Source organism: Pseudomonas sp. TH07, from assembly GCF_016651285.1.
In the GTDB taxonomy this organism is placed as follows: Bacteria; Pseudomonadota; Gammaproteobacteria; order Pseudomonadales; family Pseudomonadaceae; genus Aquipseudomonas.
On the sequence record NZ_JAEKED010000001.1, the window covers coordinates 3,795,881 to 3,853,183 of the forward strand.

Here is a 57,303-nt window from a genome sequence, read left to right on the forward strand (position 1 = left end):
GCCAGGCCGATGAAGGCCACCATCACGACAACGGTGCCCAGGCCTCGAATCATCCCGATATCCATCTAGATCACCGTTTGCTTTTGATGATGGTGCCCAGGCCTTGCAGATAGGCCACCAGCGCGTCCATTTCGGTTTTGCCCTTCACAGCATCCTTGGCACCGGCGATGTCTTCGTCGGTGTAAGGGACGCCGAGCGTGCGCAAGACTTCCATTTTTTTGGCGGTGTCCTTGCCGTCGAGCTTGTTTTCCACGAGGAACGGATAAGCCGGCATTTTCGACTCGGGCACTACGTTGCGCGGGTTGTACAAGTGCGCACGCTGCCAGTCATCGGAGTAACGGCCGCCGACTCGGGCCAGGTCCGGGCCGGTACGCTTGGAACCCCACAGGAACGGGTGGTCCCAGACACTTTCACCGGCGACCGAGTAGTGGCCGTAACGTTCGGTTTCAGCGCGGAACGGACGGATCATCTGCGAGTGGCAGCCGACACAGCCGTTGGCGATATAAACGTCGCGGCCTTCCAGTTCCAGGGCGGTGCGCGGCTTCATGCCTTCGACCGGCTTGTTGGTCACGTCCTGGAAGAACAGCGGGACGATCTGGGTCAGGCCGCCGATGCTGACGGCGATGACCATGAAGAAGGCCAGCAGGCCGATATTCTTCTCGACTACTTCGTGCTTCATCAGTGAGCTCCAACTACAGCGATCTGAGCAGCGGCTTCAGCTTCAGCCGGGTTCGAGGCGCGAACGGTGCGGTACACGTTGTAGGCCATGAACAGCATGCCGCTGGCAAAGAACGCACCACCCAGGGCACGAACGATGAAACCAGGGTGGCTGGCTTGCAAGGCTTCGACGAAGGAGTAGGTGAGGGTGCCGTCATCGTTGATTGCACGCCACATCAGGCCCTGGGTGATGCCGTTGACCCACATCGAAGCGATGTAGAGCACGGTCCCGATGGTCGCGAGCCAGAAGTGGGTGTTGATCAGGCCGATGCTGTGCATCTGCGGGCGCCCGAAGACTTTCGGGATCATGTGGTAGAGCGCGCCGATCGAGATCATCGCCACCCAGCCCAGAGCACCGGCGTGTACGTGGCCGATGGTCCAGTCGGTGTAGTGCGACAGCGAGTTGACGGTCTTGATCGCCATCATCGGACCTTCGAAGGTCGACATGCCGTAGAACGCCAGGGACACCACCAAAAAGCGCAGGATCGGGTCGGTGCGCAGCTTATGCCAGGCGCCCGACAGGGTCATCATGCCGTTGATCATGCCGCCCCAGCTTGGCGCCAGCAGGATGATCGACATCGCCATGCCCAGGGACTGTGCCCAGTCCGGCAGTGCGGTGTAGTGCAGGTGGTGCGGACCGGCCCAGATGTACAGGGTGATCAGGGCCCAGAAGTGCACGATCGACAGGCGATAGGAGTAGATCGGACGCTCGGCCTGCTTCGGCACGAAGTAGTACATCATCCCCAGGAAGCCGGTGGTCAGGAAGAAACCTACCGCGTTGTGACCGTACCACCACTGGATCATGGCGTCGGTCGCACCGGCGTAAGCCGAGTAGGACTTGAAGAAGCTGACCGGCAACGAGGCGTGGTTGACGATGTGCAGCATCGCCGTCACGACGATGAAGGCACCGTAAAACCAGTTGCCGACGTAGATGTGCTTGGTCTTGCGCTTGGTGATGGTGCCAAAGAACACCAGACCGTAGACGACCCAGACAATGGCCAGCAGGATGGCCAGGGGCCATTCCAGTTCCGCGTATTCCTTGGTGGTGGTGTAACCCAGCGGCAAGGTAACGATCGCGCCGACGATCACGGCTTGCCATCCCCAGAAGGTGAAGGCGGCCAGCGTGTCGGAAATCAGTCGCGTTTGGCAGGTTCGCTGCACGACGTAATAGGAAGTGGCAAACAGTGCACATCCACCGAAGGCGAAGATCACCAGGTTGGTGTGCAGTGGGCGTAGGCGTCCGAACGTCGTCCAGGGAAGACCGAAGTTCAATTCAGGCCACACAAGTTGTGAGGCAATGAAGACACCAAGCCCCATGCCAAGGATCCCCCAGACCACCGTCATGATGGCGAACTGGCGGACTACCTTATAGTTATAAGCAGTCGGACTGATTGCTGTGCTCATTCTAAGGTTCCACGGTTTGGGTGTTTTATTAGGAGTAAAAAGCGGTCGCAAGTATGGAGAAACCGGGGTGCCATTGCAACGCAACCTGATCTGCGTCAATGCTTGCCAAACCAGATTCTGCGCCCTTTCCATGTTCCGCGTAGGGACAAAATCAGGTGGCAAAAATTGTCGCCTCGGACAAAAAATCCATGGCCGTCAGGTGAGATGTAACTGACTGTGTATGAACACGTTATTCAGGTGACGGACGGCGAGTGACGCGACAGCCGGTATAAACCAGCCTTTGCGCCTGACATCACGCAGAAATGTCTGAGTCATCGGTTGTCGTCAGCTGCTGAATGGCGGTTCCAGGCCCACTGTCGAAACAAGCGTAGACCCGAATGGGAAGAGGGGAAAGCGAGGTCGGCGAAGGGTGCGACACTTGGTCGCGCAGTAGCGGGGAGCTGCCGCATCTTGATCCGATGCGGCAGCCAGGTCGAGCAGCCGGGGCTTATTCGGCTTTGCTTTCTGGCGTTGCGCCATCAGCAGGGTGGGACAGGCTGTATACGTAAGCGGCCAGCAAATGCACTTTATCGTTGCCTTGCAGGGCTTCCTGGGCCGGCATCTGGCCCTGGCGACCATGGCGAATGGTCTGTTGCAGTTGGGTCAGGCTGGTGCCGTAGATGAACGCGGCCGGTTGCGTCAGGTTCGGCGCCCCCATGGCTTCGACGCCGTGGCCTTCAGGGCCATGGCACGCTACGCAGGTGGTGCTGAACGCTTGCTGTCCTGCAGCGAGGTTGGCGCTGCTGTCGGCGGGCAAGGGCAGCTTGGCCAGTTCGTGACGGACATAGGCTGCGACGTTTTTGACCCCGTCTTCACCCAGCACTTCACCCCAGGCCGGCATTGCCGCATGGCGACCATTCATGATGGTGGCCTTGATGGTGTCTGCCGAACCACCCCAGCGCCAGCTGTTGTCAGCCAGGTTGGGGAAGCCGAACGCGCCCTTGGCATCCGAGCCGTGGCACACCGCGCAGTTGGAGGCGAACAGACGGCCGCCCATTTTCAGCGCTTGTGGGTCCTTGGCCACTTCTTCCACGGGCATGGCTGCGAATTTGGCGAAGATCGGCCCGAACTTGGCGTCGGCCTTGGCCATTTCCTTGTCCCATTCCTTGGTTTGGGTCCAGCCGTCCTGATAGCCCGGCAGCACGCCTTTCCAGTTACCCAGGCCTGGGTAAAGGATCAGGTAGCCCACGGAAAATACCAGGGTGCCGGCGAACAGCAGGAACCACCATTGCGGCAACGGGTTGTCGTACTCCTCGATGCCGTCGAAGCTGTGGCCCATGGTCTGGTCGACGCTGCCCTTGGTTTCGCCCTTGCGCGTGCCGATCAGCAGCCAGGTCAGACCGATCAGGCTGCCAATGGTCAGTACGCAGATCCACGTACTCCAGAAGGTGGTCATGGCCGAATGCTCCTTGTTGCAGGCTCTTCAGGTTGAGCGTCAGGTTGGGTAACGGCGTCCGGCAGCGGCTCGTCGGCAAACGGCAGCAGGCTCGCCTGGGCGAACTCCGGGTTGCGCTTGGAGTTGAATACCCAGAGCGAGAGGCCGATGAAGGCAATTGCCACCACCAGCGTGCCGAGGCCGCGGATCATTCCAGTATCGAATTCAAGACCCATGGCTCACCTCTTGCTCTTGATGGCAGTGCCGAGCACTTGCAGGTAGGAGACCAGCGCGTCCATTTCGGTCTTGCCCTTGAGGCTGGCCACGGCGCCGCTGATGTCTTCGTCGGTGTACGGCACGCCGAAGCCGCGCATGACCTTGAGCTTGGTTTCGGTGTGGCTGCTGTCCACCGGTGCGGTGACCAGCCATGGGTAGGCCGGCATCTTCGACTCAGGCACCACGTTGCGCGGGTTGTACAAGTGCGCGCGGTGCCAGTCATCGGAGTAGCGCGCGCCGACCCGGGCCAGGTCCGGACCGGTACGCTTGGAACCCCACAGGAACGGGTGGTCCCAGACGCTTTCACCGGCGACCGAGTAGTGGCCGTAGCGCTCAGTCTCGGCGCGGAACGGCCGGATCATCTGCGAGTGGCACTGGACGCAGCCTTCGCGGATGTATATATCGCGGCCTTCCAGTTGCAGCGCGGTGTAGGGCTTCATGCCTTCCACCGGCTTGTTGGTGACGTCCTGGAAGAACAGCGGGACGATCTGGGTCAGGCCGCCGATGCTGACGGCGAACACCATCAGCAACATCAGCAGGCCGACGTTCTTTTCAATCGTTTCGTGTTTCATGGCTAACTCCTCAGGCCATCTGCGCAGCGGCGGCAACTTCAGCGGGTTGTGCATCCCGCACGGTGCGCCAGGTGTTGTAAGCCATCAGGAACATGCCGCTGAGGAAGATTGCACCGCCCACCAGTCGCACGATGAAGCCTGGGTGGCTGGCCACCAGGGTTTCGACGAAGGAGTAAGTCAGCGTGCCGTCTTCGTTGACTGCGCGCCACATCAGGCCCTGGGCGATACCGTTGACCCACATCGAGGCGATGTAGAGCACGGTGCCGATGGTGGCGAGCCAGAAGTGCGCGTTGATCAGGCCCAGGCTGTACATCTGCTGGCGACCAAAGACTTTCGGGATCATGTGGTAGAGCGCGCCGATCGAGATCATTGCAACCCAGCCCAGGGCACCTGCGTGCACGTGGCCGATGGTCCAGTCGGTGTAGTGGGAGAGGGCGTTCACAGTCTTGATCGCCATCATCGGACCTTCGAAGGTCGACATGCCGTAGAACGCCAGGGACACCACCAAAAAGCGCAGGATCGGGTCGCTGCGCAACTTATGCCAGGCGCCCGAGAGCGTCATCATGCCGTTGATCATGCCGCCCCAGCTTGGCGCCAGCAGGATCAGCGACATCACCATGCCCAGGGACTGCGCCCAGTCTGGCAGCGCGGTGTAGTGCAGGTGGTGCGGGCCGGCCCAGATGTAGAGGGTGATCAGGGCCCAGAAGTGCACGATCGACAGGCGATAGGAGTACACCGGACGCTCGGCCTGCTTCGGCACGAAGTAGTACATCATCCCGAGGAAGCCGGCCGTCAGGAAGAAACCTACGGCGTTGTGGCCGTACCACCACTGGACCATGGCATCCGTCGCGCCGGAGTACAGCGAGTAGGACTTGGTCAGGCTGACCGGCACTTCCAGGTTGTTGACGATATGCAGGATCGCCACGGTGATGATGAACGCACCGAAGAACCAGTTACCGACATAGATGTGCTTGGTGTTGCGCTTGACCAGGGTGCCGAAGAACACGATGGCGTAGGCGACCCAGACGATGGTGATCAGGATATCGATCGGCCATTCCAGCTCGGCGTATTCCTTGGAACTGGTGTAGCCCAGCGGCAGACTGATGGCCGCCAGGACGATCACCAGTTGCCAGCCCCAGAAGCAGAACGCGGCGATTTTCGGCGCGAACAGTTGGGTCTGACAGGTGCGTTGCACCGAGTAGAAGGAGCTGGTGAACAGTGCGCAGCCACCGAAGGCGAAGATCACCGCGTTAGTGTGCAACGGGCGCAGACGACCGAAGCTGGTCCACGGCAGGTTGAAGTTAAGTTCGGGCCAGACCAACTGGGCAGCGAGAAAAACCCCGAGCCCCATGCCGACGATGCCCCACACCACCGTCATAATGGCGAATTGGCGGACCACCTTGTAGTTGTAGGCGGTACTGATAGAAGTGTTCATGGTTCCCCATCCACGGTTCAGCTGAAGTGAAAGCGACTGCGCACGGCAAGGCGCGCTCACTTCTTCTGGAGTTATAGGCAGACTAAAAGCGAGGCAAGCATGGGCAAAGAGCACAAGGCCAGTATTGACGGGGATCAATGGGCGCAGTGCGTCAAGGAACTCGGCGGGTTGTGGGATGCTGCGCCGGCGCCGGGCAGTGGCGAGCCGCTGACACTGATCCTGGCTCACGGAGCCGGTGCGCCGATGGACAGCGGGTTCATGAACGATATGGCTGCACGCCTTGCCAGCCATGGGGTCGGCGTCTTGCGTTTCGAGTTTCCCTACATGGCCCAGCGGCGCCTGGACGGTGGACGGCGCCCCCCCAATCCGGCCCCGAAACTGCTGGAATGCTGGCGCGAGGTGTATGCCCGGGTGCGACCCCATGTCGCTGGGCGCCTGGCCATTGGCGGCAAGTCCATGGGTGGGCGCATGGCCAGCTTGCTGGCCGATGAATTGAGCACCGATGCCCTGGTGTGCCTGGGTTACCCGTTCTATGCCGCGGGCAAACCGGAGAAGCCTCGCGTAGCCCATCTGGCCGAGATTGCCACGCCGACCCTGATCATCCAGGGCGAACGTGATGCCCTGGGCAATCGGGCGACGGTCGAGACCTATGCATTGGCGCCGAGCATCCAGCTGCACTGGTTGGCGGCCGGTGATCACGATTTGAAGCCGCTCAAGGCCTCTGGCTTCACCCATGAGCAACATCTGGAGGCTGCCGCGAGTCAGGTCGCGTCTTTCCTGCGCGCGCTTTGAGGAGGGTCGTGGGCGCCTTGCGGCGGCCTGGACGACGCCCATAAAAAACCGGAAGCCTGGGCTTCCGGTTTTTTTTACCGCTCAAGGCATCAGCGGTTGAAGCGTTCCACCAACGAGTACTGAGTGTTGGCGGTGCGGGTCAGCTCTTCGCTCAGTTGCGCCGAGTGCTGGGCCTGTTCCGACGTTTGATCGGCCAGTTGCGCAATGGTGCTGATATTGCGGCTGATCTCTTCGGCCACGGCGCTTTGCTCTTCGGTGGCCGCGGCGATCTGGGTGGTCATGTCGGTGATGTTGGCCACCGCCTCGCTGATGCCGATCAGTGCCTGGTCGGCTTCCAGAACCCGTGCCACCCCTTCTTCGGCCTGGCGATGCCCGGCGTCCATGGTTTGCACGGCGGTGCTGGCGGTTTGCTGCAGCTTGGCGATCAGGGTGTGGATCTGCCCGGTGGACTCGCTGGTGCGCTGGGCCAGTTGCCGCACTTCATCGGCCACCACGGCAAAGCCGCGACCCATTTCCCCGGCGCGCGCCGCTTCGATGGCGGCGTTCAGCGCCAGCAGGTTGGTCTGGTCGGCGATGCCCTTGATCACATCGACCACGCCGCCGATTTCATCGCTGTCCTTGGCCAGCTGGGTCACGGTCAGGCCGGTTTCACCCACAACCACCGACAGGCGCTGAATCGCCTCGCGGGTTTCGCCGGCGATGTCGCGACCGCGACCAGTCAGGCGGTTGGCTTCCTGGGTCGCGTCGGCGGTGCGTTGCACGTGGCTCGCCACTTCCTGGGTGGTGGCCGCCATCTGGTTTACCGCAGTGGCCACTTGTTCGGTCTCGACCCGCTGGCGTTCCAGGCCGGTGGAGCTCTGGTGGGCCAGGGTGTCGGACTGACGGGCTTGCTCGTTGAGGTGCTCGGCGGTGTCCTGCAAGCGTGTCAGGCAGGTCTTCAGGCGAGCTTCCTGGCTGAGGATGGACATCTCCAGACGCGCCTGTGCGCCACGGCTGTCGGTGTACATCTGCGCGATCAACGGGTCGGAGGTGGTCTGTTCGGCCAGGCGCAGCAGGCGCTTGAGGCCGCGTTGCTGCCAGCTCAGGCCGAGCAGGCCCAGGGGCACCGACAGCGCCGCGGCCAATGCGAAGCCCCAGTGGGAGTTGAGCCAGGCGCCGATCATGAAGCTCAGTTGGCTGACCAGGATAAACGGCAGCCAGTCCTGCAGCACCGGCAGCCATTTGTCGCGTTTCGGAATGGCCGACTTGCCCTGGTTGATGCGCTGGTAAAGCGCTTCGGCGCGGCGGATCTGTTCGGCAGTGGGCTTGACCCGCACCGACTCGTAACCGACCACCTGATTGCCTTCGAACACCGGCGTGACATAAGCGTTGACCCAGTAGTGGTCACCACTTTTGCAGCGGTTTTTGACAATGCCCATCCATGGCAAGCCTTGTTTCAGAGTGCCCCACATATGCGCGAACACCGCAGCTGGAACGTCTGGGTGACGGACCAGGTTGTGCGGTGCGCGAACCAGCTCTTCACGCGAAAACCCGCTGATCTCGACGAACGCGTCGTTGCAGTAGGTGATCACGCCTTTGGCATCGGTCGTGGAGATCAACCGTTGCTGAGCCGGGAAGGTACGTTCGCGCTGGGTGACGGGCTGGTTATTACGCATGGTTTTTCAATCCGCAAGGCTTTGATGTGTTGTCGGCCGGGTCGGCCAATTATTGAGATTATTTTTCAATAATCTGCACCAGGTCTCATTGGCGGGAGGTGTCGCTTGCAAATAAGCGTGAGGGGCAGTTGTCGCCGTAGGGCGAGGGCAACAATCAATAGGCTTGGGCGCGGGCAGTCAATAGTACTGAAGTACTGTTTATAAGTACTTCAGTGCCAATTGCCGGCGGATTCAGCCCGCGAGCATGGGGTAGGTAAACAGCGCGAAATGCAGCAGGTTCAGGCCGAAGTGGGTGGCCAGCGCCGCCCCCAGGCCGCCAAATCGATAGGCCAGGCCATAGCCGACGCCGGCGATGCTGGCCAGGAGCATCCATTGCCAGCCGGCACCCAGGTGCACCAGGCCGAACAGCAGCGCGGCGCACAGCAGTGCCAGGTTCTGACCGTAGGGCAGGTGGCGCAGGCGCCGGCTCAACCCGCCCTGGATATAGCCGCGAAACAGCGCTTCCTCGACCAGGGTGACCAGCAGCAGGTTATTGAGCAGCCACAGCCAGGCCGAGTCCGGCCATTTTGGCGCCCAACTGATGATGCCAAGCCACACCGCGCCACCCAATGCCGCGAGCGCACTCAGCGCCAGCGCCATGGCGCCTGCGTACAGCCCGAGGCGCAACGAGCGGCGGCCGACGATCCAGGGGCAGGCCAGCAACAGCCAGAAGCCGATCAGCGGCTTGTCCAGGTTCAGGTACATGGAAAACGGCACGGCGTCGTCAGTGAAGCGCTCGGGACCGATGGCCCGGCCGTTATGGAAGCCGGGCAGCCAATGCATGGCCAGCGCCAGGGCCAGCACCACAAACAGGCCGTGGCCGAGGTAGCGACCGGCGGGGCTTTGGCGCTGGCGCACCGCCAGGCCCGCGCACAGCAGTAGGGCCACCGGCACGGCGGAGAGCAGACCCAACTGGCCATAGGTCAGGGCCAAGGCGTAGCCCATGGAAAGAACAGCCAGGTACAGCCATGGCAAGGTGCTCATGGGGAATCCTTGTTGCAAAAAATGGGCAGATGGCGTGCCGGTGCAGCCATCGTGCGCGGCGGGGGATTATAGCGAGGCAGGCAAGGCGGAGCAGGGCGACGAAAAACACCGCCCGAAGGCGGTGTTTTGTCAGCGTGATTCAGGACCCGATCGCGTCTTACGAAGCGATCAGTTGGCGCAGCACGTAGTGCAGAATCCCCCCCGCCTTGAAGTACTCGACTTCATTCAAGGTATCGATCCGGCACAGCACCTCGACTTTCTCCTGGCGCCCATCCTCGCGAGTGATGACCAGGGTCAGGTTCATCCGTGGGGTCAGTTCGACGTTGGAAAGGCCGAGGATGTCCAGGGTCTCCTTGCCGGTCAGGTTCAGGCTCTTGCGGTTCTGATCGAGTTTGAACTGCAACGGCAGCACGCCCATGCCCACCAGGTTGGAACGGTGGATGCGCTCGAAGCTTTCGGCAATCACCGCCTTGACCCCCAGCAGGTTGGTGCCCTTGGCCGCCCAGTCGCGACTGGACCCGGTGCCGTATTCCTGGCCGGCAATCACCACCAGCGGCGTGCCACTGGCCTGGTAACGCATGGCGGCATCGTAGATCGCCAGTTTCTCGCCGGTGGGAATGTAGATCGTGTTGCCGCCTTCCTCGCCGCCGAGCATTTCGTTGCGGATACGGATGTTGGCGAAGGTGCCGCGCATCATCACTTCGTGGTTGCCACGGCGCGAGCCGTAGGAGTTGAAGTCCCGCGGTTCCACCCCTTGCTCGCGCAGGTATTGGCCCGCCGGGCTGTCGGCCTTGATGTTGCCGGCCGGGGAGATGTGGTCGGTGGTGACCGAGTCGCCAAGCAGCGCCAGGACCCGGGCAGCGCTGACATCCTTGATCACCGGCAGCGGGCCGGAGATATCGTCGAAGAACGGCGGATGCTGGATGTAGGTGGAGTCCTTCTGCCAGACATAGGTCGCGGCCTGAGGCACTTCAATGGCTTGCCATTGCTCGTCGCCGGCGAACACTTCGGCGTATTCCTTGTGAAACATCTGGGTGCTGACCTGGGCCACCGCGTCGGCGATTTCCTGGCTGCTGGGCCAGATATCCCGCAGGTACACCGGCTTACCGTCCTTGCCTTCACCCAGAGGCTCGCTGCTGATATCGGTGCGCACAGTGCCGGCCAGGGCATAGGCCACCACCAGGGGCGGCGAGGCCAGCCAGTTGGTTTTCACCAGCGGGTGGACCCGGCCTTCGAAGTTGCGGTTGCCGGAGAGCACCGAGGCCACGGTCAGGTCGGCCTTCTGGATGGCTTTCTCGATCGGCTCGGGCAGCGGCCCGGAGTTGCCGATGCAAGTGGTGCAGCCATACCCCACCAGGTCGAAACCCAATTGGTCGAGGTATTGAGTCAGGCCGGCGGCCTTGTAGTAGTCGGTGACCACCTTCGAGCCCGGTGCCAGGGACGTCTTGACCCAGGGTTTGCGCTTCAGGCCTTTTTCCACCGCTTTTTTCGCCACCAGGCCGGCCGCCATCATCACGCTGGGGTTGGAGGTGTTGGTGCAGGAGGTAATGGCCGCGATCACCACCGCGCCGTTTTTCAGGCGATAGGTCTGGCCTTCGTAGTCGTAGTCGGCTTCGCCCACCAGGTCGGCATTGCCCACGGCCACGCCACCGCCACCTTCGCTTTCCAGGCGGCCTTCTTCCTTGGTGGTGGGTTTGAATTGCAGGTCCAGGAAGTCACTGAAAGCCTGGCCGACGTTGGGCAGGGAAACTCGGTCCTGGGGCCGTTTCGGTCCGGCCAGGCTGGCTTCCACGGTGCCCATGTCCAGGCCCAGGCTGTCAGTGAAGACTGGCTCCTGGCCGGGCAGGCGCCACAAGCCCTGGGCCTTGCTGTAGGCCTCCACCAGTTTCACCAATGGCGCCGGCCGCCCGGACAGGCGCAGGTATTCCAGGGTCACTTCATCCACCGGGAAGAAGCCGCAGGTCGCGCCGTACTCCGGGGCCATGTTGGCGATGGTCGCGCGATCGGCCAGCGGCAGGTCGGCCAGGCCATCGCCGTAGAACTCGACGAATTTCCCCACCACGCCTTTTTTGCGCAGCATCTGGGTCACGGTCAGCACCAGGTCGGTGGCGGTGATGCCTTCCCTGAGTTTGCCGGTGAGCTTGAAGCCGATGACTTCCGGAATCAGCATCGACACCGGCTGCCCCAGCATCGCGGCTTCGGCTTCGATCCCGCCCACGCCCCAGCCCAGTACGCCGAGGCCGTTGATCATGGTGGTGTGGGAGTCGGTGCCCACCAGGGTGTCGGGGAAGGCATAGGTGCGGCCGTCTTCGTCCTTGGTCCAGACCGTGCGTCCGAGGTATTCCAGGTTGACCTGGTGGCAGATACCGGTGCCAGGCGGCACCACGCTGAAGTTGTCGAAGGCACTCTGGCCCCAGCGCAGGAAGGCGTAGCGTTCGCCGTTGCGCTGCATTTCGATGTCGACGTTCTGTTCAAAGGCGCTGGTGGTGCCGAACTTGTCGACCATCACCGAGTGGTCGATCACCAGGTCCACCGGCGACAGCGGGTTGATGCGTTGCGGGTCGCCGCCGGCCTTGGCCATGGCCGCGCGCATGGCGGCCAGGTCGACTACGGCGGGCACGCCGGTGAAGTCCTGCATCAGCACCCGCGCCGGGCGGTATTGGATTTCACGATCGGAGCGACGCTCCTTGAGCCAGGCGGCAATCGCCTTGAGGTCGGCGCCGGTGACGGTCTTGTCGTCTTCCCAGCGCAGCAGGTTCTCCAGCAGGACCTTCAGCGACATCGGCAGTTTGTCGAGGTCACCCAGGCTCTTGGCGGCCTGTGGCAGGCTGAAATAGTGGTAGGTCTTGTCGTCGACTTTTAACGTTTCAAGGGTTCTCAGGCTATCGAGGGACGGCATTGAATGACTCCTTATGGTCCGCACGGCTACGGACCTGACGGGACGGACAGAGCTCTTAACCTAGCCCTGTTTTAAGTAGCTGGCTAATAACTGGACTCTATGGACAAGTCCAAGGTTCCGAACTCGGCTATCATGCGCCCGTTTTCGTGACAGGCTTTGCTACAGGGCAAGTCCGCGATTCATTGACGTTGCCCAGGAGATTCGATGAACACCCTCTTTATGCATTGCCGCCCAGGTTTTGAAGGCGAAGTCTGCTCCGAGATCGCCGACCATGCCGCGCGCCTCAACGTGGCCGGCTATGCCAAGGCCAAGACCGCTGCCGCCTGCGCCGAGTTTGTCTGCACCGAAGACGACGGTGCCGAGCGCTTGATGAAGGGGCTGCGCTTCGCCGAGCTGATCTTCCCTCGGCAATGGGCGCGGGGCATGTTTATCGATCTGCCGGAAAGCGACCGGATCAGCGTGATCCTGGCTCATCTGGCGAGCTTCCCGACCTGCGGCAGTTTGTGGCTGGAAGTGGTGGACACCAATGACGGCAAGGAACTGTCGAATTTCTGCAAGAAATTCGAAGGCCCGCTGCGCAAGGCCCTGACGGCCGCTGGCAAGCTGGTGGATGACCCAGGCCGGCCACGTTTGCTGCTGACCTTCAAAAGCGGGCGCGAGGTGTTTGTCGGCCTGGCCGATGCCGGTAATTCGGCGATGTGGCCGATGGGTATTCCGCGGTTGAAATTCCCGCGCGAAGCGCCCAGCCGTTCGACCCTGAAGCTGGAAGAGGCGTGGCATCACTTCATCCCCCGTGACCAATGGGACGAGCGCCTGCACAGCGACATGACCGGTGTCGATCTGGGGGCCGCCCCCGGCGGCTGGACCTGGCAGTTGGTCAACCGCGGCATGCTGGTGACGGCCATCGACAACGGGCCGATGGCCGAGAGCCTGATGGACACCGGCCTGGTCCAGCACCTGATGGCCGACGGCTTTACCTTCAAGCCCAAGCAGCCTGTGGACTGGATGGTGTGCGACATCGTCGAGAAGCCGGCGCGCAACGCTGCCCTGCTGGAAACCTGGATCGGCGAGGGACATTGCCGCGAGGCGGTGGTCAACCTGAAGTTGCCGATGAAGCAGCGTTATGCGGAAGTGAAGCGCCTGCTCGAGCGCATCGAAGAGGGCTTCAAGGCCCGCGGGATTCGTGTGGCGGTGGGGTGCAAGCAGCTGTACCACGACCGTGAGGAAGTGACCTGCCACCTGCGCCGGCTGGATGTCAGCAAGCCCAAGGCCCGTTGAGAACCGGCGTGGCCTGGTAGTCGCGCCTGCAACAATTCATCTGAAAAAACATGGCTACGGATGACCTGGTTTCGGTGTTGCGCGACAATGCCGGCCAGTTTCAGGAGTGAGTAATGAACCCAACCATCGATACCCCCGTTGACGGGACCCTCGACGCCACGGGCCTCAATTGCCCGGAGCCGGTGATGATGCTGCACCAGCACATCCGCGACCTGGCGCCTGGCGGCCTGCTCAAGGTCATCGCCACCGACCCGTCCACCCGCCGCGACATTCCCAAGTTCTGTGTGTTTCTCGACCACGAACTGGTGGCGCAGCAGGAAGAGGCCGGAACCTATCTGTACTGGATCCGCAAGAAGCTCGCTTAACCCAGCGAGCGGCTGATGCGGATCCGCTTGCGCGCACTGCGGGTCAGGCGGATCGACAGCATCAGCGCCGCGCAGCTCAGGCCCACGATCAACCCTTCCCAGAGCCCGCTCGGGCCGCGGGCGGGGCCGAACCAGTCGGTCAGCCCCAGCGCATACCCCACCGGCAAACCAATGCCCCAGTAGGCGAACAGGGTCAGGACCATGGTCACCCGGGTGTCCTGATAGCCGCGCAGGGCGCCGGCGGCGGTGACCTGGATCGCGTCGGAAAACTGGAACAGTGCCGAATACACAATCAGCATCGACGCCACATGGATCACCATGGGGTCGGTGGTGTAGATGCTCGCAATCGGTCCGCGCAGCAACAGCATCATGCTGGCCGAGAGGCAGGCATAAGCCAGCGCCGTGCCCATGCCGACCCCGGCGGCAAACCGCGCCTCACGTGGTTCGCTGCGGCCCAGGGCCTGGCCGACCCGCACGGTCACGGCCATGCCCAGGGAGTAGGGAATCATGAACACCAGGGAGCTGACGTTGAGGGCGATCTGGTGCCCGGCGACCACGGTGGCGCCAAGGCTGCCGATCAGCAGGGCAATCACCGCGAAGATGCTCGACTCGGCAAATACCGCAATGCCGATGGGCAGGCCGATGCTCAACAAACGCTTGATCACCGCCCATTGCGGCCAGTCGAAGCGACCGAACAGGTCAATGTTGCGATAGGCCGGGGCCCAGCGGGTCCAACTGGCCATGCCGAACATCATGGCCCACATCACGATGGCCGTGGCCCAGCCGCACCCGACGCCGCCCATGGCCGGCACGCCGAAGTGGCCATAGATGAACACGTAGTTGATCGGGATATTCAGCGCCAGCCCGCACAGGCCCATGACCATGCTCGGCCGGGTGCGGCCCAGGCCGTCGCTGAAGCAGCGCATGACGTGATACAGCGCCACTGCCGGCAGGCCGCTGGCGATGCCGCGCAGGTAGCCCATGCACGGCTCGATCAGTTCGGGGTCGACCTTCATCAGGTGCAACACCGGCTCGGCGTTGAACAGAATCAGGGTCGCCATCAGCCCTACCACCAGCGCCAGCCACAAGGCCTGCCGCACCAGCGGGCCGATTTCGCCAGGCAGCCCGGCGCCGTGGCGTTGCGCAACCTTGGGCGTGGTTGCCAGCAGGGTGCCGGTCATCAATAGAAAGACCGGGATCCAGATCGAGTTGCCCAGGGCCACTGCCGCCAGGTCCCGAGGCCCGACCCGGCCGGCCATTACCGCATCGACAAAGCCCATGGCGGTGGTCGCCAGCTGCGCGATCATGATCGGCAGCGCCAGCCCAAGCAGGTTGCGCAGCTCGAGATAGACCCGGGCGGGGCGCTTGAGGGAAGTGGCGGCGGGGGTGTCGGATACAGAATTCACAGGCGAAGCGTCCATAGGTGGGGTGGCGCAGGACGCGACATTCTACGCGTTGACGCTGCGGTCAGGAAAACATCCTGTGTTGCGGATTTGTAAGCGCTGCAGTCCGCCTGAAATCGGGCTGCGGCGGTATTGGCACTGGCCCCTGACCCTCCACTACGCCTACACTGCGGCTCCGCGAAAGGAGCCTGCCATGCTGATTGTTGCCGACGAAAATATCCCGCTGATCGAAGAGTTCTTTGCCGGTTTCGGTGAAATTCGCCGATTCCCAGGACGCTCCATCGACCGTGCGACCGTTGCCGAAGCGGATGTGCTGCTGGTGCGTTCGGTGACCAACGTCGATCAAGCCCTGCTTGAAGGCAGCAAGGTGCGTTTTGTCGGCACCTGCACCATTGGCACCGATCACCTGGACCTCGAGTACTTCGCCCAGGCCGGTATTCACTGGTCCAGCGCGCCGGGTTGCAACGCCCGTGGCGTGGTGGATTACGTGCTCGGCAGCCTGTTGACCCTGGCGGAAATCGAAGGCGTCGCGCTGCCCGGGCGCACCTATGGCGTGGTGGGTGCGGGCGAGGTGGGCGGGCGGCTGATCCAGGTACTGCGTGGCCTGGGCTGGAATGTGCTGGTGTGCGACCCCGTGCGCCAGGCCGCCGAAGGTGGCGACTACGTGAGCCTGGAACAATTGATCGAGCAGTGCGACGTTATCAGCCTGCACACGCCCTTGACCCGCAGCGGCGAACTCTCGACCTGGCACCTGCTGGATAAGGCGCGCCTGCAACAACTCAGGCCGGGTACCTGGCTGATCAACGCTGCCCGTGGCCCGGTGGTCGATAACCACGCCCTGCGCGAAGTGCTGCTTGAGCGCGAAGACCTGCAGGCAGTGCTGGACGTGTGGGAGGAGGAGCCCAGGGTGGATCAGGCCCTGGCCGATCTGTGTGTCCTGGCCACGCCGCATATTGCCGGTTACAGCCTGGATGGCAAGCAGCGCGGCACCGCGCAGATTTACCAGGCCTACTGCCGGTTTTCGGGCCAGGCGGAACAGGTCAGCCTGGATACGCTGCTGCCCCAGCCGTGGGTTTCGCACCTCTGGCTCAATGCCAATGCCGACCCTGCCTGGGCGCTGGCGACTGTCTGCCGCGCGGTGTACGACCCGCGCCGGGACGACGCCGACTTCCGGCGCAGCCTGGGCGGCACCCCGGCCGAGCAGCGCAGTGCCTTCGACGGCCTGCGCAAACACTACCCCGAACGCCGTGAGATCGACGGCCTGAGCGTGCACATTCAGGGCGATTCGCCAGCGCTGCAGCAGATCGTCATTGCCTTGGGTGCGACCCTGGCCTGAATAGCCTGCGGCGGGTCGCGAGGCCCGCGCAGTGGGGAAAGGCAGGCATAAAAAACCCGGCGTCGAGGCCGGGTCAAGAGAATGCGAGGCGAGGGCTCAATCTTGCTGGGCAGGCTTGACCAGTCGCTTTTCCAGTTCGCGGCATGCGCTCTGGATCATGTCTTCAGTAATCGGTACTTCGCGACCCTGAGCGTCGATGATGGCACACCCTAGAGACTGGTTTGGCTGGGTACGAATCACTTGAATCTTGTCATCGCTGCTGTGTTGCAAGGACATGGCCTGTCTCCTCATCAGGTTGTGTGCTTAGTTTATAACCGCCAGGTGACCGGGCTGTGACAGCGGACTACAGGGCCCCGGCAGTGTTCTCACTCCACCAGAAATCCCCCACGAGTGCCAGCCGGACATTAGATCAATAGCCTCTAGGCTCTAGTGTCAGCGGTCATATTTAACCTGACTCATTGTGATTCGCGTAAGTTCCGGCCAATGGGGCGGTGTAGGCTTGGCAGTGCCTCGCTCCTGGTGACCTATCGGATGATCGTCATGCTTTCTTCGCACCAACGCCGGGCTATTCGCCTGGCCAGTCAGTTTATTGCGCCTTACCGCTGGCAGGCCCTCGGGGCGCTGCTGGCGCTGATCGTCACTGCCGGCATCACTTTGTCCATGGGGCAGGGCATTCGGCTGCTGGTGGATCAGGGGTTCATGACCCGTTCGCCACACTTGCTCAATCAATCCATCGGCCTGTTTCTGTTGCTGGTGCTGGGACTGGCCGTGGGCACTTTCGCCCGTTTCTACCTGGTGTCGTGGATCGGCGAGCGGTGTGTGGCAGATATTCGCCGGCAGGTGTTCAACCACCTGATCTACCTGCATCCCGGGTTTTACGAGAGTAATCGCAGCTCTGAAATCCAATCGCGGCTGACCGCCGACACCACCTTGCTGCAGTCGGTAATCGGTTCGTCGCTCTCGTTGTTCCTGCGTAACGCGCTGATGGTGATCGGCGGCATCGTGCTGCTGTTTATCACCAACCCCAAGCTCACCAGCATCGTGGTGGTAGCCTTGCCGCTGGTGCTGGCGCCGATCCTGATTTTCGGCCGGCGGGTGCGTAATCTGTCGCGCTTGAGCCAGGACCGTATCGCCGATGTCGGCAGCTATGTGTCCGAGACCCTTGGCCAGATCAAGACCGTGCAGGCCTATAACCACCAGCGCCAGGACGAGCAGCGATTTGCGCTGACCGTGGAAGAGGCGTTCAACACCGCGCGCAAGCGTATCGTCCAGCGTTCCTGGCTGATCACCCTGGTGATCGTGCTGGTGTTGGGCGCGGTCGGGGTGATGTTGTGGGTCGGTGGCATGGACGTGATCGCCGGGCGGATTTCCGGTGGCGAGCTGGCGGCGTTCGTGTTCTACAGCCTGATTGTGGGCAGTGCGTTCGGCACGTTGAGCGAGGTGATTGGCGAGTTGCAGCGAGCGGCGGGGGCTGCCGAGCGAATTGCCGAGCTGCTGCGCTCGGAAAGCATTATCCAGCCGCCGACCACTGATGGGGTGGCCCTGCCGCCGCGAGTGCGGGGTGAGCTGGCCCTGGAAAATGTGCGCTTCTCCTATCCTTCACGGCCTGAAAGCAATGCGGTGGATGGCTTGAGCCTGGAGATCCATGCCGGCGAAACCCTGGCTTTGGTCGGCCCGTCAGGCGCCGGCAAGTCGACCATCTACGATTTGCTGCTGCGCTTCTACGACCCGCAGCAGGGGCGAATCCTGCTCGATGGCGTACCGCTGACCCAGCTCGATCCGCAGGATCTGCGGCGCTGCTTTGCCCTGGTGTCACAAAGCCCGGCGCTGTTTTTCGGCAGCGTCGAGGAGAACATCCGCTACGGCAACCCCGAGGCGACCCTGGAACAGGTGCGTGAGGCGGCGAAGATTGCCTACGCCGATGAATTCATCGAGAAGATGCCCAACGGTTACCAGACCCACCTGGGGGATGGTGGGCTGGGGCTTTCCGGTGGCCAGCGCCAGCGCCTGGCCATCGCCCGGGCGCTGCTGGTGGACGCGCCGATCCTGCTGCTGGATGAAGCCACCAGCGCCCTCGACGCCCAGAGCGAGCACCTGATTCAACAAGCCCTGCCCAGCCTGATGCAGAACCGCACCACCCTGGTCATCGCCCACCGTCTGGCCACGGTCAAAAACGCCGACCGAATCGCGGTGATGGACCAGGGCAAGCTGGTTGCGGTGGGCACTCATCAGCAACTGATCGCCAGTAACCCTCTCTATGCACGTCTGGCGGCGTTGCAGTTCAGCGAGAAGGAGTAGGGGCAGCTCTAGGCCGCAAGCTACAAGTTTGTAGCGGTTTTTGAATCGCATATAAAAATGCCCGCATTTCTCAATGCGGGCATTTTGCTTTCAGGCTTGAGCTTGCGGCTTGTAGCTTACCGCTCGCCGCTGCTTCTCTTATTGATCGTCGAAATACCGCTCATGCCAATCCACCAGCGGCTGTGGCGAGTTGAGTTTCTGGCCGTAGATCACCGAGTACGACAGCACGTTCTGCACGTATTGCCGGGTTTCGTCGAAGGGGATGCTTTCAACCCAGACGTCGAAGCTCAGGTGGTCGGCGCCCTTGAGCCATTGGCGCACGCGGCCGGGGCCGGCGTTGTAGGCGGCCGAAGCGAGCACGCGGTTGCCGTTGAACTGGCTGTGGACCTGGCTCAGGTAGGCGGCGCCGAGCTGGATGTTCTTGTCCGGGTCCAGCACTTGCTGGGGTGATGCCAGGGGGATGCTGAACTTGCGCGCGGTTTCCTTGGCGGTGCCGGGCATCAGTTGCATCAGGCCGCTGGCGCCGACGCCGGAGCGGGCGTCGTCCATGAAGGCGCTTTCCTGGCGGGTGATGGCGAACACCCAGCTCGAATGCAGGCCGCGGACCTTGGCTTCGCGCACCAGGGTGTCGCGGTGGGCCATCGGGAAGCGGATATCCAGGTCATCCCAGTACTGCGCCTGGCTGATGGTGCGGATGGCCGGGAAGTACCATTTCAGGTCATAGGCGAGCTTGGCCTGGGCCACCATTTCGTCACGGTTGAAGTGACGGCTGACGTGGTACCACTCGCGCCGGCCATCGACGATCTGGCCGCGGGCGTGGAACTCCAGGGCGCGGCGCACGCCGGGGGTGTTGCGTACCTTGTTGATCAGCGCCTGGCTCATGACCAGCGGTTTGTTGACCAGGGAGTAGGGCGATTGCGAACGGTCGGCAGCCAGGAAACCATAGAAGTCGCGCTCGCGGGCCAGGTTCTTGTAGAGGGTCTGCGCCTGCGGATTCTGCGGCTGTGCCAGTTCCAGGCTGCGGGCCTGCCAGTAGCGCCAGCGGTTGGTGGTGGCCAGGTCCTGAGGCAGGCGTCGGGTCAGTTGATAGGCGTCGTCCCAGCGCGCCAGGCGCAGCAGCAGGCGCAGGCGCCATTCAGACACTGTGTTGTCCCGCAGCTCCGGGTCGTACTTGGTCATGACGTCCAGGGCGCGGCCGTCGAAGCGGCGCGCCAGGGTCAGGCCGATTTCACGGGCGATGGCGACTTTTTCATCGCGGGAGAAATGCATGCTGCTGGCATAGCCGTCGAGCAGGGTCATGGCCTTGTCCGGATCCTGGCGGGCCAGGCGCCGCAGGCCGAGGCTGACGATGTCGGACATCGGCTCATCGGCAGGGGTGAAGCGTGTGGGCTGGTTGAGCAGCTCCGGCTTTTGCGCCACTTCCACCAGCAAGCGCCCACGGGGGGCGAGGGTGGTCAGGCCGTTCACCAGGCTGTTGGCCAGCGGGTAGTTGCGGGCCTGGGCTGCGAGTTTGGTGCGCTCCCAGCGTTTCTGTTCGGTCAACTGGCCTTCGGCGGCCCACACGCCGAACAGGCCATCACAGGCGGCCGGCTGGCTCTTGCCGCTCAGCCAGAGTTTTTCGGCGTTGGCGTAGCCCTCGGCCTTGAGGTTGTGGCCGATCTGATACTGCGCGTTCAGGCAGTCCAGCTCGGTGAAGTTGAGTTTGGGGTCGTAGTACTTGACGAACGTCGCCCAGTCACCGCGATCGGCCAGCCAGCGCAACCAGCGCAACTTCATCCAGTTGGCCTGGGGCAGATCGCCATGTTCGGCGAGGAATTTCTCGATTTCGGCGTTGCTCGCGGTTTTCAGGCGCGCAGTCAGCTCGTCGTAGGCAAGGTAGGGTTCCAGCGGGTAATCGCTGAGGGCCTGGCTGTAGCGCATGTAGGGCCCGGAATCGCCTTTGGCCAAGGCGCGCTTGGCTTCATCGTAATACTGGCGTTGAGTGGAGAGGTCCACGGCCTGGGCGGATTGAGCAGCGGTGGCAGAAAGAAGCAAGCACGATAAAAGACTGAAAAGGCGACTGCGCATGAGACATCCGTGCAGAGAAATCATGACAAGTGCAAGCCACGCTCGCACTGAATTGTCCGTAGCTTAGCCTTTTGCCGCCAGCAGACGAAAGCTTTGCAGGCTGTGCGGCATCAGTTCGCAACATTTGTTATGCAGAGTGCTTCGACATTGAAAATGCCGGCCTTCTGCGGTCTCAAGTCAGGTAGAATGCGCGCCCGGTTTTTGGAGAAGCTCATGACCCTGCTCAAATTCAGCGATGTGTCCCTTGCTTTCGGCGCTATGCCGTTGTTGGACAAGGTGTCCTGGCAGATCGCCCGTGGTGAGCGGGTGTGCATCATCGGCCGAAACGGCACAGGCAAGTCCAGCATGATGAAGCTGGTCAAGGGCGATCAGAAGCCCGATGACGGCTCCGTCTGGCGCGCGCCTGGCCTCAAGATCGGCGAACTGCCGCAAGAATTGCCGGTGGCCGACGAGCGGACAGTGTTCGACGTGGTCGCCGAAGGCCTGGATGGCGTGGGCGCGTTGCTCGCCCAATACCATCACCTGGCGCAGAACTGCGTCACCGAAGAAGACCTGGACAAGCTGATGCATGTCCAGCAAGACCTCGAAGCCCGTGATGGCTGGCGCTTGCAGCAATTGGTCGACAGCACCCTGAGCCGCCTGCAACTGCCGGCCGACAAGACCCTCGCCGAATTGTCCGGCGGCTGGCGTCGTCGCGTGCTGCTGGCTCAGGCGCTGGTGTCCGAACCGGACCTGCTGCTGCTCGACGAACCAACCAACCACCTGGACATCGGTGCGATTGCCTGGCTGGAAGAAGCGCTCAAGGATTTCCAGGGCGCCGTGCTGTTCATCACGCACGACCGTTCCTTCCTGCAGAACCTGGCGACCCGAATTCTCGAACTGGACCGTGGCGGCCTGATCGACTGGAACGGCGACTACGCCAGCTTCCTGGTGCACAAGGAGGCCTCGCTGGCCGCCGAGGAAACCGCCAACGCGCTGTTCGACAAGAAACTGGCCCAGGAAGAAGTCTGGATCCGCCAGGGCATCAAGGCTCGTCGCACCCGTAACGAAGGCCGTGTACGCGCCCTGAAAGCCTTGCGCGTCGAGCGCAGCGAGCGTCGCGAGCGTACCGGCAAAGCCAACATCCAGCTGGATACCGCCGACAAGTCCGGCAAGCAGGTCATGGTTCTGGAAAACGTGAGCTTCGCCCACCCGGGTGGCCCGTTCCTGATCAAGGACTTCTCCATGGTCCTGCAGCGCGGCGACCGTATCGGACTGCTGGGCGCCAACGGCACTGGCAAGACCACGCTGCTGAAACTGATGCTCAACGGCCTGCAACCGACCAGCGGCACAGTGGAAGAGGGGACGCGCATCGACGTGGCCTACTTCGACCAGTTGCGCCATCAGCTGGACCTGGAAAAAACCGTGATCGACAACGTCGCCGAAGGTCGCGACTTTATCGATATCGATGGTCAGAGCCGTCATGTGCTGAGCTATCTCGGCGACTTCCTGTTCAGCCCGCAGCGTGCCCGCACGCCGGTCAAGGCGCTGTCGGGTGGTGAGCGTGCACGTCTGTTGCTGGCCAAACTGTTCAGCAAACCAGCCAACCTGCTGGTCCTCGACGAACCCACCAACGACCTCGACGTGGAAACCCTCGAACTGCTGGAGGAGGTGTTGCTGACCTTCAACGGCACCGTGCTGATGGTCAGTCACGATCGGGCATTCCTCGACAACGTGGTCACCAGCACCCTGGTCTTTGAAGGCGAAGGCAAGGTTCGTGAATACGTCGGCGGGTATCAGGACTGGCTGCGTCAGGGCGGCTCGCCGCGCCTGCTGGGCGTGACCGAGAACAAGTCGGGCAAGGCCGAGCTGAACTCTGCGGTGGTGGCTCCGGTGGCGGAAGCGGCACCGGTTCAGGAGGCTTCGACGGCGAAGAAAAAGCTCAGCTACAAATTGCAGCGCGAGCTTGAAGCCCTGCCAGGTGAGATTGAAGCCATGGAGCAGCAGATCGCTGCGGTCGAGGCCGAGATGGCTGATGCCGGTTTCTATCAGCGTCCATCTACTGAAACCGCGGCGGTGATTGCTGGTTTGGAAAAGCTCAACGCTGACCTTGAAGTGTTGGTCGAGCGCTGGGCCGAACTGGATGCCTGAGTGAATCAGCACTGACAAAAAGCCCGACGATGATGTCGGGCTTTTTGTAGGGGCTGGCGCGTAAGGCTTAACGCTTGACCAGGTGCACCGCCAGTACGTCGCAAGGCGCGCCATGCAGCACGTCATTGGCGGTGGAGCCCAGCAGCAGGGCCAGGCCGTGCCGGCCGTGGCTGCCGACCACGATCAGGTCGCAAGCCTGCTCCTTGGCCAGGTGGTGGATTTCCTGGCGTGGCTGGCCGTAGGTCAGGTGGCTGTATTCCTTGGACAGCTCGGGGTACTTGATGATCAGTCGGTCCAGGCGCTCTTTGGCCTGGTCGAATTGTTGTTGCTGCAGTTGCGACAGGTCCATCGGCACATCGCCGCCGAACGCCATGGCCATGGGTTCGACAATGTGCACCAGGGACAGCTTGGCGCCGTTGCTCACCGAAAGTTCGCGAGCGCGATGGATAACAGGATCGCACTCTTCGGTTAGATCTACAGCGACCAGAATATGGTGGTAGGACATGAGGTGCACCTCCTGAGGATTGCAATAGCTTCAAGTATGGCTGGTTTCAAGCGGGTTGGTCCAAAGGTGGCGCAACCCGCTCATCAAGAATCGGGAGTACAGATATGACGGTATGGATAGTGGTGTCAATCCTTGCGGTGGTCTTGAGTCCCCTGGCATGGTTGCGCCCCTCGCACCGCCAGAGCGGCCAGATAGCCATGCGCATGGAGGCGCGGCGTATCGGCCTGGCCATGCAGTTGGCGCCCCAGGAGTGGCCGCACTGGCTGGGACAGGAGCCGCCGAACCCGTGTCCGCAGTATCACCGGCCAAGGCGCAGCACCCAGCCGCTGTGCTTCAGCTATTGGCAGACTGCACCCGGGGTGTGGGTCAATCAGTGGCGTGAAGCATGCGTGGATGAGGCGTTGCTAGGGCATTTGGAAAAGTTGCCCGCCACCGTGTTCAAGATCGAGGCCGACAAGCAGATGATCGCCCTGTACTGGAACGAGCGCGGCGAGTTGAGCGTGCTGCAGGACATCGCCTCGGTGCTCAAGGCCCTGGCCTGAACCGGGCAGGCCTGGTGCCGCAATGGCGCAGGCCAAATCGCAGGCAATAAAAAGCCCGATATCATCATCGGGCCGGGGTTGGCCAGGCAGGCCGGTAATTCAGTCTTGAAACAGCGCACCACTAGCTGGTGCGGGTCTTCGCGTGCGCTCGATCTTACGCCTTGTCTCGGATAAACGTGCAACGGTATCTATTCTGCGGTGGTTGCCAGCGTAGACGGTGTATCGGTGCCTGGCATAACAGTTAGGGCGAATTTTCTAACTATTGATTCTATGAATGGCAGAGGATACGCCGGCCTGTTGCTGCGAGCCCATGATATTGAAGTGACCGCAAAGTCGCATTTCAAACCGCATTTTGGGCGATTGACAATTGGTGGTTTTTCCCTGAATGTGGCGTACCCAAATCAAACGGGCGTATGAATTGAGCGTTTGTATTAGCAGGCGACTCTCGCAGAATCCCGACTATCGCGTCGGCGGGTGTGCCTGGCGGATTGGCATCAGCACCGACATTCAGGTCAGTGCCAAGCCAGAAGTCAGCGTCCGACGTGTACTGTTCAGCTTCCATATCGTGGAGATCAGTTGATGATTTACGAAGGTAAAGCCATCACGGTTAAGGCTCTTGAAAGTGGCATCGTCGAATTGAATTTCGACCTCAAGGGTGAGTCCGTCAACAAGTTCAACCGTCTAACCCTGAACGAACTGCGTCAGGCGGTAGACACCATCAAGGCAGATGCTTCGATCAAAGGTGTGATCGTCAGCAGTGGCAAGGACGTGTTTATCGTCGGCGCCGACATCACCGAATTTGTCGACAACTTCAAGCTGCCGGATGCAGAGCTTGTTGCAGGCAACCTCGAAGCCAACAAGATTTTCAGCGATTTCGAAGACCTCAACGTTCCGACCGTTGCCGCGATCAATGGCATCGCGCTGGGCGGCGGTCTGGAAATGTGCCTGGCGGCGGACTACCGCGTCATGGCCACCAGCGCCAAGATCGGCCTGCCGGAAGTCAAACTGGGCATCTACCCGGGCTTCGGCGGTACCGTGCGTCTGCCGCGCATCATCGGTGCCGACAACGCCATCGAGTGGATTGCCGCCGGCAAGGAAAACCGTGCTGAAGACGCGCTGAAAGTCGGCGCCGTCGATGCCGTCGTCGCCTTGGACAAACTCAAGGATGCCGCGCTGGAGCTGATCAAGCGTGCCATCTCCGGTGAGTTCGACTACAAGGCCAAGCGTCAGCCGAAGCTGGAAAAGCTCAAGCTCAACGCGATCGAACAAATGATGGCTTTCGAAACCGCCAAAGGTTTCGTAGCCGGCCAGGCTGGCCCGAACTATCCGGCGCCGGTTGAAGCGATCAAGACCATCCAGAAGGCCGCGAACTTCGGTCGCGACAAAGCCCTGGAAGTCGAGGCCGCAGGCTTCGTCAAACTGGCCAAGACCTCTGCCGCGCAGAGCCTGATCGGTCTGTTCCTGAACGATCAGGAACTGAAGAAAAAGGCCAAGGCCTACGACGAAATCGCCAAGGACGTGAAGCAGGCTGCCGTACTCGGCGCCGGCATCATGGGTGGCGGTATCGCTTATCAGTCGGCATCCAAGGGTACGCCGATCCTGATGAAGGACATCAACGAGCACGGTATCGAGCAGGGCCTGGCAGAAGCCGCCAAGCTGCTGGTAGGCCGCGTTGATAAAGGCCGCATGACCGCGGCGAAGATGGCTGAAGTGCTCAACGGCATTCGTCCGACCCTGTCCTACGGTGACTTCGGCCACGTCGACCTGGTGGTCGAAGCGGTTGTCGAGAACCCGAAGGTCAAGCAGGCGGTATTGGCTGAAGTCGAAGACAAGGTCAAAGAGGACACCATCCTCGCGTCCAACACCTCGACCATTTCCATCACCTTGCTGGCCAAGGCCCTCAAGCGTCCGGAAAACTTCGTTGGCATGCACTTCTTCAACCCGGTGCACATGATGCCGCTGGTGGAAGTGATCCGTGGCGAGAAGTCCAGCGAGCTGGCTGTTGCCACCACCGTTGCCTACGCCAAGAAAATGGGCAAGAACCCGATCGTGGTCAACGACTGCCCGGGCTTTCTGGTCAACCGCGTCCTGTTTCCGTACTTCGGCGGTTTCGCCAAGCTGGTCAGCGCCGGTGTGGACTTCGTCCGTATCGACAAGATCATGGAAAAATTCGGCTGGCCGATGGGCCCGGCGTACCTGATGGACGTGGTCGGCATCGACACCGGCCACCACGGTCGCGACGTGATGGCTGAAGGCTTCCCGGACCGCATGAAAGACGACCGCCGCTCGGCAGTCGACGTGCTCTACGAAGCCAAGCGCCTGGGCCAGAAGAACGGCAAGGGCTTCTACGCCTACGAGACCGACAAGAAGGGCAAGCAGAAGAAAGTCGCCGACCCGTCGGTGCTGGAAGTGCTCAAGCCGATTGTCTACGAGCAGCGTGAAGTCACTGACGAAGACATCATCAACTGGATGATGATCCCGCTGTGCCTGGAGACCGTGCGTTGCCTGGAAGACGGCATCGTTGAAACCGCCGCCGAAGCTGACATGGGCCTGGTCTACGGTATTGGTTTCCCTCCATTCCGTGGCGGTGCGCTGCGCTACATCGACTCTATCGGTGTTGCAGAGTTTGTTGCCCTGGCCGACCAGTACGCTGATTTGGGCGCGCTGTACCACCCGACCGCAAAACTGCGTGAAATGGCCAAGACTGGCCAGCGGTTCTTCGGTTAAGCGTCCAAACACTAGAGCGAGAGTGAAATTTTATGAGCTTGAATCCTAGAGACGTCGTGATTGTCGACTTCGGTCGTACTCCGATGGGCCGCTCCAAGGGCGGCATGCACCGCAACACCCGCGCCGAAGACATGTCGGCGCACCTGATCAGCAAACTGCTGGAACGCAACGTCAAGGTCGATCCGAACGAAGTCGAGGATGTGATCTGGGGCTGCGTCAACCAGACCCTGGAGCAGGGCTGGAACATCGCGCGCATGGCGTCGCTGATGACCCAGATCCCGCATACGGCTGCCGGCCAGACTGTCAGCCGCCTGTGCGGCTCGTCGATGAGCGCGCTGCACACTGCTGCGCAAGCGATCATGACCGGTAATGGTGACGTGTTCGTGGTAGGCGGCGTCGAGCATATGGGCCACGTGAGCATGATGCACGGTGTCGATCCGAACCCGCACATGTCGCTGTACGCGGCAAAAGCCTCGGGCATGATGGGCCTGACCGCTGAAATGCTCGGCAAGATGCACGGCATTACCCGCGAGCAGCAGGATGCCTTCGGCGTGCGCTCCCACCAACTCGCCCACAAGGCGACGGTGGAAGGCAAGTTCAAGGACGAAATCATCCCGATGCAGGGCTACGACGAGAATGGCTTCCTGAAGCTGTTCGACTACGACGAAACCATTCGTCCGGAAACCACCCTGGAAAGCCTGGCGGCACTCAAGCCAGCGTTCAACCCCAAGGGCGGCACCGTGACGGCCGGTACTTCGTCGCAGATCACCGATGGTGCCTCGTGCATGATCGTGATGTCGGCGCAGCGTGCCCAGGACCTGGGCATCCAGCCTCTGGCGGTGATTCGCTCGATGGCCGTGGCGGGTGTGGACCCGGCGATCATGGGCTATGGTCCAGTACCGGCGACCCAGAAAGCACTCAAGCGTGCAGGCCTGGGCATCAACGATATCGACTTCTTCGAGCTCAACGAAGCTTTCGCCGCACAGGCCCTGCCAGTGCTGAAAGATCTGAAAGTACTCGACAAGATGAACGAGAAGGTTAACCTGCACGGCGGCGCGATCGCCCTGGGTCACCCGTTCGGTTGTTCCGGTGCCCGTATCTCCGGCACATTGCTGAACGTGATGAAGCAGAATGGCGGTACCTTTGGGGTGGCCACCATGTGCATTGGTCTCGGCCAAGGCATCTCCACCGTCTTCGAACGCGTTTAAGCGTCTCGTTGATGGAAGCCGGGGCCAAGTGCCCCGGTTTTTGTTTTTCGGAAGATTTATTTTGTTTTTATTTTGAAAAGATTTGTGTGAGGGCCAAAGCATGCCGTTACAACCCGGGCTCTATCAGCATTACAAGGGGCCGCAGTACCGCGTTTTCAACGTGGCGCGGCACTCGGAAACCGAAGAAGAAGTGGTGTTCTACCAAGCCCTGTATGGCGATTACGGCTTTTGGGTGCGTCCCTTGAGCATGTTCCTGGAGTCCGTCGAGGTTGACGGCGAGCAGGTGCCACGCTTTGCTTTGGTGCAGGCCGAAGCCAGTCTTTTTTCAAAGGCATAAGCGCAGGTCGCGCAGTACCCTGCGCTTGACCTCACCTTGTTGCCACTATATATAGCGGTGCCGCGTCAGGCGCCAACCGCCTTTCTCTTCTCGAATTCAGGAATTTTCTGATCCATGGGCAAATCGCTGGTCATTGTGGAATCCCCGGCTAAGGCCAAGACCATCAACAAGTACTTGGGTAACCAATACGTGGTGAAGTCGAGTATCGGCCATATCCGAGACCTGCCCACCAGCGGTTCGGCGAGCGCCGCCAAGGAGCCTGCCAAGCGTGGCAAGGCCGCTGCAGGCGAAGCTCCGGCCTTGTCGCCTAAAGAAAAGGCGCGCAAGCAGCTGGTCTCGCGCATGGGTGTCGATCCGGAACACGGCTGGAAAGCCAAGTACGAGATCCTTCCTGGCAAGGAAAAGGTCATCGAAGAGCTGCGCCGGCTCGCCAAGGATGCTGACACCATCTATCTCGCAACCGACTTGGACCGCGAAGGGGAGGCTATTGCCTGGCACCTGCGGGAAGCCATCGGTGGTGACGACAGCCGCTACAAGCGCGTGGTGTTCAACGAAATTACCAAGAAGGCGATTCAGGAAGCCTTTTCCAAGCCGGGCGAGCTGGACATCGATCGTGTCAACGCCCAGCAGGCGCGGCGTTTCCTCGACCGTGTCGTGGGCTACATGGTGTCGCCGCTGCTGTGGGCCAAGATCGCTCGTGGCCTGTCCGCCGGTCGCGTGCAGTCGGTAGCCGTGAAGCTGGTGGTGGAACGTGAGCGCGAGATTCGTGCGTTCAACCCGGAAGAGTACTGGGAAGTCCATGCCGACCTCGGTACAGCCAAGGGCGCCAAGGTGCGTTTTGATGTGGCCCGTGAAAACGGCGAGGCCTTCAAGCCGCTCAATGAAGCCCAGGCCATGGCCGCGCTGGAGAAGCTCAAGGCTTCCAGCTACAGCATCGTCAAGCGTGAAGACAAACCGACCAGCAGCAAGCCTTCGGCGCCGTTCATCACCTCCACCCTGCAGCAGGCCGCGAGCAACCGCCTGGGCTTCGGGGTGAAGAAAACCATGATGATGGCCCAGCGTCTGTATGAAGCGGGCTACATCACGTATATGCGTACCGACTCGACCAACCTTTCGGCCGATGCCGTGGCGATGGCGCGTACTTATATTGAAGGTGAGTTCGGCAAGAAGTACCTGCCGGAAACCCCGAACGTCTACAGCAGCAAGGAAGGCGCACAAGAGGCTCACGAAGCGATTCGTCCTTCCGATGCCAACACCGAGCCAAGCAAGCTGTCGGGCATGGAGCGTGACGCTGAGCGGCTCTACGAGCTGATCTGGCGCCAATTCCTGGCTTGCCAGATGCTGCCGGCGCAATACCTCTCGACCACCGTCAGCGTCGCCGCTGGAGACTTCGAGCTGCGGGCCAAGGGCCGCATCCTGAAGTTTGACGGTTACACCCGCGTCATGCCGCAAATCAGCAAGCCGGGCGATGACGATGTATTGCCGGATATGGCTCAGGGCGACGTGCTCAAGCTGATCAAGCTCGATCCGAGCCAGCACTTCACCAAGCCGCCGGCGCGCTACTCCGAAGCCAGCCTGGTCAAGGAAATGGAAAAACGCGGTATCGGTCGTCCTTCGACCTACGCGGCGATCATTTCGACGATTCAGGACCGCGGCTACGTGGCGCTGCATAACCGTCGTTTCTATTCGGAAAAAATGGGCGACATCGTTACCGAGCGTCTTTCGGAAAGCTTCTCCAACCTCATGGACTACGGCTTTACCGCCGGCATGGAAGAGAACCTCGATGACGTGGCGCAGGGCGAGCGCGACTGGAAAAGCGTGCTCGACGAGTTCTACGGCGACTTCAAGAAAAAACTCGAAGTAGCCGAAAGCGCTGAAAGCGGCATGCGTGCCAATCAGCCAGTGATGACCGATATTCCTTGCCTGACCTGCGGCCGGCCGATGCAGATTCGCACTGCCTCTACTGGTGTGTTCCTCGGTTGCTCGGGCTACAGCCTGCCGCCGAAAGAGCGTTGCAAGGCCACCGTGAACCTGGTGCCGGGTGATGAAATTGCCGCGGATGACGAGGGTGAATCCGAATCCCTGGTACTGCGCGGCAAGCACCGTTGCCCGATCTGCAGCACAGCGATGGACGCCTACCTGCTGGATGAGAAGCGCAAGCTGCACATCTGCGGTAACAACCCGGATTGCGCCGGTTATGAGATCGAGGAAGGCAGCTACCGGATCAAGGGTTATGAAGGCCCGAGCCTGGAATGCGACAAGTGCGGCAGCGAGATGCAACTCAAGACCGGCCGTTTCGGCAAGTTCTTCGGTTGCACCAACCCGACCTGCAAAAACACCCGCAAGCTGCTGAAAAGCGGTGACGCGGCGCCGCCGAAGATGGACCCGGTGAAGATGCCTGAGCTGAAATGCGAAAAGGTCAACGACACCTACATTCTGCGTGACGGCGCTTCGGGACTGTTCCTGGCTGCCAGCCAGTTCCCGAAAAACCGCGAAACCCGTGCGCCGCTGGTGATCGAGATCCTGCCGCACAAGGACGAGATCGATCCGAAGTACCACTTCCTCTGTGATGCACCGCAGAAGGATCCGGACGGTCGTCCAGCGGTGATCCGTTACAGTCGCAAGACCAAGGAGCAGTACGTGCAGACCGAGGTGGACGGCAAGCCTACCGGCTGGAAAGCGTTCTACGACGGCGGCAAATGGAAGGTCGAAGACAAGCGTTGATAGGGTGATGCCCGGGTTAATCCCCGGGTGCTGAAGACAGGCCGCGTGCGCTCTCAAGGGCTACGCGGCCTTTCTTTTGGCTTGCGGTTGGCGGGAATGATCCACGACACTGTGCGACCAGCTCGCTGTTTTCTTTCCGTTGTGGAGGCTGCCGTCATGGCCCACGAACTCTATACCCGTACCAATCAGAAAATTTACTTCGCCGGCTTGTCCCTCGAAGCGTTGGCCCGAGCCGAGGAAGGGCGGGCGATGAACGCCCAGGCGCTGTTACAGGCCGGTCGCGAGTCGGTGCTGTTTCACTTGTACGGTGCGTTGCTGGGGCTGTGTCATGAGATTGCGGGCTTCTATCGCTTGCCCCAGGCCAATGCAGCCCGTGCGGAATTGATCCTGACCCGTGAGGTGCTGGACAGCCTTGCGATCCCCGAACTCGCCGAGTTAGTCGAGTTGGCGCAAAACCGCGAAACCTGGCTGGCGAAACTGCTGGCGGCTCATGCCGCGCTGTTCCAGCCGCCGCGCGCCCCGCACAAGCCCAAGGGCGACGTTACCCAGCCGTTGATTGTGGCTGTCAGCCTGGATGAAGAAGAGCCGGTGGATGAGTTGAGCCGGGACGAACTGGAAAGCTGGCGGCAGAACCTCAAGGCCCTGGCGATTCGCTTTCGCGATGGCTTGAACGAATGCTGAGGCCGAGCGCGGATTGATCCGCGCTCAGGGGTGAGATCAAGGATGAATCATGTTGTTTTTCTTGCGTGATCACGCGTTGAATCGACTATTGCAAGACTGCCAGGTACGGGTCACTCGGGCCCAGTCCACGGCCGACCTGTTAGACGTGCTGGACAGGCTTGAAGTCTTCCCCGGTGAGCTGGAGTTTGATCACGCGCAGTCAATACTGCTGCTGGTAGTGGCCTTTGCTTCGCTGGTCGTTGCGCTGTTGATGGACGGCATGGGTGGCATGGTCTGGGTGGCCGTGGCGTGTTGTATTTTCAGCTACTACGTGAAGAAAGGCCTCTCTGGTTCGCTGACGGAGCTGTCGGCGAGTATCGCCCGCAAGTGTGCGCTGTTCAGCAATGGCTTGAGCGAGCCAGACAGCAGTGCTGACTGGTGCCTGACGAAGCTCGACAGCCAGTTCGGTGATTACCGGCGCGGTAATGAGCGGCGTCATATTGTGGCCTCGGCCCAGGGTGTCTACCAAGGCACCCGCCATTCGCTGGCGTTCGAGTATCACCATCTGCTTTACGTAAACGCCGTCAGTGAGCGGGGCGCCAGCGGCTACAGGACGGCCTATAAAAGCTTCGATCGCTATAGCCTGGTGCTGGAGTTTCCCTGGTTGAAGGGGATTTCGGTCCAGTCTGACCCTCTGGAAATGCCCTTGGCGGGTCAGCGCTTCAAAACCGACTGCGACGAATTCGATAGCGCTTTTCTGCTGCGAAGCAGTGATCAGGCCCGCTTCGAAAACTTCGCCACGCCCGCGACCCTGAGCCTGCTGTTGGACTTGTCACGGCTTTTGAACAAGGTGAATCTGGAGTTCTCCAGTGAGGGCCGGCTCTGCCTGAGCTTTGATAATGCAGAAGTCTTTGCCCATGCCGATCCGGGGCCGCTCAGTGACCTGGCGGCGTTTCGCCAGCGGATGATCGAGGGCATCGCGTTACCGGGGCTTAATCCGGTACTGGAGCGCATGCATCGGTTGGCGGAGTTGCACGACCATCCGCTTGATCATCTTTTGGCCGTCACCGAGAAAGTGGCGCTGTAACCTGCGCAGGCTTTGGCGTGGCTCCCTCACCTGAAAAACCCGAAAGAGCGACCGGCCATGGCTGGTACAATTCCGACCTTTCGTGGAAGCCGGCCATCAGGCCTGCGCCATCTACAGAAAGTTCTGAATCCAGCAGATTGATCAAGGAAGAGTGATGCAGTTTCTGAAACATGATGCTGAGTTGGTCCGGCTCCTGGAGCGCAGTGACTCAGAGGTCGCACGCGCCAGGTCCAATGACGATCTGTTGCAAATCATCGATAACCTCAAGTCGTTCAAGGGGGGGCTGACGTTCGATCATGCTCTGCCTTTGGTGTTGCTGCTGCTGGCCATCGTTTCGGCGATACCGGCCATGGCGGGCGTGATCTGGATGTGGTTTGCCACCGGATGCCTGGGGTTTGCCAGCCTGTATACCTGGATGAGCCGCGCCAATGTCACTGATGATCTGCCGAAGAAAATAGCCCGCAAGTGCTCCTTTCTCAGTAACGGCCTGCGCGATCCGGGCGGTTCCGCCGATGAGCGTTTCCAGCGATTGAGCGAAGAGTTCGATGACTATGACCGCGGCAATGACAGCCGCCGCATTACGGACTCGGCCAAAGGTGTCTATCAGGGGGCGCTGCACCAGCTGTCCTTTGTTTTTCACCACCTGTATTACGTGAATTCCCGCGATAAAACCGACTCTGACGGCAAGACCGAGAGGATCTATACCGGTTTTGATCGCTACAGCCTGGTGGTGGATTTTCCCTGGGTCAAAGGTGTGAAGGCGCGCACCCATCCTTCGAATAAAAAAAGAACCAAGCTCAAGGGGTTCGACACTACGTCCGATGAATTCAATCGGGTGTTCAGCCTGAGCGGCGAGAGCGAGTTGGCTTGCGCGAAGTTCGCGACGCCCACCACCCTGGCGTTCTTGCTCAACCTTTCCCGACGGCTGACGAATGTGAATCTGGAATTTTCCGATCAAGGCCGCCTGTGCCTGAGTTTCGATAATCCCGAGGTCATGGCCTACAAGGACCCTGGGACGCTAAAAGACCTGTCGGCCTTCTACGCCAATATCAAACAAGGACTGGAACTGCCGGGTCTGTTCCCAGTCCTGGCGTTGGTGCACGAGCTGGCAGAGTTGCATGACAATAATTTCGAGCCTGCCTTGAAAGCCACTGATGAAATGGAGCGGTAAGTATGGAATTGTTGTTGATCATCGCGGTTGCCGTGGGAGTCCTGGCCTATGTGCACTACAACAAGATCGTCAGTGCCTATAACCGCGTGCAACGCGCCTGGTCGGATGTGCTGACCTATGAGCGGCAGAAGATCAAGGTGCTGGATGTGCTAGAGCCGCAGGTGGCTGGTTTTCAGGAGTACGAAAGTCAGTTGCTGGAGAAGATAGTCGGGCTGCGCACGGCCATCACCAGCTTGCCATCGGTTGCGGATGGCGATGCGCTGAAGTCGGTGGATCAGGGCACCAAGGCGCTGCTGGGGGGATTGAACCTGGCGTTTGAGGCGTACCCGGATCTCAAGTCCGCAGGCTTGTTGAACAACTTGATGCGCGAGGTTGCCGAGCAGGAGAGCAATATCGGTGGCGCTATTACGCTGTTCAACCTGAGTGTGGAGAATTTCAATAACACCATTCAGTTATTCCCTGGTTCCGTGGTCAATCAACTGACCCTGAAGAAGTCGCTGATCACCCCGTTCTCCGACAGCCAGGCCTCGGCAGGTTTTGAATACAAACCCAATTTCTGAAGGCCCTGACATGCTGCGCTGTCGGCTCGGCTAGAGGTTTGATGTGTGGGGCCAGGGTGGAAGCTCTCGCGCCCCATACGCAAGATCCTGAGCGGGGCGGGGGCGATGACTGATATAATCGCGCCCTTTCGTGGAGAACAGACCTTTATGCCAACGTCCTTTCTAGAAATTGTCGAGTTGCCAGACGGCCGTATCGAGCTGCGCAGAGCTGAGGACGAGGGTTCTCTGGTTACTTTGGATTTCTCCGAGGATGCCAAAGCCTTTTTGCAAGGTCAGCACGTGGAAGTGGCAAAAGCCATGTTGAGCGTCGGCGTACAGATGGCTGGACGTCTGGTTGAAGGCGAAATCGAGAAGGAAGATGGGCCGCGGGTTCTTCACTGAGTCCGTTTGTCGGTTTTTCAGCGGTTATTCGTCGCTTTATATCGGCTTCTCAATCTTGGAGAAGCCCTGTGTCATTTGAACGACTACGGGTCGAGACCCCTCTCAACTAGCCCAAGCGGATATTCAGGCTCTGCGCATCACCCGTGCGCGCGGCGCTGATCAACTGCTGCTTGGCGTTGCTGCTCAGCGGGTTGAGCCAACTGACCACGGTATGGCTACGGCCCAGGCGCAGTGCCTCGCAGGTCAGTTGTTGAGCACTTTGCGAGCCCCTTGGCTGCAGCAGTAGGATCCGCTCGCGATTGAGTCCGGCATCTCGCAACCAGGCCTGGGTCAGGCTGGAGGGTGGAGCGATCAGGGTCAGCCAGCGTGCATCCTGCTCTTCGCTCAGATCCCTCAGGATTGGGGCCAGCAAGCTCAGGCAGCTCCCCGCCGCACCGCGTAACGACAGTTCACTGAAAACTTCCGGATCGTTGTTCCAGGGCGTCTCGACTACTTCGTTGAGCAGCGGTGCCAGGGGCTGCATCATGAATGCTTCGAACAGTGGCAGTTGTGTTTGCTGTGGTGCGTGTGGGAACTGCATAAAGCCTCCTTTAGCGGCGAATCACGCCGACACTCAAGCCTTCGATCACCAGTTCCTGATCTTTCAGGTTGACTTCGATGGGGGCAAACTCAGGGTTTTCGGCAATCAGGAAGACTTTGCTGCCTTCACGCTTGAAGCGTTTTACCGTGACCTCATCACCGATGCGCGCCACCACGATCTGGCCGTTACGGGCCTCGCGAGTGGTGTGAACGGCAAGCAGATCGCCGTCGAAAATGCCGATGTCTTTCATGCTCATGCCGTTGACGCGCAGCAGGTAGTCGGCACGGGGGTGAAAGAAGGTCGGGTTGATGTTGCAGGACTCTTCAATGTGCTGCTGGGCAAGAATCGGCGCGCCGGCCGCAACACGACCGATGATCGGTAGGGTGGAGTCGTCATTCTTGGCTTCGAAGCCGGGGATCCGGATGCCGCGAGAGGCGCCTGGGGTCATCTCGATCGCGCCCTTGCGGGCCAGGGCCTTGAGGTGTTCCTCGGCGGCGTTGGGCGATTTGAAGCCGAGCTCCTGGGCGATTTCCGCACGGGTTGGCGGATAGCCGTTGTCGTCAAGGCAGCGTTTGATAAAGGCCAGAATTTCAGCTTGGCGTGGCGTCAGTTTTATCATCTCGATCGCTCTGTCTTTTTATACAGTGACTGGGATTATATACAGTGAATCGTACTTGGCAATCCTCCTTTTTTCCGCTGCCGCCGGGCGGTCACCGTGGGGGTGGCGGGGCCTTGCCGGGCGAGGCTGGCTACAGCGGGCTGCAGGTGTGATTAAATAGCTGACTGGCCGGCCGCAAAACGGACCGGCAGGCTTGACAATACAAGGGCTGAAACGTATGTTTCAAACAAGTGTTTGTCAGGCGGAGTAGTCATGGCCCAGTCGGAAACCGTTGAACGCATTCTTGATGCTGCGGAACAGTTGTTCGCGGAGAAAGGTTTTGCCGAGACTTCATTGCGGCTGATCACCAGCAAGGCCGGGGTCAACCTGGCGGCGGTGAATTATCATTTCGGTTCGAAAAAGGCCCTGATCCAGGCAGTGTTTTCACGCTTCCTGGGGCCGTTCTGCGCGAGCCTCGATCGAGAGCTCGAACGTCGCCAGTCCAAGCCGGACAACAAGCCAAGCCTCGAAGAACTGCTGGAAATCCTCGTCGAGCAGGCGCTGGTGGTGCAACCACGCAGCGGCAACGACCTGTCGATCTTCATGCGTTTGCTGGGGCTGGCCTTCAGTCAGAGCCAGGGTCACTTGCGGCGTTATCTGGAAGATATGTACGGCAAGGTCTTTCGCCGCTACATGTTGCTGGTCAACGAAGCGGCTCCGCGTATTCCTCCCATCGAATTGTTCTGGCGTGTGCACTTCATGCTCGGTGCTGCGGCGTTCAGCATGTCCGGGATCAAGGCGTTGCGGGCCATTGCCGAGACCGATTTCGGGGTCAATACCTCGATCGAGCAGGTGATGCGCCTGATGGTGCCGTTCCTCGCGGCCGGGATGCGCGCCGAAACCGGCGTCACCGATGACGCCATGGCCAGCGCGCAGTTGAAGCCGCGCAGCAAATCGGCTCCGGCAGTCGCCAAGGCCTGATCGCACGGGTGGGCGCGGCAGCTTACATCCGCTAAGCTAGCCGCCCATGCCGACTCTGGTTTTACACCTCTTTTCACTCTCTTCGCCGACTGCGGTTTGCCGGGTTGTATTCGTGGCAAGCCGTTGCTGTGCCCGCGTCTTGCCGGCACGATGTTCGGCGCCGGGCATGCACCGGGTTACTAAGGATTTTCTATGAGCGCTGGCCTGCAAGGCTCCTTGATGGTGGACGTCGCCGGTACCTGGCTGACGGCCGAAGATCGCCAACTCCTGCGCCAGCCCGAAGTGGGCGGCCTGATCATTTTTGCCCGTAACATCGAACATCCACGCCAGGTGCGCGAGTTGAGCGCAGCCATTCGTGCCATTCGCCCCGACCTGTTGCTGGCTGTGGACCAGGAGGGCGGCCGTGTGCAGCGCCTGCGCCAGGGGTTCGTGCGGCTGCCGGCCATGCGCGCCATCGCCGACAACCCGAATGCCGAGTACCTGGCCGAGCAGTGTGGCTGGATCATGGCCACAGAAGTGCTGGCGGTCGGGCTGGACCTGAGTTTCGCCCCGGTGCTGGACCTCGACTATCAGCGCAGTGCGGTGGTCGGCAGCCGTTCCTTTGAGGGTGATCCAGAACGTGCTGCGCTGCTGGCTGGCGCCTTTATCCGCGGGATGAACAGCGCGGGCATGGCGGCTACCGGCAAGCATTTCCCCGGGCACGGTTGGGCCGAGGCGGATTCCCATGTGGCGATCCCCAATGACGAGCGCAGCCTCGAAGAGATTCGCGCCAAGGACCTGGTTCCCTTCGCCCGCCTGAGCAGGCAGCTCGCCGCAGTCATGCCGGCCCACGTGATCTATCCACAGGTAGACCCCCAGCCCGCCGGCTTCTCCCGGCGCTGGTTGCAGGACATCCTGCGCGGCGAATTGCAGTTCGATGGCGTGATCTTCAGCGACGATCTGTCGATGGCAGGCGCCCACGTGGTCGGCGATGCGGCCAGCCGGATCGAGGCGGCGCTGTCGGCCGGGTGTGACATGGGGCTGGTGTGCAACGACCGTGCTGCCGCCGAGCTGGCCCTCAGTGCTGCCCAGCGGCTCAAGGTCAAGCCCTCGGCCCGGATTGCGCGGATGCGCGGGCAGGCCGTTGCCAGCACCGAATATCGCCAGAACCCGCGCTGGCTGACTGCGCTTGGCGCGCTCAAAGATGCCCAACTGATCGATTAAGGACTTTTCACAATGACGGTTTACGCGATTATCGGTGGTACCGGCCTGACTCAGCTCGAAGGCTTGAGCATTCGCCAGTCGTTGCCCCTGGACACGCCCTATGGCGCGCCTTCGGCCGAGATCCAGATCGGCGAGTATGCCGGTCGTGAAGTGCTGTTCCTGGCGCGCCACGGTCACCCGCACCGCTTGCCGCCGCATCAGGTGAACTACCGGGCCAACCTCTGGGCCTTGAAGCAGGCCGGGGCCGAAGCGATCCTGGCGGTCAACGCGGTGGGTGGCATTCATTCGGCAATGGGTACCGGGCACTTCTGTGTGCCGCACCAACTGATCGACTACACCAGCGGGCGCCAACACACCTACTTTGCGGATGATCTGGAGCAGGTCACCCATATCGACTTCAGCTACCCCTACAGTGAGCCGCTGCGCCAGCAGTTGATTGCCGCGTTGGCCGCTGAAGGCGCCGCCTACAGCAGCCATGGCGTGTATGCCTGCACCCAGGGCCCGCGCCTGGAGACCGTGGCCGAGATCGCGCGCCTGGAGCGTGATGGCTGCGACATCGTTGGCATGACCGGCATGCCTGAAGCGGCGTTGGCCCGTGAGCTGGAGCTGGATTACGCCTGTCTGGCGCTGGTGGTCAACCCGGCGGCTGGCAAGTCCACCGCGGTGATTACCATGGCCGAGATCGAGCAGGCGCTGCATGACGGCATGGGCAAGGTGAAATCAACCTTGGCCCGGGTGTTGGCGGCCAACGCTTAAGCTGCGACGAAGAGCCTGCGTGCCTCAGGGGGGGGCGCAGGCTGTTTCAGCGGCCGGTCTTTTTGTCTGGCAGGGGCGCAAACAGTGCCTCGATATCTTCGCTCTGCAGTTTCCAGTCCCCGGCCTTGCGCCCATCCAGCACGCCCGCCGCCAGGTCGGACTTTTCCTTTTGCAGGTGCTGGATTTTCTCCTCCACCGTGCCCCGGGCAATCATCTTGTAGACGAATACCGGCTTCTCCTGGCCGATGCGGTAGGCGCGGCCGGTGGCCTGGTTTTCAGTGGCCGGGTTCCACCACGGGTCGTAGTGGATCACGGTGTCGGCTTCGGTCAGGTTCAGGCCGACCCCGCCGGCTTTCAGGCTGATCAGGAAAATCTGCAGTTTGCCGCTCTGGAAGTCCCTGACCGGTGTCCGCCGATCGCGGGTTTGCCCGGTCAGCAGGGCGTAGGCGATGTTGCGGCGTTTCAGTTCGGCCTCGATCAGGGTCAGCATCGAGGTGAACTGGGAGAACAGCAGAATTCGCCGGCCTTCCTCGAACAGCTCTTCCAGCATTTCCATCAGGCTGTCGAGCTTGCCCGAGGTACTGCCCCTTGGTGGTGGCGTGTCATTCACCAGGCGCAGGTCGCAGCAGACCTGGCGCAGCTTGAGCAGGGCTTCAAGGATGATGATCTGGCTGCGGGCCACGCCCTTGCGGGTGATTTCGTCGCGGACCTTCTTGTCCATGGCCAGGCGCATGGTTTCGTACACATCGCGCTGGGCTTCATTGAGGTCGACCCAGTGAATGATCTCGGTCTTGGGCGGCAGTTCGGTGGCGACCTGCTCCTTGGTGCGGCGCAGGAGGAAGGGTTTGATCCGGCCGTTCAGGTGTTGCAGGCGCACTTCGCTGGCGTGTTTCTCGATCGGGACTCGGTAGTCGCGGTTGAAGCTTTTGACGTCGCCGAGCCAGCCGGGCAGCAGGAAGTGGAACAGCGACCACAGTTCCCCCAGGTGGTTTTCCAGGGGCGTGCCGGACAGGCACAGGCGTTGCCGGGCGTTCAGCGCGCGGGCGGCCTGGGCGGCTTTGCTCGACGGGTTCTTGATGTACTGCGCCTCATCGAGCACCAGCACATGCAGCGCCACGGCGCTGAGCTGATCGATGTCCTTGGGCAGCAGGGCGTAGGTGGTCAGGAGCAGGTCGTAGTCGGCCAGTTGCTCGAAATGCTTTTTACGCCCGGCGCCATACAGCGCCAGGACGTTGAGCTGCGGCGTGAAATGCGCCGCCTCATCCAGCCAGTTGGGGATCAGGCTGGTGGGCATCACCACCATGCACGGGCGATCCAGGCGCCCGGCGTTTTTCTCACTCAGGACATGGGCCAGGGTCTGCAGGGTTTTGCCCAGGCCCATGTCATCGGCGAGGATGCCGCCCACTTCCAGTTGCCGCAGCGACTGCATCCAGTTCAGGCCTTCCAGCTGATAGGGCCGCAGCGTGGCATTCAGGCCCTCGGGGGCCGGGGCTGAATAGTCGCGGATATCCCGCAGGCGCTGGGCAAAGGTGCGGATGTGATCACCGCCCTCCCACAGCAGGGGCAGTTCTTCCAGCGGATTGAGGCGGATCGCGTCGGCGCTGTTCAGGCGCAGGGCGGTTTCACCCGGCTCTTGCAGGTAAAACTCGCCGAGGGTCGCCAGCACCGGTTTCAAGCGGCCATAGGGCAGCGCCACCTGCAGCGCGCCGTGGGGCGAGTTGGGGCGATTGGGGATGTTCACCAGAATCAGCTCGTCGTCGCGGCGTTTGGCCAGGCGTTCCGGGTTGAGCAGTTCGGTGTGGGAGCGCATCAGGTTAAGCAGGATCGGCAGCAGGCTCAGGCGTTCGCCGTTGACGATAATCCCCAGCTCCAGGTCGAACCAGTCGCGACCGGGTGCCTCTTCAACAGTGGCGTACCAGTCATCGACGGTGGTCAGGTCGAAGCCGAAATCTTCGTCGATCTGCAGTTCCCAGCCCTGGCTGCGCAACTTCGGCAGCTCATTGAGGGTGAAGGTCAGCCAGGCGCTGTCATTGACCATCTCGAATAGTTCGCCGGCGCTTTCCGGCAGGGCCTTGCTTTGCCGAGTGGCGATCTTGAAGCCCAGGCCGCGCAGTGTTTCCCGATGACGTTGCTCGACCTCGGGCTGGCGCTTGATGCGCAGGACCTGATGTTCCTGGCGGATCAGGATGTCAGCGTTTTTCTGCCCGCTGACGTACTCGTCCAGGTAACTGAAGGAGAGGGCGGCGCGGTGCTGAATATAGCGCTGCATCTTGCCGTTGCGCGGCTCGAAGGCGCTGAACTCGACACTTGCCAGCCACAGGCGCGGCACCGGCTGCACGTTGTCCAGCAGCTGCTGCGGCAGGGCGGCGGGGCTGCGATTGTCGAGCACCGCCTGCAGCTTCTCCAGCAGTTCGGCGTCCTTGGCGGCTGCGGGGTAGGCCAGGGTTTCCTGGACCTGCAGCAGCACCGCCGCCAGGTGTTTGCAGTGGTTGTGCACCGGGCAACTGCAGCTGGATTCGCCCAGCAGCAGGGTGCCCTTGGCCGACTCGCGCAAGTGGATGGTCTGGCGGTAAACGTTGCCGCCGGAGCCTTCACAGCTGGCAGTGATGGTGCTGTCGCCGGCCTGGACAATCCTTACGCGGTTTTCCAGGGCGTAGCGTCGGCCACGCTCCAGGGCTTGTTCCTTGAAACGGCTGACCCACGAAGGCGCCAGGGGTTTGGTCAGGGTCGAGGGCATGGGGACTTGATTCAGTCCGGTATTTCAGCAGGCGCTTGGCGTGGCGCAGGTGCGGAGAGTGAGGTGATCTTGATCAGCAGCGCCAGGTGGCCATTGTCGAGGTAGTTGAGCTGCCCGTTTCGGGTGTGGCTTTGCTGCTTCAAGCGTTCGCTGGCGGTGACCAGGCCGTTGCCATCGATCTGGTTGACCCAGAAGTCGGCATCGACATCGGTAAAGCGCCCGAGCTTCAGGCCCAGGGTGCCTTCGATCGGGAACTGGCCGAACTGTTCCTGGCCGTCGCTGACGGCCACCTTGACCGGGTTCTCGCCCAGTTGCTGTTGCCAGGCCTTGTGCATCAGCACGCTGTAGTCGCTGCTGGCGGCGAGTTTCTCCACGATACCGCCCAGGGCCGGGGTGCGTTGGCTGTCCGCTGACAGGCGCTGCGCCCCGGCGGCCCAGTCCTCGGGCGCTGCCCGGCTGATGATGGCCGGCTCGGCGTTCTGCCGGACCAGGATCATTTCCACCTGGTACAGGTCGTCGGCCAGGACGGCAGGAGTGACCAGGACCAGAAGCAGGGTCAGCGAGCGAAACAGGCGCATGTGGCGTCCTTCAAGCAGATTTCGGAGTGAGGCGCTCGAACAGCGCCTCCAATGTATTGAAGCGTTCTTCCGGGCGCTCCATCGGCACCATGAATTTGAACAGCGTAGCGCCTTCGAACTTGTAGCGTTTGGGCTGGCCCTGGATCAGCTTGATCAGTGCCAGCGGGTCGACCGGAGTGTCGGCGGCGAACTCGATGCGGCCACCCTGCGGCCCGCCATCGACCTTCTTGATCCCCAGTTGCTCGGCCTGCAATTTGAGCAGGGTCAGGCGCACCAGATTCTTGGTCGGTTCCGGCAACAGGCCGAAGCGGTCGATCATCTCGACTTGCAGGTCCTTGAGGCCGTCTTCGTCGGTGGCCGAGGCGATGCGCTTATACAGAATCAGCCGCGCATGCACGTCCGGCAGGTAGTCCTCGGGAATCAGTGCCGGCAGGCGCAGGTTGATTTCCGGGCCGCCGCCCAGGGGTTGGTCCAGGTTCGGCTGTTCACCCTTGCGGATGGCCTTCACCGCGCGTTCGAGCATCTCCATGTAGAGGGTGAAGCCCACGGCCTGGATCTGCCCGCTCTGGCCGTCGCCCAGCAGTTCGCCGGCGCCACGGATCTCCAGGTCGTTGGTGGCCAGCACGAAACCGGCACCGAGGTCCTGGGTGTTGGCGATCGCCTCCAGGCGCTTTTCCGCGTCCGGGGTGATTTGCTGGCGCGGTGGCGTCAACAGGTAGGCATACGCCTGGTGGTGACTGCGCCCGACCCGGCCGCGCAACTGGTGCAATTGGGCCAGGCCGAATTTGTCGGCACGCTCGATGATGATGGTGTTGGCACTGGGCACGTCGATGCCGGTCTCGATGATGGTCGAGGCGATCAGCACGTTGAAGCGCTTGTGATAGAAGTCGCTCATCACCTGTTCGAGTTCGCGTTCGCGCATCTGGCCGTGGCCGATGGCGATCCGTGCTTCCGGCACCAGTTCGGCGAGGTCGGCGGCGCACTTCTCGATGGTTTTCACATCGTTGTGCAGGTAGTACACCTGGCCGCCGCGCAGCAACTCACGCAGCAGGGCTTCCTTGACCGTGCTCTTGTTCTGCTCCATGACGAAGGTGCGCACCGACAACCGGCGTGCCGGCGGCGTGGCGATGATCGACAGGTCGCGCATGCCCGAGACTGCCATGTTCAGCGTGCGCGGGATCGGCGTGGCGGTGAGGGTCAGGATGTCGACTTCACTGCGCAGGGCCTTGAGCTGCTCCTTCTGGCGAACCCCGAAGCGGTGCTCTTCATCGATGATCACCAGGCCGAGGTTTTTGATCTTCACGTCATCCGACAGCAGCTTGTGGGTGCCGATGACGATGTCGATCTTGCCTTCGGCCAGGTCGGCGATGGCGGCATTCACTTCCTTGGCCGACTTGAAGCGGCTCATCACTTCCACGGTCACCGGCCAATCGGCGAAGCGGTCGCGGAAGCTGTTGTAGTGCTGCTGGGCGAGCAGGGTGGTTGGCACCAGGATCGCCACCTGGCGACCGCCGTGGACTGCAATAAAGGCTGCGCGCATCGCCACTTCGGTCTTGCCGAAGCCCACGTCGCCACACACCAGGCGATCCATCGGCTTGGGCGCGAGCATATCGGCCCGCACGGATTCGATAGTGGTTTGCTGATCCGGGGTTTCTTCGAACGGGAAGCCGGCGCTGAAGGTGGCGTAGTCGGCTTTCGGGTCGGCGAAGGCATAACCTTCGCGGGCGGCGCGCCGGGCATAGATGTCCAGCAATTCGGCGGCCACGTCGCGTACCTGTTCGGCGGCTTTGCGCTTGGCCTTCTGCCAGGTTTCCGAGCCCAGGCGGTGCAGCGGGGCCAGGGCGTCGTCGCTGCCGGTGTAGCGGGCGATCAGGTGCAGGTTGGCCACCGGCACATACAGCTTGGCGCCCTCGGCATAGGCCAGGGTCAGGAATTCCGCGGCCTGGTTGTCGATTTCCAGAGTGGCCAGGCCCAGGTAGCGGCCGACCCCATGGTCGATATGCACCACTGGCGCGCCTTCGCGCAGCTCGGTGAGGTTTTTGATCACCGCATCGTTGTTGGCATCGGCGCGTTTTTCCCGGCGCCGACGTTGCATCACACGCTGGCCGAACAGCGGGCTCTCGGCGATCAGCGCCAGTGCCGGATCTTCCAGGAGCAAGCCTTCGTCCAGGGGGGCGATGGTGATCGCCAGGCGATCCTTGCCGGCGACGAAGTCTGGCCAGCTGTCGACGGTTTTCGGGCGCAGCTTCAGGCGTTCGAGCAGTTCCAGCAGCACTTCGCGGCGTCCGGCGGACTCGGCGGTGAACAGCACCCGCCCGGAGAACTGCTCGAGGAAGCCGGCCAATGCCGCCAGCGGCTGGTTGGCCTTGGCTTCGATGGCCAGGTCCGGCAGGACGTGGGCCGGGAAGCGCTCGCGGCCGACGCCGGTGTCGATGTCCTGCTGGCTGGCAACGACGCGCGGCCAGTTTTTCAGGCGGGCGAAGCAGTCTTCCACCGGCAGGAACAGTTCGGCGGGTGGCAATAAAGGACGGGACGGATCGACACGGCGCTCTTCGTAGCGGTTGCGCACGTCGTTCCAGAAGTTTTCCGCAGCCTGCTCGATACCCGGCAGGGAGAACACCTGGGTGTCCTGGGGCAGGTAGTCGAACAGGGTCGAGGTGTCGTCGAAGAACAGCGGCAGGTAGTACTCGATACCGGCCGGGGTGATCCCGCTGCTCAGGTCCTGGAAGATCGGGCAGCGACGGAAGTCGACATCGAAGCGTTCGCGAAAGCGTGCCTTGAAGCGGGTCACGGCATCCTTTTGCAGCGGGAATTCTCGCGCCGGCAGCAGGCGCACCGATTCCACTTTGTCGATCGAGCGCTGGTTCTCCGGATCGAAGGTGCGCAGGGTTTCGATTTCGTCGTCGAACAGGTCGATGCGATAAGGCAGTTTGCTGCCCATCGGGAACAGGTCGATCAGGGCGCCGCGTACCGCGAACTCGCCGTGCTCGTACACCGTGTCGACACAGCGGTAACCACTGGCTTCGAGGCGCGTGCGCATCTGCTCGACATCCAGCTTCTGGCCGATGTCCAGCACCAGGCTGCTGCCCAGCAGGAACTTGGTCGGCGCCAGGCGGTGCAGGGCGGTGGTGATGGGCACCACCAGCACGCCATGGTCCAGTTCGGGCAACCGATAGAGGCTGGCGATGCGCTGGGAAATGATGTCCTGGTGCGGCGAGAACAGGTCGTAGGGCAGGGTTTCCCAATCGGGAAAATGCAGCACCGGCAAATCGGGGGCGAAGAAGCTCAGCTCCTGCTCCAGGCGTTCGGCGCTTTGGCTGTCGGCGGTCAGCAGCAGGGTGAAGCGCTTGGCAGCGCTGGCAGCCTCGGCAATGGCCAGGCTCAGAGCGGCACCGGGCAGGTTGCCCCAGTGCTGTTTACCTGCCGCGGCAGGGAGTAGCGGTAGACGCAGAACGGGCACGGAAGGTTGAGCTCCAAGCGTTGCGACAAAGTCGGTAATTGTAGCGGCCCCGGGTGCCGCCTGTCAGTTGCTGACTGTGCCTATTACGTAATGAGGGAAATGTAGTGGTTATGACAAACAATGCCGCTCTTTGACTCAATATGTAGTGCCAAAATGCACGTATGGTTCGGAGGGTTACGGACAAGTCGCCGCGGGCTTTCCACTAGGGGTGCTCTGAAAGCCGCGTATTTACTGGGCTGGAGCGACGCGTGTTTTTTGCGCAAGGGCTTTTGTTGCGGACCGCGCATTGCTCGCAGGGCGACTGGGCGGCATAATGTAGCCCCTTTTTTAAGCCCCTACATGTGGAAGGTTCCCGTGACTCAGAAGCCCGACCAGTGTCTTGGTGAATGGATCGACCGTGAAGCACTCGCAGAAGCGATGATTCCGCTTATCGGTCAGCTGTACCGCAATAACAATGTGGTGAGCTCGATCTATGGCCGCAGCCTGATCAACCAGTCTGTCATCGCGATTCTCAAAGCTCACCGCTTTGCTCGCCATCGTTCCTCCGACGACAGCGAACTCTCCGTCCACGAAACATTCCCTCTGTTGAAAGCCATGAGCGAGCTCAAGCTCGGCGCGGCTTCGGTAGATTTGGGCAAGTTGGCGTTCAAATTCCGCGTCGAAGGCAATGGCCGCACCGCCGAGCAGTTCGTGCGTGAAGAAATGGCCGACGTCGTTGGCCAGCAAAATGCTTCGGCGCGCAAAGGCACTGACGTGGTGCTGTACGGCTTCGGTCGTATCGGTCGCCTGCTGGCCCGCATCCTGATCGAAAAAACCGGTGGTGGCGACGGCCTGCGTCTGCGCGCCATCGTGGTGCGCAAAGGCGCCGACAACGACCTGACCAAGCGCGCCAGCCTGCTGCGCCGTGATTCGGTACACGGTTCGTTCAACGGCACCATCACCATTGACGAAGAAAACAACACCATCACCGCCAACGGCAACCTGATCCAGGTTATCTACGCGAAGAACCCGACCGAAGTGGACTACACCCAGTACGGCATCAAGAACGCCCTGCTGGTGGACAACACCGGTGTATGGCGTGACGCCGACGGCCTGGGCCAGCACCTGGCGTGCCCGGGTATCGACCGCGTGGTTCTGACCGCTCCTGGCAAAGGCAAGCTGAAGAACATCGTGCACGGTATCAACCATGCCGAGATCACCGCTGACGACAAGATCGTTTCCGCCGCTTCCTGCACCACCAACGCCATCGTGCCGGTGCTGAAGGCCGTGAACGACAAGTTCGGTATCGTCAACGGTCACGTTGAGACGGTTCACTCGTACACCAACGACCAGAACCTGATCGACAACTTCCACAAAGGCGACCGCCGTGGTCGTAGCGCCGCGCTGAACATGGTCATCACCGAAACCGGTGCTGCTACTGCTGCTGCCAAGGCCCTGCCTGAGCTGGCCGGCAAGCTGACCGGTAACGCGATCCGTGTTCCGACGCCTAACGTGTCGATGGCCATTCTCAACCTGAACCTTGAGAAAGCCGCCACCCGTGATGAGATGAACGAGTACCTGCGCTACATGGCGCTGCACTCCGATCTGCATAAGCAGATCGACTTCGTCAATTCCCAGGAAGTGGTTTCCACCGACTTCGTTGGCTCGCGCCACGCGGGTGTAGTGGATGCCGAAGCGACCATCTGCCAAGACAACCGCGTTGTTCTGTACGTCTGGTACGACAACGAATTCGGTTACAGCTGCCAGGTGGTTCGCGTGATGGAAGACATGGCTGGGGTCAACCCGCCTGCATTCCCGCGCTAAGCGTCAGCGGTAAATGAAAACGCCCCGACATGTCGGGGCGTTTTTTTGCCTGGGATTTAACCCTTAGCGGGCGATAGCCGCTTCGGCGGTACGCAGTTCATGACGGTTGCCCTTGAACAGGATCAGTGTAGCGATCAGGCCAAGCACCGCTGCGGCGCTGAGCCAGATGCCCGGTGCGGCCTTGTTGTCCAGCACGTGAATCAGGTAGGTACAGGCCGCCGGAGTAAAGCCGCCAAAGGTCGCGGTCGCAAGGCTATAGGCCAAGGAGAAACCGGTGGTGCGCACGTCTACCGGCATGATTTCGGTCAGTGCCACAACCATCGCCCCGTTATACGAGCCGTACAGGAACGACAGCCAGAGCAACACGATCAACAGATGGCTGAAGCTCGGGTTGGCCACCAGCCAGGACAGCGCTGGATAAGCAGTGAGAATCGCCAGAATCGTCGCTCCCAGCAGCAGGGGTTTACGGCCGATCTTATCGGACACCGCGCCCATCACCGGCAGCCAGATGAAGTTGGAAATACCCACGCAGACGGTTACCAGCAGCGCGTCGAAGTCCGACAGGTGCAATTCGGCCTTGCCGAAGGTCGGGGTGTAGGCGGTGATCAGGTAGAACGACACTGTGGTCATCACCACCAGCGCCATACCGGCGATCACTATGCCGAAGTTTTGACCGATCGAACGCACGATTTCCTGCAGGGTAGGGCGGTGTTTGCGCGCCTGGAACTCAGGGGTCTCTTCCAGGGAACGACGAATGACGAAGATCACCGGCACGATCAGGCAACCAATCAGGAATGGCACGCGCCAGCCCCAGTCACCCATTTCTTCCGGGCTGAGCCAGTGGTTCAGGCCCACGCCCAGCAGCCCGGCGAACACCACTGCGGCTTGCTGGCTCGCGGACTGCCAGCTGACGAAGAAGCCTTTGCGGCCCGGTGTGGCGATTTCCGCCAGGTACACCGACACACCGCCCAGCTCGACACCGGCGGAGAAGCCTTGCAGCAGGCGACCGAACAGCACGATCAATGGCGCCGCGACGCCCAAGGTGGCATACCCGGGAACGCAGGCAATCAGGACGGTGCCGGCAGCCATCAGCGCCAGGGTGATCACCAGGCCCTTTTTACGGCCGTGACGGTCAATGTAGGCACCGAGGAAAATCGCCCCCAGCGGACGCATCAGGAACCCGGCACCAAAGGTCGCCAGGGACAGCATCAGGGAGGCGAAGGCGCTGTCGGTAGGGAAGAATGTCTTGGCAATGGCCGTGGCGTAAAAGCCGTACACCATGAAGTCGAACATCTCAAGGAAGTTGCCGCTGACAACGCGAAATATCGCCTTGCCTTTGCCCGTGGTCGTGGACATTTTTTTCACTCACTTTGGCTGTCTTGTTAGCAATCCCTGGTCATTACTCGTCCTTACTGCAAAGTCGGGGCGCGAAGCTGGACGCTGAACAGTTTTGTAACGATATGTGTATGAGGGCTGTCAGGCAACAAAAACTCTTGGTCTTGGAGTGGGATGTGCGCCTCGGACTAGAGCTTTATCAGGGAATGGAATAGGGCTGATGGTCGCACCTGTGTCTGAGTCATAATGGCGCGCCCTGAAATCTCATGGCCGATGGGTTCGGTCCTGTGCTGGAGAAGGTCTTTGGCGGTAAATGATTGGTGGCGATGGGCTGCTCCGTGGGTGCTGGTGCTGGCGCTCCCCGGGTGTGGCGACGGGCGCTCCCAGGAAAGTTTCGGCGGCCCGACCATGGGCAGCACCTACTCGATCAAATATGTCCGCCCGGCCGGAGGGGCAGAGCCTGGCGCGGTGCAGGCCGAGGTGGAGCAGATTCTGGCCGAGGTCGACCGGCAGATGTCGACCTACCGCAGCGATTCGGATATCGAGCGCTTCAACCAGCTGCCCGCGGGCAGTTGCCAGGCGATGCCCGAGCCGGTTTTGCAGTTGGTCAAGGTGGGAGAGCGCTTGTCCAGGGAGAGTGACGGTGCGTTCGACCTGACGGTCGAACCCTTGCTCGACCTCTGGGGCTTCGGCCCTCAGGGGCGGGCAGAGCAGGTGCCGAGCGACGAGGCGCTGGCCCTGGCTCGGCAGCGCGTCGGGCATGGGCATCTGCGGATCGAAGGCGATCGGTTGTGCAAGGATGCGGCCGTGGAAGTGGACTTCAACAGCATCGCCGCCGGCTACGCGGTCGATCGGATCGCTGCCCGATTGCAGGCTATGGGTATCGATAACTACCTGGCGGAGGCCACTGGCGAGCTCAAGGCGGCCGGCAGAAAACTTGACGGCTCGGCCTGGCGCATCGCCCTCGAGGAGCCGCGGGACGATCAGCAAGTGGCCGAGCGCATCATCGCGGTGGATGGCCAGGGTGTTTCCACCTCTGGCGATTACCGTAATTACTTCGAGCGTGACGGGCGGCGCTACTCCCACACCTTCGATGCCCGCAGCGGCCGGCCGGTGGAGCATGCCCTGGCGTCCGTCACGGTGATTCATCCTTCGGCATTGATGGCCGATGGCTTATCGACCCTGTTGCTGATCCTGGGTCCGGAGCGCGGCTGGGCGTACGCGGAAAAACAGGATATCGCCGCATTTTTTGTGATTCGCGCCGATACAGGTTTCGTCACACGCAGCAACCCGGCGTTTGATCGCCTGTTTGCTGGGAAAAAGCAGTAACCTTGCGCGGTGCCGATGCCGGGGCAATGCAGGCAAAAGTAGCCTACGACGCGACCAAGGGTTAATGTGCGCGGCGTTGACGCTTCTATAGACTGTGCCCGGGTTCGTAACCGAGCCAAATTGATCCTTCATGCCGCTGGCCGCGGCATGATTTAGCCGGAGGCGCCAGAAGGGTGTCTCGGCCTGTTCTGAGGAGTACGCATGGCTGTCTACAACTACGACGTAGTGGTGCTGGGTTCAGGCCCCGCTGGAGAAGGTGCGGCGATGAACGCCGCTAAAGCAGGACGCAAAGTGGCGATGGTCGATAGCCGTCGTCAGGTCGGCGGTAACTGCACCCACCTGGGTACCATCCCGTCCAAGGCCCTGCGTCACTCGGTCCGGCAGATCATGCAGTTCAACACCAACCCGATGTTCCGGGCCATTGGTGAGCCGCGCTGGTTCTCGTTCCCCGACGTACTGAAAAGCGCCGAGAAGGTCATTTCCAAGCAAGTCGCTTCGCGTACTGGCTACTACGCCCGTAACCGCGTCGATGTGTTTTTCGGCACCGGCAGCTTTGCCGACGAGCAGACCATCGAAGTGGTGTGCGCCAATGGTGTGGTCGAGAAGCTGGTGGCCAAGCACATCATCATCGCCACCGGGTCGCGTCCGTATCGCCCGGCCGATATCGATTTCCACCACCCGCGTATCTACGATAGCGACACCATCCTCAGCCTTGGCCATACCCCGCGCAAACTCATTGTGTACGGCGCCGGGGTGATCGGCTGCGAATACGCGTCGATCTTCAGCGGCCTCGGGGTGCTGGTGGAGCTGGTGGATAACCGTGGCCAGTTGCTGAGCTTCCTCGATTCCGAGATTTCCCAGGCCCTGAGTTACCACTTCAGCAACAACAACATCACCGTGCGCCACAACGAGGAGTACGACCGAGTCGAAGGCCTCGATAACGGTGTGATCCTACACTTGAAGTCGGGCAAGAAGATCAAGGCCGATGCCTTGCTCTGGTGCAACGGCCGGACCGGCAACACCGACAAGCTGGGCATGGAAAACATCGGGGTCAAGGTTAACAGCCGCGGCCAGATCGAAGTCGACGAGAACTACCGCACCTGCGTGCCGAACATCTACGGTGCCGGCGACGTGATCGGCTGGCCAAGCCTGGCCAGTGCCGCCCACGACCAAGGGCGTTCTGCTGCAGGCAGCATTGTCGATAACGGCAGCTGGCGTTTCGTGAATGACGTACCGACCGGGATTTACACCATTCCGGAGATCAGCTCGATCGGCAAGAACGAGCAGGAACTGACCCAGGCCAAGGTGCCTTACGAAGTGGGCAAGGCCTTCTTCAAGAGCATGGCGCGGGCGCAGATTGCCGGTGAGCCGCAGGGCATGCTGAAGATCCTGTTCCACCGCGAAACCCTGGAAGTGCTGGGTGTGCACTGCTTCGGTTACCAGGCGTCGGAGATCGTCCACATCGGCCAGGCCATCATGAGCCAGCCGGGCGAACTCAATACCCTGAAGTACTTCGTCAACACCACGTTCAACTACCCGACCATGGCTGAGGCCTATCGGGTAGCAGCTTACGACGGCCTCAACCGGCTTTTTTGAGCGACTCCGGCCGGTGGCCTGAGCCGGCCGGGGAGACCGATTTCAGTAATTCTCGAGCGTGGCGCTGGCCAAACCGGGAAAGTCTGTAATCAGGCTATCTACGCCGAAGTCGGCGAGCCTGCGCATCAGCGCCGGTTCGTTGACCGTCCACACCGACACATGCAACCCCTGACGCTGCGCGCGCTGCAGTCGTTCGGGGGTGCAGAGTGTCCAGTTCAACGCCAGAATCTCGCAACCATAGCTTTGTGCGACCTTCAATGGGTCGAGCCAGGCGTATTCGGCCACCAGTCCGCGTGACAGGTCCGGCGTCAGCTCTACCGCAGCCTTCAGCACTTCGCGCGAACTCGAGGTCACGGTGACCTTGTCCAGCAGCCCGAAACGCTGCGCCATCTCGCGAATCGCCAGGACCGTGGTCGCCGCCCGTGTACGCGAAGCGCTTTTGACTTCCAGCTGCCAGTGCTCGAACGCGCATTTCTCGAACAGCTCTTCCAGGCGCGGGATCGGGCAGGGGTTGACCCAGCCCGGGCCGCCCTTGCGCGCATCGTAGGTCACCAGTTCGGCAGCGGAGTGCTCAACCACCTTGCCGCGACGGTCAGTGGTGCGTTTGAGGGTCGGGTCGTGGATCACCATCAACTCGCCGTCCATGGACAGGTGCAGATCGAGTTCGCAACGACGTACGCCGTGTTTCAGGCATTCCTGAAAGCTGGTCAGGGTGTTTTCCGGTGCTTCGCCTTTGGCGCCGCGATGGCCATAAATCAGGGTCACGATTGCTCCTTCACGGAAAGTATTTCCATTCGATGGTGATTGCCAGGTAGATCAATCCGGCGTCGGGTCGCTCTGTTCGCGCGCCAGGCGGCGTTCCTGTGCCTGTTTTTGCAGGATATAGCGCGCCAGGAGCTGGCGCTGGGCGTCGGTCAATGATTCGAACTCGGTGCCGATTTCGAAGTTGCCGAAGCTGCGGGGTTCGCAATGGGTGACCTTGGCCCGCAGCAGGAGGCCCAGGGCCTGGGGCATCAGCAACAGCTTCAGGGCCAGGTGGCTGCCGGCCGGGTAGGCGAGGTTATGTTCGAATTCGATGCCGCCTTCGGACAGTTTCACTCGCTGGGGTTCGCCAAACTTGCCGAGTACGGTCTGTGCCACCACTTGGCCGAGCAGGTCGATGCGCTTGTTCATCACTTTGAGGTAGCTGGCCAGGGTTCGATCACGCTCGCTGACCTGGCGCAGCAGATGCTGGGATTCGAACTCGCTCAAGTGCAATTCGCTGAGCAAATTGAACAGTGGCGAAGCATCCTGCAACACTTCCTTGCTCGCCGCGTCATGGGCGGACAAGGGGCTAATTTCCAGTGCGATCATGTCCTCGATACGGTAGTATTCGCGGCGATCTTCTTCATCTAATGTCGACATGGCGAACCCATGGTAGCGGCGGTGGTCTGAGTGTAAAGCTGCTTACCAAGCCCCGCCACAAGGACGTCTTCTTTTCCTCCGAACAAGCCCCGACATGTTCAGACCTCTCTTCGTATTTATTGGCACGCGTTATACCCGTGCAAAGCGACGCAATCATTTTGTGTCATTCATTTCCCTGACCTCGATGATCGGACTCGCCCTCGGCGTAGTGGTGATGATTGTCGTGCTGTCGGTGATGAACGGCTTCGATCATGAGATGCGTACCCGCGTGCTGGGCATGGTGCCCCACGCGACCATCGAATCCGGTGAACCTATCAGCGACTGGCAGGGCCTGGCGGATAAAGTCCGGCAGAACCCCAAGGTGCTGGCGGTTGCGCCCTTCACCCAGATGCAGGGCCTGCTGACCAACAACGGCCAGGTGCAGAAGGTGCTGCTCAACGGCATCGACCCGGCCCGCGAGCGGCAAGTTTCGATCATCGATAACTTCATGCAGCAGGGCAAACTGGACGACCTGGCGCCCGGCAGTTTCGGCATCGTCATCGGCGACAAGGCGGCGAGCAAGCTCGGCGTCGGCCTGGGCGACAAGCTGACCTTCGTCGCGCCGGAAGTCACGGTGACCCCGGCCGGAATGTTCCCGCGGATGAAGCGCTTTACCGTGGTCGGTATTTTCCATGTCGGCGCCGGCGAGCTGGACGGTTACCTGGGGGTCACCAACCTTGAGGACCTGAGCCGACTGCACCGCTGGAAGCCGGACCAGATCCAGGGTCTGCGCTTGAAGTTCGACGACCTGTTCGAGGCGCCGCGCACTGCCTGGGAAATCGCCCAGCAGTTGGGTGAAAGCCACTACTACGCCCGTGACTGGACCCGCACCCACGGCAACCTGTATCAGGCCATCCGCATGGAAAAAGCCATGATCGGCCTGTTGTTGCTGCTGATCGTCGCGGTGGCGGCCTTCAACATCATTTCCACCCTGGTGATGGTGGTCAACGACAAGAAGGGCGATATCGCCATCCTGCGGACCCTGGGCGCGACCCCTGGCACGATCATGGCCATCTTTATGGTGCAGGGCACGGTGATCGGCGTGGTCGGTACATTGATCGGTGCGGTGGTCGGGATATTCGCCGCGCTGAATGTGAGTGCGGCGATATCGGCCCTCGAAGGCCTGATCGGACACAAATTCCTCAACGCCGACGTCTACTTCATCGACTACCTGCCGTCGCAGCTGATGGCCGATGACGTGTTGATGGTCTGCGGCGCCGCGCTGGTCCTGAGTTTCCTCGCCACCCTGTATCCAGCCTGGCGTGCCGCGCGCACCCAGCCTGCGGAGGCGCTACGTTATGAGTGAGTTGGGCATGAGTGAAAAAGCAATCTTGAGCTGCCGCGATCTGGGTAAGTCCTATGACGAAGGCCCGGAATCAGTCGTGGTGTTGTCCGGCCTTCAGCTGGAGCTGCACCCGGGCGAGCGAGTGGCCATTGTCGGGACGTCCGGCTCGGGCAAAAGTACCTTGCTCAACCTGCTGGGTGGTCTGGATACGCCTTCCAAGGGCAGTGTCTGGCTCGACGGTGAAGAGCTTTCAGCGTTGAGCGAGAAAAAGCGCGGCCTGTTGCGTAACCGCTCCCTGGGCTTCGTCTATCAGTTCCACCACTTGCTGGCGGAGTTCACCGCGCTGGAAAACGTCTGCATGCCGCTGCTGATCGGCAAGACCGCAATCCCGGAGGCCCGCCAGCGTGCCACGGCGTTGCTGGAGCGGGTCGGGTTGGGTCACCGCCTGGAACACAAACCGGCCGAGCTCTCGGGCGGCGAGCGCCAGCGCGTGGCCATTGCCCGCGCCCTGGTCAACCAGCCGGGCCTGGTGATGCTCGACGAGCCCACCGGCAACCTCGATTCGCACACCGCCCAGGGCATCCAGGACTTGATGCTGGAGCTCAGCACCTCGATGCGCACGGCGTTCCTGGTGGTGACTCACGACATGAACCTGGCTCGGCAGATGGACCGCGTACTGCACTTGCAAGAAGGCCATCTGGTCGCGATTTGATGCGGCCGCACACGGCGCTGGCGGCTACACCTGCCGGCGCCGGGTTTTTAATTTTTCTACGGTGCCTCGCCCATGTTCAGACCGTTATCGATCTTTATCGGCGCGCGCTATACCCGCGCCAAGCGTCGCAATCGCTTCGTTTCCTTTATCTCGATGACCTCGATGATCGGCCTCGCCCTCGGTGTGCTGGCAATGATCGTGGTGCTGTCGGTGATGAACGGCTTCCAGCGCGAAATGAGCTCGCGCATCCTCGGTATGGTGCCCCACGCCACCATCGTGGGCGTCAAGCCGATCGATGACTGGCAGCCCGTCGCCGCTGCTGCGCTGAAAAATCCTGAAGTCACCGCCGCCGTGCCCTTCACCGAGATGGAAGGGATGCTGTCGTACAAGGGCGCGATGCAGCCGATCCAGATCAGCGGCATCGACCCTGCCCAGGAAGGCAAGGTGTCGATCGTTGCCCAGCATATCGTCCAAGGCCGCCTGGAAGACCTCAAGCCCGGCGAGTTCGGGGTGGTGATCGGTGAAATCACCGCACGGCGCTTTCGCTTGAATGTCGGCGACAAGCTGACCCTGATCGTGCCCGAAGTCAGCAGCGCTCCAGGCGGTATTACGCCGCGCATGCAGCGCCTGAACGTGGTCGGCGTGTTCAAGGTCGGGGCCGAGCTGGACGGCTCCATGGGCCTGATCCACGTGGCCGACGCGGCCGAGATGCAACGCTGGCAGCCCAATCAGGTGCAGAGCGTGCGGCTGGCGGTCAAGGATCTGTACGCTGCGCCGCAAGTCTCCAGTGACATCGCCAAGGGCCTCGGCGCCGACTTCAAGGCCGACGACTGGACCCACACCCAGGGCAGTCTGTTCAGCGCAATGAAGATGGAAAAGACCATGATCGGCCTGCTGTTGCTGATGATCGTCGCCGTGGCGGCCTTCAACATCATCGCGACGCTGATCATGGTGGTGAACGACAAAGGCGCGGATATCGCGATCCTGCGTACCATCGGCGCCACGCCACGGCAGATCATGGCGATCTTCATGGTCCAGGGCACGGTGATCGGGATTGTCGGCACGTTGATCGGTGGCGTGCTCGGTGTGATTGCGGCGTTGAACGTGAGCGAATTGGTGGGCTGGCTGGAGCGGATCAGCGGCCAGCATATCTTCAGTTCCGACGTGTACTTCGTCAGCAACCTGCCTTCCGAGCTGCAAGGCGGCGATGTGGCGCTGATCTGTGGTGCCGGCTTCGTCCTGAGCTTCCTGGCCACGGTGTACCCGGCCTGGCGCGCGTCCAAGGTCGAACCGGCGCATGCGTTGCGTTATTCCTGAGGCTTGAGGCCGTTATGCCGGCCGGGGTCAGTCCCTGGTCGGCAGCTCGATCACAAACCGGGTCCAGGCACTGCCTGATTCGCAATGAATCTGCCCTCCATGGGCACGGATGATCGACTGGGTAATCGCCAGCCCCAACCCCGCATGTTCACTGCTGCCTTCACGGCGCGCCGGATCGGCGCGATAGAAACGGTCGAACAGGCGCGGCAGCAGTTCCGGGGCAATCCCCGTGCCGCTGTTCTCGATGCTCAGTCGCAGCCCGCCAGGTGTCTCCTCGATGCTTACCCGAACCCGCCCTCCGGCCGGGGTGAAGCGCAGGGCATTGTCCAGCAGGTTGGACAGGGCCCGGCGCAGCATGCTGCGGTCGCCATTCAGGCGCGCCGTGCCTTCGCGGGTCAGGCTGACCTGCACGTCTTCCGCCAGAGGGGCGTAAAACTCCAGCAGCATGTCAGCCTCGTCCGCCAGCTCCAGGGCTTCACGCCGTGGGGTCAGCAGGCCGTGGTCGGCCTTGGCCAGGTACAGCATGTCGTTGACCAGTTGCGCCATCCATTGCAGCTCTTCGAGGTTGCTGTGCAGCGCTTCGCGGTAATCCTCCAGCGCGCGCGGGCGGGTGAGGGTGACCTG

48 protein-coding genes (2 of these 48 only partly in view) are annotated in these 57,303 nt (G+C 61.4%); 25 read left to right on the plus strand and 23 right to left on the minus strand.

Going from position 1 to position 57,303, the window contains the following annotated elements; translation table 11 throughout:
- From JFU57_RS17645 to ccoN (JFU57_RS17675), 7 genes are all read right to left on the minus strand, one after another.
- Positions 1–65, minus strand: partial view of a CcoQ/FixQ family Cbb3-type cytochrome c oxidase assembly chaperone gene (locus JFU57_RS17645; protein ID WP_003175465.1) — the beginning only. Its footprint begins 121 nt before the window's first position; the window shows 65 of its 186 coding nt (coding positions 1–65); its start codon is at positions 63–65; its stop codon lies off the left edge, out of view.
- Positions 66–70: 5 nt separating this feature from the next.
- Positions 71–679, minus strand: coding sequence for a cytochrome-c oxidase, cbb3-type subunit II (ccoO, locus tag JFU57_RS17650; RefSeq protein ID WP_011060240.1), 609 nt, complete (start codon positions 677–679; stop codon positions 71–73).
- A complete protein-coding gene (gene ccoN, locus JFU57_RS17655) occupies positions 679–2,121 on the minus strand; it encodes a cytochrome-c oxidase, cbb3-type subunit I (RefSeq protein WP_078471188.1) in 1,443 nt (480 codons plus the stop codon). The genes ccoO (JFU57_RS17650) and ccoN (JFU57_RS17655) overlap by 1 nt, the downstream gene beginning before the upstream one ends.
- A gap of 487 nt (positions 2,122–2,608) precedes the next feature.
- Positions 2,609–3,556, minus strand: a complete 948-nt coding sequence (gene ccoP, locus JFU57_RS17660; RefSeq protein ID WP_020300404.1) for a cytochrome-c oxidase, cbb3-type subunit III — start codon at positions 3,554–3,556, stop codon at positions 2,609–2,611.
- Positions 3,553–3,771: a cbb3-type cytochrome oxidase subunit 3 gene (locus JFU57_RS17665; RefSeq protein WP_020300405.1), complete on the minus strand. Its 219-nt coding sequence runs from the start codon at positions 3,769–3,771 to the stop codon at positions 3,553–3,555. Before JFU57_RS17665 ends, ccoP begins: the two co-directional genes overlap by 4 nt.
- Before the next feature lie 3 nt (positions 3,772–3,774).
- Complete coding sequence (gene ccoO / locus JFU57_RS17670) at positions 3,775–4,383, minus strand: cytochrome-c oxidase, cbb3-type subunit II (protein ID WP_020300406.1); 609 nt, start codon at positions 4,381–4,383, stop codon at positions 3,775–3,777.
- 10 nt (positions 4,384–4,393) lie between these two features.
- Positions 4,394–5,818 carry a cytochrome-c oxidase, cbb3-type subunit I gene (ccoN, locus tag JFU57_RS17675; protein WP_201130215.1) on the minus strand — a complete coding sequence of 475 codons (1,425 nt, stop codon included), beginning with the start codon at positions 5,816–5,818 and terminating at the stop codon, positions 4,394–4,396.
- Positions 5,819–5,917: 99 nt separating this feature from the next.
- On the opposite strand from ccoN (JFU57_RS17675), the gene JFU57_RS17680 reads away from it, so the two are divergent.
- The gene (locus JFU57_RS17680; RefSeq protein WP_201130217.1) at positions 5,918–6,610 is read left to right on the plus strand and encodes an alpha/beta family hydrolase; all 693 of its coding nucleotides are present in this window, start codon (positions 5,918–5,920) and stop codon (positions 6,608–6,610) included.
- 89 nt (positions 6,611–6,699) lie between these two features.
- Here JFU57_RS17680 and JFU57_RS17685 read toward each other — a convergent pair whose 3' ends face one another.
- The 3 genes from JFU57_RS17685 to acnA all read right to left on the minus strand — a co-directional run bounded on the left by JFU57_RS17685 (position 6,700) and on the right by acnA (position 12,187).
- A complete protein-coding gene (locus JFU57_RS17685) occupies positions 6,700–8,265 on the minus strand; it encodes a methyl-accepting chemotaxis protein (RefSeq protein ID WP_078471192.1) in 1,566 nt (521 codons plus the stop codon).
- Positions 8,266–8,496: 231 nt separating this feature from the next.
- Entirely contained in the window at positions 8,497–9,288 is a 792-nt protein-coding gene (locus JFU57_RS17690; RefSeq protein ID WP_201130219.1) for a CPBP family intramembrane glutamic endopeptidase, read from the minus strand.
- Between the two features lie 157 nt (positions 9,289–9,445).
- Positions 9,446–12,187 (minus strand): aconitate hydratase AcnA, encoded by a 2,742-nt coding sequence (acnA, locus tag JFU57_RS17695; RefSeq protein WP_201130221.1) that lies wholly within the window; start codon positions 12,185–12,187, stop codon positions 9,446–9,448.
- A gap of 204 nt (positions 12,188–12,391) precedes the next feature.
- On the opposite strand from acnA, the gene rlmM reads away from it, so the two are divergent.
- A complete protein-coding gene (gene rlmM / locus JFU57_RS17700) occupies positions 12,392–13,465 on the plus strand; it encodes a 23S rRNA (cytidine(2498)-2'-O)-methyltransferase RlmM (protein WP_078471195.1) in 1,074 nt (357 codons plus the stop codon).
- 113 nt (positions 13,466–13,578) lie between these two features.
- Entirely contained in the window at positions 13,579–13,830 is a 252-nt protein-coding gene (tusA, locus tag JFU57_RS17705) for a sulfurtransferase TusA (protein WP_078471196.1), read from the plus strand.
- On the opposite strand, the gene JFU57_RS17710 is transcribed toward tusA, so the two are convergent.
- Positions 13,827–15,236, minus strand: coding sequence for an MATE family efflux transporter (locus JFU57_RS17710; protein WP_078471197.1), 1,410 nt, complete (start codon positions 15,234–15,236; stop codon positions 13,827–13,829). The genes tusA and JFU57_RS17710 overlap by 4 nt on opposite strands.
- A gap of 190 nt (positions 15,237–15,426) precedes the next feature.
- On the opposite strand from JFU57_RS17710, the gene pdxB reads away from it, so the two are divergent.
- Positions 15,427–16,569 carry a 4-phosphoerythronate dehydrogenase PdxB gene (pdxB, locus tag JFU57_RS17715; RefSeq protein ID WP_201130223.1) on the plus strand — a complete coding sequence of 381 codons (1,143 nt, stop codon included), beginning with the start codon at positions 15,427–15,429 and terminating at the stop codon, positions 16,567–16,569.
- A gap of 96 nt (positions 16,570–16,665) precedes the next feature.
- Here pdxB and JFU57_RS17720 read toward each other — a convergent pair whose 3' ends face one another.
- Entirely contained in the window at positions 16,666–16,845 is a 180-nt protein-coding gene (locus JFU57_RS17720) for a PA1571 family protein (protein ID WP_078471199.1), read from the minus strand.
- 255 nt (positions 16,846–17,100) lie between these two features.
- Between JFU57_RS17720 and JFU57_RS17725 the strand changes: the two genes are divergently transcribed.
- On the plus strand, positions 17,101–18,867 hold the full coding sequence (locus tag JFU57_RS17725) for an ABC transporter transmembrane domain-containing protein (protein WP_201130224.1): 1,767 nt from the start codon (positions 17,101–17,103) through the stop codon (positions 18,865–18,867).
- Between the two features lie 138 nt (positions 18,868–19,005).
- Here JFU57_RS17725 and JFU57_RS17730 read toward each other — a convergent pair whose 3' ends face one another.
- Entirely contained in the window at positions 19,006–20,934 is a 1,929-nt protein-coding gene (locus JFU57_RS17730) for a transglycosylase SLT domain-containing protein (protein ID WP_201130226.1), read from the minus strand.
- A 213-nt stretch (positions 20,935–21,147) separates the two neighbouring features.
- On the opposite strand from JFU57_RS17730, the gene JFU57_RS17735 reads away from it, so the two are divergent.
- The gene (locus tag JFU57_RS17735; RefSeq protein ID WP_201130227.1) at positions 21,148–23,064 is read left to right on the plus strand and encodes an ATP-binding cassette domain-containing protein; all 1,917 of its coding nucleotides are present in this window, start codon (positions 21,148–21,150) and stop codon (positions 23,062–23,064) included.
- Positions 23,065–23,131: 67 nt separating this feature from the next.
- Here the strand turns inward: JFU57_RS17735 and JFU57_RS17740 are convergent, their stop codons facing one another.
- Positions 23,132–23,569 (minus strand): universal stress protein, encoded by a 438-nt coding sequence (locus JFU57_RS17740; RefSeq protein WP_078471202.1) that lies wholly within the window; start codon positions 23,567–23,569, stop codon positions 23,132–23,134.
- 104 nt (positions 23,570–23,673) lie between these two features.
- Here JFU57_RS17740 and JFU57_RS17745 point away from each other — a divergent pair, with 104 nt between their 5' ends.
- The 10 genes from JFU57_RS17745 (at position 23,674) to JFU57_RS17790 (ending at position 34,966) form a co-directional block, all read left to right on the plus strand.
- Positions 23,674–24,111 carry a hypothetical protein gene (locus JFU57_RS17745; protein WP_201130228.1) on the plus strand — a complete coding sequence of 146 codons (438 nt, stop codon included), beginning with the start codon at positions 23,674–23,676 and terminating at the stop codon, positions 24,109–24,111.
- Positions 24,112–24,690: 579 nt separating this feature from the next.
- Positions 24,691–26,838, plus strand: coding sequence for a fatty acid oxidation complex subunit alpha FadB (gene fadB, locus JFU57_RS17750; protein ID WP_078471205.1), 2,148 nt, complete (start codon positions 24,691–24,693; stop codon positions 26,836–26,838).
- A 32-nt stretch (positions 26,839–26,870) separates the two neighbouring features.
- Positions 26,871–28,046 carry an acetyl-CoA C-acyltransferase FadA gene (fadA, locus tag JFU57_RS17755; RefSeq protein WP_008028488.1) on the plus strand — a complete coding sequence of 392 codons (1,176 nt, stop codon included), beginning with the start codon at positions 26,871–26,873 and terminating at the stop codon, positions 28,044–28,046.
- Between the two features lie 100 nt (positions 28,047–28,146).
- Complete coding sequence (locus JFU57_RS17760; RefSeq protein WP_078471206.1) at positions 28,147–28,383, plus strand: DUF1653 domain-containing protein; 237 nt, start codon at positions 28,147–28,149, stop codon at positions 28,381–28,383.
- 114 nt (positions 28,384–28,497) lie between these two features.
- Entirely contained in the window at positions 28,498–31,107 is a 2,610-nt protein-coding gene (gene topA, locus JFU57_RS17765; RefSeq protein ID WP_078471207.1) for a type I DNA topoisomerase, read from the plus strand.
- A gap of 156 nt (positions 31,108–31,263) precedes the next feature.
- Entirely contained in the window at positions 31,264–31,788 is a 525-nt protein-coding gene (locus JFU57_RS17770) for a DUF6586 family protein (RefSeq protein WP_078471208.1), read from the plus strand.
- 49 nt (positions 31,789–31,837) lie between these two features.
- On the plus strand, positions 31,838–32,854 hold the full coding sequence (locus tag JFU57_RS17775; RefSeq protein WP_201130229.1) for a hypothetical protein: 1,017 nt from the start codon (positions 31,838–31,840) through the stop codon (positions 32,852–32,854).
- A 154-nt stretch (positions 32,855–33,008) separates the two neighbouring features.
- On the plus strand, positions 33,009–34,025 hold the full coding sequence (locus tag JFU57_RS17780) for a hypothetical protein (RefSeq protein ID WP_201130230.1): 1,017 nt from the start codon (positions 33,009–33,011) through the stop codon (positions 34,023–34,025).
- 2 nt (positions 34,026–34,027) lie between these two features.
- Positions 34,028–34,585 carry a LemA family protein gene (locus JFU57_RS17785; RefSeq protein WP_078471211.1) on the plus strand — a complete coding sequence of 186 codons (558 nt, stop codon included), beginning with the start codon at positions 34,028–34,030 and terminating at the stop codon, positions 34,583–34,585.
- Positions 34,586–34,732: 147 nt separating this feature from the next.
- The gene (locus JFU57_RS17790; protein ID WP_078471281.1) at positions 34,733–34,966 is read left to right on the plus strand and encodes a hypothetical protein; all 234 of its coding nucleotides are present in this window, start codon (positions 34,733–34,735) and stop codon (positions 34,964–34,966) included.
- A gap of 106 nt (positions 34,967–35,072) precedes the next feature.
- On the opposite strand, the gene sulA is transcribed toward JFU57_RS17790, so the two are convergent.
- Together sulA and lexA are read right to left on the minus strand one after the other, a co-directional pair.
- Positions 35,073–35,546: an SOS-induced cell division inhibitor SulA gene (sulA, locus tag JFU57_RS17795; RefSeq protein ID WP_201130231.1), complete on the minus strand. Its 474-nt coding sequence runs from the start codon at positions 35,544–35,546 to the stop codon at positions 35,073–35,075.
- A 10-nt stretch (positions 35,547–35,556) separates the two neighbouring features.
- Positions 35,557–36,165, minus strand: a complete 609-nt coding sequence (lexA, locus tag JFU57_RS17800) for a transcriptional repressor LexA (protein WP_078471213.1) — start codon at positions 36,163–36,165, stop codon at positions 35,557–35,559.
- Between the two features lie 252 nt (positions 36,166–36,417).
- On the opposite strand from lexA, the gene JFU57_RS17805 reads away from it, so the two are divergent.
- The 3 genes from JFU57_RS17805 (at position 36,418) to JFU57_RS17815 (ending at position 39,084) form a co-directional block, all read left to right on the plus strand.
- Entirely contained in the window at positions 36,418–37,125 is a 708-nt protein-coding gene (locus tag JFU57_RS17805; protein WP_078471214.1) for a TetR/AcrR family transcriptional regulator, read from the plus strand.
- 204 nt (positions 37,126–37,329) lie between these two features.
- The gene (gene nagZ, locus JFU57_RS17810) at positions 37,330–38,328 is read left to right on the plus strand and encodes a beta-N-acetylhexosaminidase (RefSeq protein ID WP_201132141.1); all 999 of its coding nucleotides are present in this window, start codon (positions 37,330–37,332) and stop codon (positions 38,326–38,328) included.
- Between the two features lie 12 nt (positions 38,329–38,340).
- Entirely contained in the window at positions 38,341–39,084 is a 744-nt protein-coding gene (locus JFU57_RS17815; protein WP_078471216.1) for an S-methyl-5'-thioinosine phosphorylase, read from the plus strand.
- 46 nt (positions 39,085–39,130) lie between these two features.
- Here JFU57_RS17815 and JFU57_RS17820 read toward each other — a convergent pair whose 3' ends face one another.
- The 3 genes from JFU57_RS17820 to mfd are packed head-to-tail and all read right to left on the minus strand — an operon-like array spanning position 39,131 to position 45,859.
- A complete protein-coding gene (locus tag JFU57_RS17820; RefSeq protein ID WP_201130232.1) occupies positions 39,131–41,821 on the minus strand; it encodes a DEAD/DEAH box helicase in 2,691 nt (896 codons plus the stop codon).
- A gap of 11 nt (positions 41,822–41,832) precedes the next feature.
- A complete protein-coding gene (locus tag JFU57_RS17825) occupies positions 41,833–42,399 on the minus strand; it encodes a CsiV family protein (RefSeq protein WP_201130233.1) in 567 nt (188 codons plus the stop codon).
- 10 nt (positions 42,400–42,409) lie between these two features.
- The gene (mfd, locus tag JFU57_RS17830) at positions 42,410–45,859 is read right to left on the minus strand and encodes a transcription-repair coupling factor (protein WP_201130235.1); all 3,450 of its coding nucleotides are present in this window, start codon (positions 45,857–45,859) and stop codon (positions 42,410–42,412) included.
- Positions 45,860–46,198: 339 nt separating this feature from the next.
- Between mfd and JFU57_RS17835 the strand changes: the two genes are divergently transcribed.
- Complete coding sequence (locus JFU57_RS17835) at positions 46,199–47,662, plus strand: glyceraldehyde-3-phosphate dehydrogenase (RefSeq protein ID WP_201130237.1); 1,464 nt, start codon at positions 46,199–46,201, stop codon at positions 47,660–47,662.
- A gap of 63 nt (positions 47,663–47,725) precedes the next feature.
- Here the strand turns inward: JFU57_RS17835 and tcuC are convergent, their stop codons facing one another.
- The gene (tcuC, locus tag JFU57_RS17840) at positions 47,726–49,018 is read right to left on the minus strand and encodes an MFS transporter (protein WP_201130239.1); all 1,293 of its coding nucleotides are present in this window, start codon (positions 49,016–49,018) and stop codon (positions 47,726–47,728) included.
- 330 nt (positions 49,019–49,348) lie between these two features.
- Here tcuC and JFU57_RS17845 point away from each other — a divergent pair, with 330 nt between their 5' ends.
- On the plus strand, positions 49,349–50,326 hold the full coding sequence (locus tag JFU57_RS17845) for an FAD:protein FMN transferase (RefSeq protein WP_242487478.1): 978 nt from the start codon (positions 49,349–49,351) through the stop codon (positions 50,324–50,326).
- A gap of 201 nt (positions 50,327–50,527) precedes the next feature.
- Positions 50,528–51,922 carry a Si-specific NAD(P)(+) transhydrogenase gene (sthA, locus tag JFU57_RS17850; protein WP_078471222.1) on the plus strand — a complete coding sequence of 465 codons (1,395 nt, stop codon included), beginning with the start codon at positions 50,528–50,530 and terminating at the stop codon, positions 51,920–51,922.
- A gap of 42 nt (positions 51,923–51,964) precedes the next feature.
- Here the strand turns inward: sthA and JFU57_RS17855 are convergent, their stop codons facing one another.
- Together JFU57_RS17855 and JFU57_RS17860 are read right to left on the minus strand one after the other, a co-directional pair.
- Positions 51,965–52,687: a glycerophosphodiester phosphodiesterase gene (locus tag JFU57_RS17855; RefSeq protein ID WP_078471223.1), complete on the minus strand. Its 723-nt coding sequence runs from the start codon at positions 52,685–52,687 to the stop codon at positions 51,965–51,967.
- 51 nt (positions 52,688–52,738) lie between these two features.
- Positions 52,739–53,326: a PilZ domain-containing protein gene (locus JFU57_RS17860; protein ID WP_078471224.1), complete on the minus strand. Its 588-nt coding sequence runs from the start codon at positions 53,324–53,326 to the stop codon at positions 52,739–52,741.
- Positions 53,327–53,420: 94 nt separating this feature from the next.
- Between JFU57_RS17860 and JFU57_RS17865 the strand changes: the two genes are divergently transcribed.
- The 3 genes from JFU57_RS17865 (at position 53,421) to JFU57_RS17875 (ending at position 56,679) form a co-directional block, all read left to right on the plus strand.
- Positions 53,421–54,671, plus strand: coding sequence for a lipoprotein-releasing ABC transporter permease subunit (locus JFU57_RS17865; RefSeq protein ID WP_201130241.1), 1,251 nt, complete (start codon positions 53,421–53,423; stop codon positions 54,669–54,671).
- A gap of 7 nt (positions 54,672–54,678) precedes the next feature.
- The gene (gene lolD / locus JFU57_RS17870; RefSeq protein WP_178102957.1) at positions 54,679–55,362 is read left to right on the plus strand and encodes a lipoprotein-releasing ABC transporter ATP-binding protein LolD; all 684 of its coding nucleotides are present in this window, start codon (positions 54,679–54,681) and stop codon (positions 55,360–55,362) included.
- A gap of 72 nt (positions 55,363–55,434) precedes the next feature.
- The gene (locus tag JFU57_RS17875) at positions 55,435–56,679 is read left to right on the plus strand and encodes a lipoprotein-releasing ABC transporter permease subunit (protein ID WP_078471227.1); all 1,245 of its coding nucleotides are present in this window, start codon (positions 55,435–55,437) and stop codon (positions 56,677–56,679) included.
- Positions 56,680–56,706: 27 nt separating this feature from the next.
- Here the strand turns inward: JFU57_RS17875 and JFU57_RS17880 are convergent, their stop codons facing one another.
- Positions 56,707–57,303, minus strand: the final stretch of a protein-coding gene (locus tag JFU57_RS17880) for a heavy metal sensor histidine kinase (RefSeq protein WP_274609825.1). The gene runs 765 nt beyond the window's last position; the window shows 597 of its 1,362 coding nt (coding positions 766–1,362); its start codon lies beyond the right edge, outside the window — the gene reads right to left on this strand; it ends in the stop codon at positions 56,707–56,709.

Bases quoted from the DNA above. Each gene is read 5' to 3' on its own strand.
- ccoO (WP_011060240.1), bottom strand. From the start codon at position 679: ATGAAGCACGAAGTAGTCGAGAAGAATATCGGCCTGCTGGCCTTCTTC.
- ccoN (WP_078471188.1), bottom strand. From the start codon at position 2,121: ATGAGCACAGCAATCAGTCCGACTGCTTATAACTATAAGGTAGTCCGC.
- ccoP (WP_020300404.1), bottom strand. From the start codon at position 3,556: ATGACCACCTTCTGGAGTACGTGGATCTGCGTACTGACCATTGGCAGC.
- JFU57_RS17665 (WP_020300405.1), bottom strand. From the start codon at position 3,771: ATGGGTCTTGAATTCGATACTGGAATGATCCGCGGCCTCGGCACGCTG.
- ccoO (WP_020300406.1), bottom strand. From the start codon at position 4,383: ATGAAACACGAAACGATTGAAAAGAACGTCGGCCTGCTGATGTTGCTG.
- ccoN (WP_201130215.1), bottom strand. From the start codon at position 5,818: ATGAACACTTCTATCAGTACCGCCTACAACTACAAGGTGGTCCGCCAA.
- JFU57_RS17680 (WP_201130217.1), top strand. From the start codon at position 5,918: ATGGGCAAAGAGCACAAGGCCAGTATTGACGGGGATCAATGGGCGCAG.
- JFU57_RS17685 (WP_078471192.1), bottom strand. From the start codon at position 8,265: ATGCGTAATAACCAGCCCGTCACCCAGCGCGAACGTACCTTCCCGGCT.
- JFU57_RS17690 (WP_201130219.1), bottom strand. From the start codon at position 9,288: ATGAGCACCTTGCCATGGCTGTACCTGGCTGTTCTTTCCATGGGCTAC.
- acnA (WP_201130221.1), bottom strand. From the start codon at position 12,187: ATGCCGTCCCTCGATAGCCTGAGAACCCTTGAAACGTTAAAAGTCGAC.
- rlmM (WP_078471195.1), top strand. From the start codon at position 12,392: ATGAACACCCTCTTTATGCATTGCCGCCCAGGTTTTGAAGGCGAAGTC.
- tusA (WP_078471196.1), top strand. From the start codon at position 13,579: ATGAACCCAACCATCGATACCCCCGTTGACGGGACCCTCGACGCCACG.
- pdxB (WP_201130223.1), top strand. From the start codon at position 15,427: ATGCTGATTGTTGCCGACGAAAATATCCCGCTGATCGAAGAGTTCTTT.
- JFU57_RS17720 (WP_078471199.1), bottom strand. From the start codon at position 16,845: ATGTCCTTGCAACACAGCAGCGATGACAAGATTCAAGTGATTCGTACC.
- JFU57_RS17725 (WP_201130224.1), top strand. From the start codon at position 17,101: ATGATCGTCATGCTTTCTTCGCACCAACGCCGGGCTATTCGCCTGGCC.
- JFU57_RS17730 (WP_201130226.1), bottom strand. From the start codon at position 20,934: ATGCGCAGTCGCCTTTTCAGTCTTTTATCGTGCTTGCTTCTTTCTGCC.
- JFU57_RS17735 (WP_201130227.1), top strand. From the start codon at position 21,148: ATGACCCTGCTCAAATTCAGCGATGTGTCCCTTGCTTTCGGCGCTATG.
- JFU57_RS17740 (WP_078471202.1), bottom strand. From the start codon at position 23,569: ATGTCCTACCACCATATTCTGGTCGCTGTAGATCTAACCGAAGAGTGC.
- JFU57_RS17745 (WP_201130228.1), top strand. From the start codon at position 23,674: ATGACGGTATGGATAGTGGTGTCAATCCTTGCGGTGGTCTTGAGTCCC.
- fadB (WP_078471205.1), top strand. From the start codon at position 24,691: ATGATTTACGAAGGTAAAGCCATCACGGTTAAGGCTCTTGAAAGTGGC.
- fadA (WP_008028488.1), top strand. From the start codon at position 26,871: ATGAGCTTGAATCCTAGAGACGTCGTGATTGTCGACTTCGGTCGTACT.
- JFU57_RS17760 (WP_078471206.1), top strand. From the start codon at position 28,147: ATGCCGTTACAACCCGGGCTCTATCAGCATTACAAGGGGCCGCAGTAC.
- topA (WP_078471207.1), top strand. From the start codon at position 28,498: ATGGGCAAATCGCTGGTCATTGTGGAATCCCCGGCTAAGGCCAAGACC.
- JFU57_RS17770 (WP_078471208.1), top strand. From the start codon at position 31,264: ATGGCCCACGAACTCTATACCCGTACCAATCAGAAAATTTACTTCGCC.
- JFU57_RS17775 (WP_201130229.1), top strand. From the start codon at position 31,838: ATGTTGTTTTTCTTGCGTGATCACGCGTTGAATCGACTATTGCAAGAC.
- JFU57_RS17780 (WP_201130230.1), top strand. From the start codon at position 33,009: ATGCAGTTTCTGAAACATGATGCTGAGTTGGTCCGGCTCCTGGAGCGC.
- JFU57_RS17785 (WP_078471211.1), top strand. From the start codon at position 34,028: ATGGAATTGTTGTTGATCATCGCGGTTGCCGTGGGAGTCCTGGCCTAT.
- JFU57_RS17790 (WP_078471281.1), top strand. From the start codon at position 34,733: ATGCCAACGTCCTTTCTAGAAATTGTCGAGTTGCCAGACGGCCGTATC.
- sulA (WP_201130231.1), bottom strand. From the start codon at position 35,546: ATGCAGTTCCCACACGCACCACAGCAAACACAACTGCCACTGTTCGAA.
- lexA (WP_078471213.1), bottom strand. From the start codon at position 36,165: ATGATAAAACTGACGCCACGCCAAGCTGAAATTCTGGCCTTTATCAAA.
- JFU57_RS17805 (WP_078471214.1), top strand. From the start codon at position 36,418: ATGGCCCAGTCGGAAACCGTTGAACGCATTCTTGATGCTGCGGAACAG.
- JFU57_RS17815 (WP_078471216.1), top strand. From the start codon at position 38,341: ATGACGGTTTACGCGATTATCGGTGGTACCGGCCTGACTCAGCTCGAA.
- JFU57_RS17820 (WP_201130232.1), bottom strand. From the start codon at position 41,821: ATGCCCTCGACCCTGACCAAACCCCTGGCGCCTTCGTGGGTCAGCCGT.
- JFU57_RS17825 (WP_201130233.1), bottom strand. From the start codon at position 42,399: ATGCGCCTGTTTCGCTCGCTGACCCTGCTTCTGGTCCTGGTCACTCCT.
- JFU57_RS17835 (WP_201130237.1), top strand. From the start codon at position 46,199: ATGTGGAAGGTTCCCGTGACTCAGAAGCCCGACCAGTGTCTTGGTGAA.
- tcuC (WP_201130239.1), bottom strand. From the start codon at position 49,018: ATGTCCACGACCACGGGCAAAGGCAAGGCGATATTTCGCGTTGTCAGC.
- sthA (WP_078471222.1), top strand. From the start codon at position 50,528: ATGGCTGTCTACAACTACGACGTAGTGGTGCTGGGTTCAGGCCCCGCT.
- JFU57_RS17860 (WP_078471224.1), bottom strand. From the start codon at position 53,326: ATGTCGACATTAGATGAAGAAGATCGCCGCGAATACTACCGTATCGAG.
- JFU57_RS17865 (WP_201130241.1), top strand. From the start codon at position 53,421: ATGTTCAGACCTCTCTTCGTATTTATTGGCACGCGTTATACCCGTGCA.
- lolD (WP_178102957.1), top strand. From the start codon at position 54,679: ATGAGTGAAAAAGCAATCTTGAGCTGCCGCGATCTGGGTAAGTCCTAT.
- JFU57_RS17875 (WP_078471227.1), top strand. From the start codon at position 55,435: ATGTTCAGACCGTTATCGATCTTTATCGGCGCGCGCTATACCCGCGCC.